General features: G+C 71.7%; 53 protein-coding genes (2 of these 53 cut by a window edge). 28 read left to right on the top strand and 25 right to left on the bottom strand.

The window, feature by feature from the left end; translation table 11 throughout:
* Positions 1–590, top strand: the 3' portion of a protein-coding gene (locus AC069K_RS02685; RefSeq protein WP_478611444.1) for a class I SAM-dependent methyltransferase. It extends 142 nt beyond the left edge of the window; the window shows 590 of its 732 coding nt (coding positions 143–732); the start codon falls outside the window, past its left edge; it ends in the stop codon at positions 588–590.
* Positions 587–2,146 (top strand): FAD-dependent oxidoreductase, encoded by a 1,560-nt coding sequence (locus tag AC069K_RS02680; RefSeq protein WP_478611442.1) that lies wholly within the window; start codon positions 587–589, stop codon positions 2,144–2,146. Before AC069K_RS02685 ends, AC069K_RS02680 begins: the two co-directional genes overlap by 4 nt.
* A 122-nt stretch (positions 2,147–2,268) precedes the next feature.
* Here the strand turns inward: AC069K_RS02680 and AC069K_RS02675 are convergent, their stop codons facing one another.
* The gene (locus AC069K_RS02675; protein ID WP_365108036.1) at positions 2,269–2,901 is read right to left on the bottom strand and encodes an RNA polymerase sigma factor; all 633 of its coding nucleotides are present in this window, start codon (positions 2,899–2,901) and stop codon (positions 2,269–2,271) included.
* Positions 2,902–3,071: 170 nt separating this feature from the next.
* On the opposite strand from AC069K_RS02675, the gene AC069K_RS02670 reads away from it, so the two are divergent.
* Positions 3,072–4,151, top strand: a complete 1,080-nt coding sequence (locus AC069K_RS02670; RefSeq protein WP_365108038.1) for a MerR family transcriptional regulator — start codon at positions 3,072–3,074, stop codon at positions 4,149–4,151.
* Between the two features lie 102 nt (positions 4,152–4,253).
* Positions 4,254–4,427 carry a CsbD family protein gene (locus AC069K_RS02665; protein WP_365108041.1) on the top strand — a complete coding sequence of 58 codons (174 nt, stop codon included), beginning with the start codon at positions 4,254–4,256 and terminating at the stop codon, positions 4,425–4,427.
* A gap of 81 nt (positions 4,428–4,508) precedes the next feature.
* Here AC069K_RS02665 and AC069K_RS02660 read toward each other — a convergent pair whose 3' ends face one another.
* The gene (locus tag AC069K_RS02660; protein WP_365108044.1) at positions 4,509–4,748 is read right to left on the bottom strand and encodes a hypervirulence associated TUDOR domain-containing protein; all 240 of its coding nucleotides are present in this window, start codon (positions 4,746–4,748) and stop codon (positions 4,509–4,511) included.
* Between the two features lie 290 nt (positions 4,749–5,038).
* On the opposite strand from AC069K_RS02660, the gene AC069K_RS02655 reads away from it, so the two are divergent.
* Positions 5,039–6,220, top strand: a complete 1,182-nt coding sequence (locus AC069K_RS02655) for a spore photoproduct lyase family protein (RefSeq protein ID WP_478611439.1) — start codon at positions 5,039–5,041, stop codon at positions 6,218–6,220.
* Between the two features lie 74 nt (positions 6,221–6,294).
* Here AC069K_RS02655 and AC069K_RS02650 read toward each other — a convergent pair whose 3' ends face one another.
* Complete coding sequence (locus tag AC069K_RS02650) at positions 6,295–6,495, bottom strand: hypothetical protein (protein ID WP_478611438.1); 201 nt, start codon at positions 6,493–6,495, stop codon at positions 6,295–6,297.
* Between the two features lie 215 nt (positions 6,496–6,710).
* On the opposite strand from AC069K_RS02650, the gene AC069K_RS02645 reads away from it, so the two are divergent.
* The 3 genes from AC069K_RS02645 to AC069K_RS02635 all read left to right on the top strand — a co-directional run bounded on the left by AC069K_RS02645 (position 6,711) and on the right by AC069K_RS02635 (position 9,537).
* Positions 6,711–7,529 carry a helix-turn-helix domain-containing protein gene (locus tag AC069K_RS02645; RefSeq protein WP_478611436.1) on the top strand — a complete coding sequence of 273 codons (819 nt, stop codon included), beginning with the start codon at positions 6,711–6,713 and terminating at the stop codon, positions 7,527–7,529.
* Positions 7,530–7,621: 92 nt separating this feature from the next.
* Positions 7,622–8,689, top strand: a complete 1,068-nt coding sequence (locus AC069K_RS02640; protein ID WP_478611435.1) for a hypothetical protein — start codon at positions 7,622–7,624, stop codon at positions 8,687–8,689.
* A gap of 329 nt (positions 8,690–9,018) precedes the next feature.
* The gene (locus tag AC069K_RS02635) at positions 9,019–9,537 is read left to right on the top strand and encodes an EF-hand domain-containing protein (protein WP_478611433.1); all 519 of its coding nucleotides are present in this window, start codon (positions 9,019–9,021) and stop codon (positions 9,535–9,537) included.
* An 82-nt stretch (positions 9,538–9,619) separates the two neighbouring features.
* Here the strand turns inward: AC069K_RS02635 and AC069K_RS02630 are convergent, their stop codons facing one another.
* Complete coding sequence (locus tag AC069K_RS02630; RefSeq protein ID WP_478611431.1) at positions 9,620–10,123, bottom strand: hypothetical protein; 504 nt, start codon at positions 10,121–10,123, stop codon at positions 9,620–9,622.
* A gap of 436 nt (positions 10,124–10,559) precedes the next feature.
* Between AC069K_RS02630 and AC069K_RS02625 the strand changes: the two genes are divergently transcribed.
* Positions 10,560–11,054, top strand: a complete 495-nt coding sequence (locus tag AC069K_RS02625; RefSeq protein ID WP_478611429.1) for a hypothetical protein — start codon at positions 10,560–10,562, stop codon at positions 11,052–11,054.
* 63 nt (positions 11,055–11,117) lie between these two features.
* On the opposite strand, the gene AC069K_RS02620 is transcribed toward AC069K_RS02625, so the two are convergent.
* The 3 genes from AC069K_RS02620 to AC069K_RS02610 all read right to left on the bottom strand — a co-directional run bounded on the left by AC069K_RS02620 (position 11,118) and on the right by AC069K_RS02610 (position 15,960).
* A complete protein-coding gene (locus AC069K_RS02620) occupies positions 11,118–14,381 on the bottom strand; it encodes a tetratricopeptide repeat protein (protein ID WP_478611427.1) in 3,264 nt (1,087 codons plus the stop codon).
* Positions 14,382–14,397: 16 nt separating this feature from the next.
* Positions 14,398–14,901, bottom strand: a complete 504-nt coding sequence (locus AC069K_RS02615) for a hypothetical protein (protein WP_478611424.1) — start codon at positions 14,899–14,901, stop codon at positions 14,398–14,400.
* Between the two features lie 108 nt (positions 14,902–15,009).
* Entirely contained in the window at positions 15,010–15,960 is a 951-nt protein-coding gene (locus AC069K_RS02610) for a LysR family transcriptional regulator (RefSeq protein ID WP_478611421.1), read from the bottom strand.
* A gap of 80 nt (positions 15,961–16,040) precedes the next feature.
* On the opposite strand from AC069K_RS02610, the gene AC069K_RS02605 reads away from it, so the two are divergent.
* The 5 genes from AC069K_RS02605 (at position 16,041) to AC069K_RS02585 (ending at position 19,820) form a co-directional block, all read left to right on the top strand.
* Positions 16,041–16,964: a DMT family transporter gene (locus AC069K_RS02605; protein WP_478611418.1), complete on the top strand. Its 924-nt coding sequence runs from the start codon at positions 16,041–16,043 to the stop codon at positions 16,962–16,964.
* Positions 16,934–17,431 (top strand): YbaK/EbsC family protein, encoded by a 498-nt coding sequence (locus tag AC069K_RS02600; RefSeq protein WP_478611415.1) that lies wholly within the window; start codon positions 16,934–16,936, stop codon positions 17,429–17,431. The genes AC069K_RS02605 and AC069K_RS02600 overlap by 31 nt, the downstream gene beginning before the upstream one ends.
* 4 nt (positions 17,432–17,435) lie before the next feature.
* Positions 17,436–18,215, top strand: coding sequence for an amidase domain-containing protein (locus tag AC069K_RS02595; protein WP_478611412.1), 780 nt, complete (start codon positions 17,436–17,438; stop codon positions 18,213–18,215).
* A gap of 8 nt (positions 18,216–18,223) precedes the next feature.
* On the top strand, positions 18,224–18,724 hold the full coding sequence (locus AC069K_RS02590) for a hypothetical protein (RefSeq protein WP_478611410.1): 501 nt from the start codon (positions 18,224–18,226) through the stop codon (positions 18,722–18,724).
* Positions 18,725–18,944: 220 nt separating this feature from the next.
* A complete protein-coding gene (locus tag AC069K_RS02585) occupies positions 18,945–19,820 on the top strand; it encodes a tetratricopeptide repeat protein (RefSeq protein WP_478611407.1) in 876 nt (291 codons plus the stop codon).
* Between the two features lie 542 nt (positions 19,821–20,362).
* On the opposite strand, the gene AC069K_RS02580 is transcribed toward AC069K_RS02585, so the two are convergent.
* Entirely contained in the window at positions 20,363–21,223 is an 861-nt protein-coding gene (locus AC069K_RS02580; RefSeq protein ID WP_478611404.1) for an alpha/beta fold hydrolase, read from the bottom strand.
* 112 nt (positions 21,224–21,335) lie between these two features.
* On the opposite strand from AC069K_RS02580, the gene AC069K_RS02575 reads away from it, so the two are divergent.
* Positions 21,336–21,758 (top strand): MarR family winged helix-turn-helix transcriptional regulator, encoded by a 423-nt coding sequence (locus tag AC069K_RS02575; RefSeq protein WP_478611999.1) that lies wholly within the window; start codon positions 21,336–21,338, stop codon positions 21,756–21,758.
* A 196-nt stretch (positions 21,759–21,954) separates the two neighbouring features.
* On the opposite strand, the gene AC069K_RS02570 is transcribed toward AC069K_RS02575, so the two are convergent.
* A complete protein-coding gene (locus AC069K_RS02570) occupies positions 21,955–22,575 on the bottom strand; it encodes an RICIN domain-containing protein (protein WP_478611401.1) in 621 nt (206 codons plus the stop codon).
* Between the two features lie 268 nt (positions 22,576–22,843).
* Between AC069K_RS02570 and AC069K_RS02565 the strand changes: the two genes are divergently transcribed.
* The gene (locus AC069K_RS02565; protein WP_478611398.1) at positions 22,844–24,598 is read left to right on the top strand and encodes an RICIN domain-containing protein; all 1,755 of its coding nucleotides are present in this window, start codon (positions 22,844–22,846) and stop codon (positions 24,596–24,598) included.
* Between the two features lie 128 nt (positions 24,599–24,726).
* A complete protein-coding gene (locus AC069K_RS02560; RefSeq protein ID WP_478611395.1) occupies positions 24,727–25,854 on the top strand; it encodes a TolB family protein in 1,128 nt (375 codons plus the stop codon).
* A gap of 78 nt (positions 25,855–25,932) precedes the next feature.
* On the opposite strand, the gene AC069K_RS02555 is transcribed toward AC069K_RS02560, so the two are convergent.
* From AC069K_RS02555 to AC069K_RS02545, 3 genes are all read right to left on the bottom strand, one after another.
* On the bottom strand, positions 25,933–26,961 hold the full coding sequence (locus AC069K_RS02555) for a DUF6215 domain-containing protein (RefSeq protein WP_478611392.1): 1,029 nt from the start codon (positions 26,959–26,961) through the stop codon (positions 25,933–25,935).
* A gap of 51 nt (positions 26,962–27,012) precedes the next feature.
* Positions 27,013–28,251, bottom strand: coding sequence for an MFS transporter (locus AC069K_RS02550; protein WP_478611389.1), 1,239 nt, complete (start codon positions 28,249–28,251; stop codon positions 27,013–27,015).
* A 225-nt stretch (positions 28,252–28,476) separates the two neighbouring features.
* A complete protein-coding gene (locus AC069K_RS02545; RefSeq protein WP_365108105.1) occupies positions 28,477–28,929 on the bottom strand; it encodes a carboxymuconolactone decarboxylase family protein in 453 nt (150 codons plus the stop codon).
* An 89-nt stretch (positions 28,930–29,018) separates the two neighbouring features.
* Between AC069K_RS02545 and pdxR the strand changes: the two genes are divergently transcribed.
* The gene (gene pdxR, locus AC069K_RS02540) at positions 29,019–30,449 is read left to right on the top strand and encodes a MocR-like pyridoxine biosynthesis transcription factor PdxR (protein ID WP_478611385.1); all 1,431 of its coding nucleotides are present in this window, start codon (positions 29,019–29,021) and stop codon (positions 30,447–30,449) included.
* 94 nt (positions 30,450–30,543) lie between these two features.
* Here the strand turns inward: pdxR and AC069K_RS02535 are convergent, their stop codons facing one another.
* Positions 30,544–30,987, bottom strand: coding sequence for a nuclear transport factor 2 family protein (locus AC069K_RS02535; protein ID WP_478611383.1), 444 nt, complete (start codon positions 30,985–30,987; stop codon positions 30,544–30,546).
* A 278-nt stretch (positions 30,988–31,265) separates the two neighbouring features.
* Here AC069K_RS02535 and AC069K_RS02530 point away from each other — a divergent pair, with 278 nt between their 5' ends.
* The 5 genes from AC069K_RS02530 to AC069K_RS02510 all read left to right on the top strand — a co-directional run bounded on the left by AC069K_RS02530 (position 31,266) and on the right by AC069K_RS02510 (position 35,035).
* The gene (locus AC069K_RS02530) at positions 31,266–31,739 is read left to right on the top strand and encodes a hemerythrin domain-containing protein (RefSeq protein WP_478611380.1); all 474 of its coding nucleotides are present in this window, start codon (positions 31,266–31,268) and stop codon (positions 31,737–31,739) included.
* A 180-nt stretch (positions 31,740–31,919) separates the two neighbouring features.
* A complete protein-coding gene (locus AC069K_RS02525; RefSeq protein ID WP_478611377.1) occupies positions 31,920–32,438 on the top strand; it encodes a MarR family winged helix-turn-helix transcriptional regulator in 519 nt (172 codons plus the stop codon).
* Between the two features lie 150 nt (positions 32,439–32,588).
* A complete protein-coding gene (locus AC069K_RS02520; protein WP_478611374.1) occupies positions 32,589–33,062 on the top strand; it encodes a hypothetical protein in 474 nt (157 codons plus the stop codon).
* A 92-nt stretch (positions 33,063–33,154) separates the two neighbouring features.
* A complete protein-coding gene (locus tag AC069K_RS02515; protein WP_478611371.1) occupies positions 33,155–34,018 on the top strand; it encodes an NmrA family NAD(P)-binding protein in 864 nt (287 codons plus the stop codon).
* 213 nt (positions 34,019–34,231) lie between these two features.
* Positions 34,232–35,035: a GNAT family N-acetyltransferase gene (locus AC069K_RS02510; protein ID WP_478611368.1), complete on the top strand. Its 804-nt coding sequence runs from the start codon at positions 34,232–34,234 to the stop codon at positions 35,033–35,035.
* Positions 35,036–35,202: 167 nt separating this feature from the next.
* Here the strand turns inward: AC069K_RS02510 and AC069K_RS02505 are convergent, their stop codons facing one another.
* Genes AC069K_RS02505 through AC069K_RS02490 form a run of 4 tightly spaced genes read right to left on the bottom strand, consistent with a single transcriptional unit; the run spans position 35,203 to position 40,626 of the window.
* The gene (locus tag AC069K_RS02505) at positions 35,203–37,626 is read right to left on the bottom strand and encodes a beta-xylosidase/alpha-l-arabinosidase (RefSeq protein ID WP_478611365.1); all 2,424 of its coding nucleotides are present in this window, start codon (positions 37,624–37,626) and stop codon (positions 35,203–35,205) included.
* A complete protein-coding gene (locus AC069K_RS02500) occupies positions 37,623–38,441 on the bottom strand; it encodes a carbohydrate ABC transporter permease (RefSeq protein ID WP_365108127.1) in 819 nt (272 codons plus the stop codon). Before AC069K_RS02500 ends, AC069K_RS02505 begins: the two co-directional genes overlap by 4 nt.
* Complete coding sequence (locus tag AC069K_RS02495) at positions 38,441–39,337, bottom strand: carbohydrate ABC transporter permease (protein ID WP_478611361.1); 897 nt, start codon at positions 39,335–39,337, stop codon at positions 38,441–38,443. Before AC069K_RS02495 ends, AC069K_RS02500 begins: the two co-directional genes overlap by 1 nt.
* Complete coding sequence (locus tag AC069K_RS02490; RefSeq protein WP_478611358.1) at positions 39,334–40,626, bottom strand: ABC transporter substrate-binding protein; 1,293 nt, start codon at positions 40,624–40,626, stop codon at positions 39,334–39,336. The genes AC069K_RS02495 and AC069K_RS02490 overlap by 4 nt, the downstream gene beginning before the upstream one ends.
* Before the next feature lie 181 nt (positions 40,627–40,807).
* Here AC069K_RS02490 and AC069K_RS02485 point away from each other — a divergent pair, with 181 nt between their 5' ends.
* A complete protein-coding gene (locus AC069K_RS02485) occupies positions 40,808–41,824 on the top strand; it encodes a LacI family DNA-binding transcriptional regulator (protein WP_365108136.1) in 1,017 nt (338 codons plus the stop codon).
* A 93-nt stretch (positions 41,825–41,917) separates the two neighbouring features.
* On the opposite strand, the gene AC069K_RS02480 is transcribed toward AC069K_RS02485, so the two are convergent.
* Positions 41,918–43,234 carry a phospholipase D-like domain-containing protein gene (locus tag AC069K_RS02480; protein WP_478611353.1) on the bottom strand — a complete coding sequence of 439 codons (1,317 nt, stop codon included), beginning with the start codon at positions 43,232–43,234 and terminating at the stop codon, positions 41,918–41,920.
* 188 nt (positions 43,235–43,422) lie between these two features.
* Here AC069K_RS02480 and AC069K_RS02475 point away from each other — a divergent pair, with 188 nt between their 5' ends.
* Complete coding sequence (locus tag AC069K_RS02475) at positions 43,423–43,671, top strand: hypothetical protein (RefSeq protein WP_478611350.1); 249 nt, start codon at positions 43,423–43,425, stop codon at positions 43,669–43,671.
* 77 nt (positions 43,672–43,748) lie between these two features.
* Here AC069K_RS02475 and AC069K_RS02470 read toward each other — a convergent pair whose 3' ends face one another.
* From AC069K_RS02470 to AC069K_RS02460, 3 genes are all read right to left on the bottom strand, one after another.
* Positions 43,749–46,220, bottom strand: coding sequence for an NACHT domain-containing protein (locus tag AC069K_RS02470; protein ID WP_478611347.1), 2,472 nt, complete (start codon positions 46,218–46,220; stop codon positions 43,749–43,751).
* 143 nt (positions 46,221–46,363) lie between these two features.
* On the bottom strand, positions 46,364–47,926 hold the full coding sequence (locus AC069K_RS02465) for an FAD-dependent monooxygenase (protein WP_478611344.1): 1,563 nt from the start codon (positions 47,924–47,926) through the stop codon (positions 46,364–46,366).
* Positions 47,923–48,546 carry a PadR family transcriptional regulator gene (locus AC069K_RS02460; RefSeq protein ID WP_478611341.1) on the bottom strand — a complete coding sequence of 208 codons (624 nt, stop codon included), beginning with the start codon at positions 48,544–48,546 and terminating at the stop codon, positions 47,923–47,925. The genes AC069K_RS02465 and AC069K_RS02460 overlap by 4 nt, the downstream gene beginning before the upstream one ends.
* Positions 48,547–48,796: 250 nt before the next feature.
* Here AC069K_RS02460 and AC069K_RS02455 point away from each other — a divergent pair, with 250 nt between their 5' ends.
* The 3 genes from AC069K_RS02455 to AC069K_RS02445 all read left to right on the top strand — a co-directional run bounded on the left by AC069K_RS02455 (position 48,797) and on the right by AC069K_RS02445 (position 51,395).
* Positions 48,797–49,075 (top strand): polyprenyl synthetase, encoded by a 279-nt coding sequence (locus AC069K_RS02455; protein WP_358837190.1) that lies wholly within the window; start codon positions 48,797–48,799, stop codon positions 49,073–49,075.
* On the top strand, positions 49,065–50,120 hold the full coding sequence (locus AC069K_RS02450; RefSeq protein ID WP_478611338.1) for a polyprenyl synthetase family protein: 1,056 nt from the start codon (positions 49,065–49,067) through the stop codon (positions 50,118–50,120). Before AC069K_RS02455 ends, AC069K_RS02450 begins: the two co-directional genes overlap by 11 nt.
* A 114-nt stretch (positions 50,121–50,234) precedes the next feature.
* Entirely contained in the window at positions 50,235–51,395 is a 1,161-nt protein-coding gene (locus AC069K_RS02445) for an oxygenase MpaB family protein (RefSeq protein ID WP_478611335.1), read from the top strand.
* Between the two features lie 84 nt (positions 51,396–51,479).
* Here AC069K_RS02445 and AC069K_RS02440 read toward each other — a convergent pair whose 3' ends face one another.
* From AC069K_RS02440 to AC069K_RS02425, 4 genes are all read right to left on the bottom strand, one after another.
* Positions 51,480–51,707, bottom strand: coding sequence for a DUF5133 domain-containing protein (locus AC069K_RS02440; protein WP_358837187.1), 228 nt, complete (start codon positions 51,705–51,707; stop codon positions 51,480–51,482).
* Positions 51,708–51,828: 121 nt separating this feature from the next.
* Entirely contained in the window at positions 51,829–53,565 is a 1,737-nt protein-coding gene (locus AC069K_RS02435) for an MFS transporter (protein WP_478611332.1), read from the bottom strand.
* Positions 53,566–53,729: 164 nt separating this feature from the next.
* Positions 53,730–55,085: an APC family permease gene (locus AC069K_RS02430; protein WP_478611329.1), complete on the bottom strand. Its 1,356-nt coding sequence runs from the start codon at positions 55,083–55,085 to the stop codon at positions 53,730–53,732.
* A gap of 185 nt (positions 55,086–55,270) precedes the next feature.
* On the bottom strand, positions 55,271–56,131 hold the 3' portion of the coding sequence (locus tag AC069K_RS02425; RefSeq protein ID WP_358837099.1) for a helix-turn-helix transcriptional regulator. The gene runs 87 nt beyond the window's last position; only the last 861 of its 948 coding nucleotides appear in the window; its start codon lies off the right edge, out of view; it ends in the stop codon at positions 55,271–55,273.

The raw sequence follows: 56,131 nt of genomic DNA, 5'->3' as shown, positions 1-56,131 counted from the left end.
CGGGCCTGCGCGTCCTGGACCTCGGCTGCGGCACCGGTGCCTCCACCGCCGCTCTGCACACCGTCCTGCCGGACGCGGCCATCACGGCCGTGGACGCCTCCGCCGGCATGCTCCAGCGGGCCGCCGCCAAACCCTGGCCCTCCCACGTCACCTTCGTCCACGCACCCGCCGAACGGCTCGCCGAGGCCGGTGTCGAGGGCCCGTTCGACGCCGTGTTCGCCGCCTACCTCTTCCGCAACCTCTCCGACCCCGGCCCGGTCCTCGACGCCGTACGCCGCCTGCTCGCCCCGTCCGGCCGCCTCGGCGTGCACGAGTACACCCTCAGCGGCCGCCGCACGGACCGCGCGGTGTGGACGCTGGTGTGCCGCGGCCTCGTCCAGCCCCTGGCCGGCGCCCTGGGGGACGGCGACCTCTACCGCCATCTGTGGCGCAGCGTCACGGACTTCGACACCGCGGACCGCTTCGCCGCCCGCCTGCGCACCGCCGGGTTCGACCCGGTACACGTGCTGCCCCTGCCCGGCTGGCAGACCGGCATCACCCACACCTTCGTCGCCCGCCGCGCCGACGCTCCCGCCCGGGGAGCGCGATGACCCGCCCGCGACGCCACACGGCCCCCCACCCCGGCCGGGACCGCCGGGCCCGTGCGCTCCCGCCCCCGGCCGGAGCCGCGCGCATCCAGGGCGACCGGCCGAGCACCGCGGTGGTGGGGGGCGGCATCGCGGGCCTGGCCGCCGCGACCGCCCTGGCCGAGCGGGGCGTGGCCGTGACGCTGTACGAGCGGGAGCCCTACCTCGGCGGCCGGGTCGGTGCCTGGCCCACCCGGCTGAGGGACGGGACACGGGCCACCATGAGCCGCGGTTTCCACGCCTTCTTCCGCCAGTACTACAACCTGCGGAGTCTGCTGCGGCGCGCGGACCCCTCCCTCGCCCGGCTCACCCCGCTGCCGGACTACCCGCTGCGGCACCGGGACGGGATGCGGGACAGCTTCCGCCACGTCCCGCGCACACCCCCCTGGAGCGCCCTGGGATTCGCCGCGCTCAGCCCCTCCTTCGGCCTGCGCGACCTGCGCCGGATGAACCCGGCTGCGGCCCTGCCGCTCCTCGACGTCCGCGTCCCCGACATCTATCTGCGCCTCGACCGCACCAGCGCGCACGACTTCCTGGAGGACATCCGCTTCCCGCCCAGCGCCCGCCATCTGGCGTTCGAGGTGTTCTCCCGCAGTTTCTTCGCCGACCCGCGCCATCTGTCGGCGGCCGAGATGGCGCTGATGTTCCACATCTACTTCCTGGGCTCCTCGGAGGGCCTGCTCTTCGACGTGCCCGACGCGCCCTTCACCCAGGCCCTATGGGACCCCCTCGCCGCCCACCTGGAGCGGCACGGCGCCGACGTCCGCACCACCAGCCCCGTGGAACACATCGACCCGCTGCCCGGCGGCGGTTACGAAGTGACCACCGGCGCCGGGGAGCAGAAGCTCCACGACGCCGTCGTCCTGGCCCTGGACACCGGCGGACTGCGCTCGCTGGTGGGCTGGTGCGACCGGCTGGGCGACCCGGCGTGGCGCGAGCGCGTCGCCCGGCTGCGCAACGCCCCGCCCTTCCTGGTCACCCGGCTGTGGCTGGACCGGCCCGTAGCCCGCGACCGGCCGGGCTTCCTGGGCACCAGCGGGTACGCGAACCTCGACAACGTGAGTGTGCTGGACCGCTGGGACGGCGAGGCGGCGCGATGGGCGGCGCGCACCGGCGGATCCGTCGTGGAACTCCACGCGTACGCGCTGCGACCGGACCAGGCCCAGGACGTGGAGCAGAAGCGGCTGATCGACCAACTGCACCTGGTGTATCCGGAGACCCGCGCCGCCGAGATCGTCGACGTCCGCCACGAGTGGCGCGCCGACTGCCCCCTGTTCCCGGTCGGCGGACATGCAGACCGCCCACCGGTGCACACCTCCGACCCGCGTCTGGTGGTGGCCGGGGATTTGGCGCGGGTGGACCTGCCCGTGGCACTGATGGAGCGGGCGGCGACCACCGGATTCCTCGCCGCCAACGCGCTCCTGACCCAGTGGAACGTACGCGGGGAGCCCCTGTGGACCGTCCCCGACCGGGGACGTGGGCCGCTGCTGCGAGCGCTGGGCGGAGGAGGCGGACGCTAGCCAGGATCCGGTTTCGTGGCGTCCAAGGCGCGGACGCTAGCCGGGATCCGGCTTCGAGGAATCCAGGCGGTATCCAGCCCGGCCAGTCGACTGCCACCGCATCGAAGGCGCATCGGTGTCCCTCAGGCTGGGGCACCACTCTCCCGCAGACAGCGGGCGAGCGTGTGCAGGCCACGGCGGGCGTGGCTCTTGACCGTACCGAGCGGCCACCCCGTCACCTGGGCGATCTGGGTGTGCGTGAGGTCGTCGTAGTAGGCGAGCCCGAGAACGCGGCGCTGCGTCGCGGGAAGTTTCGCCAGCTCCTGCCGGACCAGCACCCGGTCGAGCACGGCTTCGGGCCGCGCCCCCGGATCGTGCTCGTGCTGCGCGAGTACGGCCCCGGCCGCCCTGACCAGCTCGGCGCGGCGCGTCCGGGCGGACAGCGTGTCCGCGATCTTGCGCCGGGTGATCCCGACGAGCCAGCCGGCCAGGACGCCCCGCGCGGGCGAATACGTGGAGCGGCCGCGCCAGGCGGCCAGGAACACGGACTGGGTGACGTCCTCCGCCTCGCGCGCGTCGTCCAGCGCCCGCTGGGCCAACGTGTAGACCATGGTGCTCCAGCGCTGGTGCGCGGCGACGAGGCACGCTTCTTCGCCGCGGGCGAACCCCTCGGCCAACTCCTCGTCACCGAGCGCCCCCTGGGCCGGAACCCCCGACGGTGGCCCGGGCGTACCGCCGTCGGCGGTCCCGGGACAGGCGGCCCACGATGCGGTCATGATCGGTGCTCCTCCTCGGCCACTCCAACGCGACCGGGTCGCGCCGCAGATGGCGGTCGACGGGCGGACCGGTGGTACGGCGTCCGCCTGTTGCGGTCGCCGCTCCCCCAGCCTGCAAAGACCCGCCGACGACCTCAACTCGCATCGGATGTGCGTCGTATAGTGCGCGGGTGAGCACCGACCACACGCTCGGGACGGCCCGTTCCGAAGACATCGGCATCACCACCGGCGTACTCGCCCAGCGGCTCGGCGTCTCACCGATGACCATCCGGTCCTGGGGACGCCGTTACGGGCTCGGGCCCGCGCAGCACGAGGGCGGCCGCCACCGCCGCTGGAAGGCGCGGGACATCGCCCTGGTCGAGGAGATGTGCCGCCTGACGGCCCGGGGAATACCTCCCGCCGAGGCGGCCCGCGCCGCCAAGGCCGCCTCCCGGCCCGACCCCGCGGCCCCCGCACCGGACACCGGCCAGCCCGCGGCCGCGTACGCGTACGACACCCGCGACGCCGTGCCGCCGCATCCCGAGGGCACCTCCACACCGTGGCCCGCGTCCGATCCGCTGCCCGCGCCGACGCATGGCAGTCCGCTGGCGCTCGGCACCATTCGTCCCGAGACGCGCGGCCTGGCCCGCGCGTCCGTCCGCCTCGACGCACCCGCCGTACAGGCAAGCCTCAACGCGTTCCTCCAGGAGCACGGCGTGGTGACGGCGTGGGAGGAGATGATGATGCCCACCCTGTACGCGGTGGGCCGTAAGTGGGAGTCCGGCGGCGACCGTTACGTGGAGGTCGAGCACATGCTGTCGTGGCTCATCTCCACCACTCTGCGCAGCGTCCCGCTCCTGCTGCCCTGCCCCCGGCCGCCGCGCGCGGCCCCTCCCACCCTGCTCGCCTGCCTCCCCGACGAGCAGCACACCCTGCCGCTGGAAGCGCTGGAGGCGGCGCTGCGCGTACGCGGAGCCGCGGTCCGCATCCTCGGCGGCGCCGTACCCACGGAGGCACTGACGGCCGCGGTGCGCCGTACCGGCCCGGAGGCGGTGGTGCTGTGGTCCCAGACCCGCTCGACCGCCAGCCTCCCCCTCGCCCAGCACATCGCCGACACGCACTGGGGCATGCGAGGGGCGCGGCGAAGCCCCGTCGTCCTGCTCGCGGGCCCCGGCTGGGGCCACCGCGCGGCCACGCACGGCCTGCTGCGCCCGCGCGGCCTCGGAGAGGCACTCACCCTGCTGGCCCGCGTACGGAAACCCACCTCGTGACGGACATCGACACGGCACGGGGTTACGGCACGGGGTTTACGGACCGCCGATGCGAGCAGCAGGGCGAATACGACCATCCGGTTCTACGACGAGGAGGTCCGCATGTCGGGCGAGGAGAAGACCAAGGCCCACACCGAGCAGGCCAAGGGCAAGGTCAAGGAAACCGTCGGCCGTGCCACGGGCAATGAGCGCATGACTGCGGAAGGCCGCGCCGACCAGGCCAAGGGCGACGCCCGCCAGGCCAAGGAGTCCGCCAAGGACGTGTTCCGCCACTGACGCGGCACGTACGCCTGGTACGCGGGCCCCGACCCACTCTCCCGGGTCGGGGCCCCGCCGCGTGCCGCACTCGGACGTGCGTCACCGCTTCTTCTTCAGCGCGCCGGGCTTGTGCACGGCCGTCCGCCCCGACTTCTCGCTGCGCACCTCGTACTGCGGGTCGTCCGGCGAGGCGGCGACCGTACGCCCCGCCGCGTGGACGCGTTCGGTGAGCTTCCGCTCCACCGTGCCTTCGGTTTCGCTGCCGTGACTGCGCCAGACGACCTCGTCGCCCCGGGAAAGCTCCTGCTGCCCCGGGGGCTCCTTCCTCTTCTTCGCCATCGCCCACTCCTTTCCCGGCCGACCCGGCCTCGCTGGGGAACCGCTCTCCACTCTGGCGGTGAACCTGGCGGGACGCATCCGGGGCCGCCGCGCAGCGCAAGACAGGCGGCACACACCCGACACGGGATGACGAGACGGAAACCACCTAAACTAGGTCGAAAGACTCTCGAAGCCCTCCTGTCGGCGCTGCCAGCCTCGCCATCGCGGCCATCGCGGCCATCGCCGAGCGGGGCTTTCGCACAGGGCGGGCAGGGCACGAGGAGCGGGGCACGAGGCGGAACGGAGTGGAGATGCGACGGTGCTCCCAGGAGCCGGGTGATGAGGCCGAAGGCCTGTTCGGCATGGAGGAGCTCATGGCCGCGGCCGCGCCGTCGGAAACCGAACAGGCGCGGCCGTTCCGCGACGGTCCGGAGGCCCGCCGACTCCTGCGCGTGACGGAGATCCACGCGGAGCCCGGCGCGGCCGCGTCCTGGCGAGGCCGCCAGATCATCGCCCGCTTCCCGGACGCCCGGCTCATCGAGACGGAGTCCCACTGGCGCATCCCCCACCTGCACGGCAACGAGGGAAACGTGGAGCGCTGGGTACGGATCAAGCGGGAGACGCTGGTCCTGGGCGAGCGCACCTCCCTGACCGTCCGGCCGAACGGCCGCTCCGCCGACTGGATCGCTCCTGGCCTGTCCAACGGATGCGCCATGGCCTGCGCGTACTGCTACGTCCCGCGCCGCAAGGGCTTCGCCAACCCCATCACCGTGTTCACCAACGTCGACCGCGTCCTCGGTGCCCTGCGCCGCCACATCACGGCCGCCGGCCCCAAGACGGAACCCAACCAGTGCGACGAGCAGGCCTGGGTCTACGACGTCGGAGAGAACGGCGACTGCTCGGTGGACGACCTGATCAGCGACAACACCGCCGACCTCGTCCACGCCTTCCGCCGCTGGCCCACCGCCAAGGCCTCCTTCGCGACCAAACTGGTCAACCCGGACCTCCTGCGACTCGATCCGCAGGGCCGCACGCGGATCCGCTTCTCCCTCATGCCGCCCAAGGACTCCCGCCTCCTCGACATCCGGACCAGCCCCGTCCCCGATCGCGTCGAGGCCGCCGCGGACTTCCTGGACGCCGGATACGAGGTGCACTTCAACCTGTCCCCGGTGGTGCTCCGGCCAGGGTGGCAAGAGGACTGGGACGAACTGCTGCGCATGATGGACGACGTACTGCCGCGCCGGGTCAAGGACCAGAGCGCGGCGGAGATCATCATGCTCACCCACAACCAGGACCTCCACGAGGTCAACCTCGGCTGGCACCCCCGGGCCGAGGAGGTGCTGTGGCGAGAGGACCTCCAGCAGCCCAAGCAGTCCGAGAACGGCGCCTGGAACGTCCGCTACCGCACTGGGGTCAAGCATGAGGCCGTGGAGACCCTGACCCGCATGATCGAGACGCGCACACCCTGGCTGCGGGTGCGCTACGCCTTCTGACTGACGCACGTGGCCGCCGGGAGGCACGAGTCTCGTGGGCCTCCCCGTCGTGTCGGGCGTAACGGACCCTCCCGTCAGGGCCGGGCGACCGCTCCCGCCGCCGGTGCGAGGGCGTACGCGCTGACCAGGCCTGCGACACCGAGCACGCAGTTCAGGCCGACGGCCGTGGAGGGCGATGTGCCGCCCCAGGCCATGATCAGGACGACACCCGTCACCAGGACGGCCAGGAACGACGAGTAATGACGGCGGAGCGACCCCGCGAAGTCGACGGACATGGGTATCTCACCTTCCTGAGGCTGGTGAACCGGGACATCCCCCATTCCACCGGCCGTGGTGCCGGCCGTCCACGGAATCCCACGAGCTCCGAGAGACCGGGAAAGGGATCAGAAGTTCGGTCTTCTTCAGCGGATTTCGGCGAAGTTCCCCGCCGGGGGTGTGCCGGATGCGAGTATCGCGGCCATCCGGGGTGATGTCGGGGGGCGGAGGCGACGTGGAGGACCACGCACGCGGGTCACTGCCACCCGTACAGCGGTTCGCCGCCGAGTTGCGACGATTACGCATCAGCGCGGGCGACCCTCAGCTCAAGACGATCGCCGCGCGAGCACAGTGCAGCCAGGCGACGGTCTCCGAGGCGCTCCACGGCAAACGCCTGCCCAGTGAGACCCTCACCCGTCGGCTGGTCACCGCTCTCGGCGGGGACTGGGGTTGGTGGAGCGAGTTCTGGCGAGCCGTCCGGACCGAGCAGGACGACCTGAAGCACCCCGCCGGGGACGCCCCGCTGCGGATGCATGAGGTCAACATGGTCTGTTACGCGGACGCTCCCGCCCTGTACCGGGCCGCGACCGACCGCGTTCGCGCTGCCCGCCGTGAGATCCGCCTCACGTACGTACGGCTGCATCCTCCGGACCACTGGGTCTCCTCGGAGGTGACCGCCTACTACGAGGCGGTGTTGCAGTGGGCCAGGGAACACGCCGACGAGTCCACGAGCGTGCGGCGCATCATCGGAGTTCCGGAGCGCAACGGCACACCGCCGCCCGCGTATCTGGCCTGGCTGCACCGGCATCAGGCAGAGACCAGGGACGTGTACGCCTACGAGGCCCGGGTGATGCCCTGGAACAGCTCCTGCGCCTGGCACAACACCGCTTTGCTGGACGACTCCGTCTCCTTCCTCTCCTTCTCCGGCGCCGGCCGTCAGCAGCTCACGGGATTCAGTGTCGAAGGGCCGGTGTTCCTGTCGCACTTCGCGTCGATGTTCGACCGCGCCTGGGGGGCGTTGGAGACGCTCGACGACTACGCGGCCAGGCACTGACGGGGACGCCCCCGGAAACCGGATGCTGTTCGAACGCGTCCTGAAGATCGATAGGGTCGGTCGCTGTACTGCACGGACACGGGGGAGATGGCATGAGCCAGGCGCTCTACACGGAACGGTCGTGGAATCCGTTGGCGCGGACCGTTGAGCTGACCGAGGAGGAACTGCGTCGCGGCGGCAGGATCACGCCGCTGAGCGAGCTGAACCTGCCGGCCATGGCCGAGGCGTTCCAGCGCGGCCAGTGGCTCGGCGGCGGCGGCACGGAACGTCCGCTGGACCGGTTGGCCGCCGACGGTGGCATCATCCCGGTCACGCGCGTCACCGGCACCACCACGCCGGTGAAAGTACGTCAGGCAGCCGAATTCGCCCAGCGTTTGGGAGAGTTGGCGGTACGGCACTGCGGCGGTCCCGCGCAGCTGCACGCCCTCGTCGAGCGGGCGCGGGCGGAGGGTGTGCCGTTGTGGATCGCCCGGCGGTACGCCCACGGACCCGCCGGCCCGGTGGCCGTGGCAGTGGACCGCCGGCTGGTACGCGTCGATGTGTGGGGTCCGGGCGCTCCTCCCGTACGGATACGGGCGCCGCACGGTTTCCTGAGCAGCGTCGCCGACCAGGCGCAGGGGCTGCGGATGACCGTCGGGGAGGCACCGGCCGCCCTGGTCCTCAGGAAGAAGCTGCGCAAGTCCAAGAGCTACGTACAGGCGCGGCTGCCGCAGGGAGTCTGGGAGTTGCGACGGGCGAACCACGCGAGTTCCTGGGTGCTGCGCGACGAGCGGCGGGTCGCCCTGATCGAGCGTCCGCCGCGCCGTCCCGACCTCGATCCCGGTACGGTGCTGCTGCCCCTGGCGCCCGTGCGCTACGAGAGCCCGGACCCGCTGGACGCCGTGATGGCCCAGGTCTTCGCGGTCGCCTTCGGTGTGGGCGACACCACGGGGACGGCCCGCTTCCGGCTTCAGCGCCAGCCCGCCAGGGCCGGCGAACCGGTCGCAAGCGATGACGCCTGGGACCGCCCCTGGTTCAGCAACCTGGGCAGCGGCGGCGACGACAACGAACCGGGCGGCTCGGACGGCTGGGGCTCCGACGGCGGAGACGGCGGGGACGGGGGCGGTGGCGGCGATGGAGGCGGCGGGGACAGCGGCGGTGGGGACGGCGGCGGGGACTAGGGAGCATGTCCCAGCCCACGGGAGGGAGCACCGTGGGCCCACCGTGGGCCGGGGGACGCCCTGGACAGGCGCTCGCGCGCAGACTGTGGAGCAGGCCCTGGGCGGCGGGACCGGCGGGGCCGGCGGGGCCAGGGAGGTCCTACCGGCCCATACCGCTGCCTGCCGTACAACTCACCGACTCGCGACTCACCCACACGGCCCAAGCAGAAACGAAACCTCACTCCCCATACAGCCCCACCACCGTCACAGGACGCGCGGCCGAAGGGAGAGTAACGCCAGGGCGGTCGGTCGGCTGCCCGGAGCGCCATCGGGGCACCTGGAGGCCGTACGTGTCTGACTCACCGCAACACCGCATCTTCGCCATGCTGGACGTGGACGGCGACGGCGTCATCACCCGCACCGAATACCTCGCACGGGTCGACCGCGTGGCCTCCGCCATGGGCCGCGACGCGCACCACCCGGTCGTCACCGAGTCCCGGGCGGCCCATGAGGCGGTTTTCGCGGACATGGACGCCGACCACGACGGACGCGTCACCTTCGAGGAATACCGCGGCTGGGTCGGGCACGAGACCTTCGAGCGCTCCTGCCGGCGGGCTCTGGGGTCGCTGTTCGACATCGCCGACACCGATGCCGACGGACAGCTGAACCGTGCCGAGTTCGCCCGCCTGCGCACCACGGCGGGCAACGCCGAGACCGACGTCGACGCGGCATTCGACGCTCTGGATGCCGACCAGGACGGACTGATCAACCGCGACACCTACCTGACGGGCATCCGCGACTTCGTCACCACGGGCAACTCCCCCATGGCCGCGGCCTATGGCGCCCCGGTGCTGGACACACTTTCCTGACCCGACTCTCGGCCGACGGCAGCGCCGCGCTTCGGGGTTGCTGCCGTGGGCTGACGTGCGGGCGGACGGGCGGGCGGACGGGTCAGAGTGGGCCCTGGCCCGCGATGCGGAGTGCTACATCGATGTGGCTGTACCCGGGCATGGGCGACCCCGCGGCCTTCTCGTAGCGCACAGCGTCGGCGATCCCCAGTTTCTCGCCGTTGGCGAGGGTTCTGTTCGTGGTCCACAGGAGCATCCGTAGGTGTTCGTTCTGGACGCTGAGGATCTGGGCGGAAGATTCCAGCGGCACGCCGCTACGAAGCCGCCAGTCGGCGACGGCGTCCCAGAAAGTGGCCACGGTGTCCCAGCAGACCAGGCTCCGGGGCCCGAGCAGCGGACGTATCTCGTCGAGCGACCGAAACGTGTCGAGTCCGTGGGAGGCGACGTTCTGGAGGTTCTCCAGGAACGCGACGGCAAACTCGTACTCCGCCTCGTCCTCCAGCAGTTCCTCGACGAACGCCAGAACCTCGGCGGTCACACCGAGGTCCCGCTCGGCTGCGCGAAAGGCGACCTGTCGGCATACCTCCAGATCGTCCGTGCTGTCCACCGACCCAGGCTTGAGACCCGCGGTGTCGAGGAATCGCCGGGAGCGCCCTACGGGGCGTCGGCGCCATGGGATGCGCATGGATACTCTTCCTGGTGTGCAGCGATGGCGATCACGGTCGCCGTGGCCGGACAGCATGACACAGCGTTCCGGCACGGGCGTTCACGGGGAGCGGCATCAGTCGCTTCGCGGGCTCTTCGAGTGCAACCTGCCGATCGCTCGTGCGCATCGTGCGGCTCCTGGGGGACCTGCGGCACCAGCGGCCTCTCCCCCTTGGTGATCAGCCCGGCGATCAACTCGTCGTTACCCACGAGTCGGCAAGCTGTCTCGGCGCGGTCCTCGGGACCGACGGGCCGGGACCGCGAGCGTGAGGACTACTACTGACGTTCGCGACCAGCGGGGGCAACGCCCCCCATCGGGATCGGGCAGTAAGGGGAACATGAAATATATCAAGGCCGCCTGGGACGACGAGCTTCAGGGGTTCTTCACGGACGCGCGGGCATACCTGGCCGCGCTCCCGGAGTTCGCTGAGGCGCTGCCGCCCGGTGCCCGCGCGTTCGCCTCCGACGCCGAGCACTACCGGCGCGACGCCGCGTGCTGCGTGAAGGACCTGGAGCTCTCCGACATCCGGATCGCGACGGACAAGAGCGGCACACTCACCCTCGTATTCGCGCCCAACCAGTGGAAACACGAGACGGGCCTTCGTATCGCCTACGAGGGCGTCGTCCGTTTCGCCGTCTCCTACGACCACGGCGTCGACTGGATGCGGTGCGATGCCGTGCTCCTCGACGAAATCCTGCCCGCCGACGACGGCGGCTGCGTCCACGAGATCGCCCTGACCGACGCCACGATCACGGTCCATGCCCGCGACCTTCGGGCGGACTGGGACGTGGCCCCTGGTGACGTGGCCTGCGGTACGGGAGGACCCAGGTGAGTGGTCCCTCGCGGCGGGCCGCGTGAAATGGAGAGCGGTATTCGGTCCGCGGCCCGGTGGGCTTCACGGTCTGGTGGCGCGCAGGGCCACCAGGTGTTGGCGGACCTCACGCGTCAGAGGATGGTTCTCGCCGAACGCTCGCAGGCACGTGGAGAGGGTCCGGTTGTACAGGCGGAGGGCCCGGCGTCCCGCTCCCACGGTCCGGTAGAACCCCGCCAGGCTGATCTGGCTGCCGATGGTGTCGGGGTGGGCCGCGCCCAGTACCTTCTTCTGGCGGCGCAGGGTGTTCCAGAGCAGGGGGAGGGCTTGGCGGAAATCCCCTGCCGTGGCGTAGGCGACGGCCAGGTTGTGGGCGGCGGTGAGTGTGTGGAGGTGGTTCTCCCCCAGGGTTTCCGTGCACGCGGCGAGGTTGACTTCGTACAGCCGCACGGCCCCGTGGAGGTCACCCGTCCCCTCGTACGTCCCGGCGAGACCGTTGCGGACGGTGAGGGTGCCGGGGTCGTCGGGGCCCAGCACCTCCTCCATGCCTGTGAGTGCCTGCTCGAACAAGGGCCTGGCGCGGTCCGGTCGCCCCGCGAGCCGGTGGGTGTACGCCAGCAAGCCGAGCACGCCGAGGGTGTCCGGGTGGCGGGCGCCGAGGTCCCGTGTCCGTATGCGGTACGTCTGCTCGTACAGCTCTATGGCCCGGTCCAGGTCACCCGCTTCGCGGTGGGCGTCGGCGAGGTGTCGGCGGGTGTTGACGGTGTCGGGGTGGTCCGCCCCCAGGGTGTTCTCGCGGACCTCCAGGATCTGCTGGAAGAGGGGTCGGGCGCGCTCGGGATTGCCCGCCGTGAGGTGCGCCACTGCCAGGTTGTGCCGGTCGGTGAGCGCGCCGGGGTAGTCCGGGCCCAGTCGGGCCTGGTTGTCGTGGACGGATTGCTCCAGGAGCGGGACGGCACGCGCCCCGTCGCCGGCTGCCAGGAAGCCGTAGCCGAGGTCGGCACTACGGGTATCGCGGACTTCCTCGTTCCAGGGGTCTTGCGGAGCGCCGGGGGCGGTGCTGGCCGCGGGAGCGGCCGTTGATGGTCCGGGGCGGCCCGTGGGTTGTTCAGGCGGGGTGTTGAGGCGCGCGATCCCGTCGAGATCGCCGACCGAGCGGTAGGCGAGAGCGAGGGCGACCCGGGCGGCACGGGTCATGCCGTGGTTCTCGCCGTGTACCCGCTCCAGGTCGGGCAGGACTTCCTCGAACAGCGCGACGGCTCGGTCCAGGTCGCCGGCGTCCCGGTAGGCGCCCGCCAGGTTGGCCCGTACGAGAAGGGTGTCGGGGTGTTCCTCGCCCAGGGCCCGTTCCATGTCACCGACGATCGCGGTGAGCCGGGACACTGCCTGGTCGGGCGGCTCCGCCATCCTGCGGCGCATGCCCGTGATGTTGTTCCTGGTCACCAGGGTGAGGTGATGATCCTCGCCGAGCACGCGCACGCATGCCGTGAGGTTCTCCTCGAAGAGGCGAAGGGCTCCGGTGTGGTCTCCCGCCTGCTGCCGCGTGCGGGCGAGGGTGTTGCGCGCGGTGAGGGTGAAGAGATCCTCCTCGCCCGCGGGTGTGTCGTCGTACAAGGGCCGGTCGCCGGGGCTCCCCTCCAGTACGGCGAAGGCCTTGTCCGGGTCTCGCGCCGCCTGGTAGGCCGCGGCGAGGTTGTTACGGCTGGCGAGGGTGAGGGGGTGTGTGGCCCCCAGTACGCGTTTCTCGTCGTCGAAGGCCCGCTCGTACAGGGGGATGGCGCGTTCCAGATGCCCTGCCGCCTCGTAGGCGTGCGCCAGGTTGTGCCGGCAGGTGAGGGTGTTGATGTCGTCGGGGCCCAGTTCCCGCTCATGGTGGTCGAGGGCACGACGAAGGTGTGCGCCGCTGCGGGCGGCCAGTCCCTGGCTGAGGAGGAAGACACCGGCGTGGTTGAGGAGGCGTGCCGTGGTGCTGGTCTCGGCGGAGGAGGGTGTGTGGCCGGCTATGGCGTCCATGTGCGGAAGGACGGCCCGCCCGAAGGACCAGGTGGCGGGGTCCTTCCAGTCGGTCGGCCGGAGGAGGGTCTCCAGGGCGGCTGTCGCGCGGCCACGGGCCTCGGTGAGGAGGTGGGGCTCGCGGTGCGGGTCTGCCGGGTCGGCGGTACGCGCGACGGACTGGACCAGCCGGTGCAGGGAGAAGGCACGCGTGGCGGGGTCCACGGTGATCATGCTGTACGCGTTCAGGACACCGACGGCGCTCGCGACCTCGACCGGTTCGCCCTCGTCGTCCACGAGGTCGACGGGTATGCCGTCCGGGGCGTACCAGGCGAGGGTGCGCAGCATGTCGGGCGCCAGTGGCTGCAGTTCGCTGATGCGGTCCAGCGTCACGCGCCAGATGCGGGCGATGGTGCGCTCGGCGACCGTGAAGCCCTCACCGCCCTGCTGGTACAGCGGGCCGGGGTCCTGCCGAAGCAGTTCCAGGTAGGTGCGCGGGGTCAGCAGCGGGTTCTGGGCGAGGAAGGCGGCGGCTTGCTCGACGGCGAGGGGTAACTGGCCCAGCTCCGCGCACAGTTCGGCCGCTCCGGTCAGGTCCCGGGAGCCTCCGCCCCCGGCGATGCGGGTGAGCAGGGCCAGCGATTCGGCCGGTTGCAGGGCGTCGAGCCGGATGACGGCCGTGGCGTCGTGCCATACGGTGGCGAGTCTGCTGGTGATCAGGAAGCGGCCCTTGGGCGCGCGGGCCAGGAGGGGGGCGATGTCCGCGAGGTGGTTGACGTTGTCGAGGATGAGCAGCCAGCCGCTGTGCGCGGCCAGCCACTGCATCCCGTTCTCGGCCAGCGCTTCCACCGTCATCGCCTTGGAGGCGGCCGGCTGGAGGGACGTGGCCAGCGCAGCGAGGCCCTGCTGCACGCTCGCCGCGCTGTCGGCCGATATCCACCGGACGGGCGTGAGACCGTGCTTGCGGGCCCGGGTGGCCGCCCAGTGCACGGCCAGCGTGCTCTTGCCCACTCCCCCGAGGCCGTGCACGGCATGGAGCCACACGCCGCCGGGCTTCTTCAGGGAGGCGTCGAGAAGGTCGAGTTCGGCGGCGCGCCCCACGAAGTGGGCGGTGCGGTACGGCAGGTTGTCCAGTCCCGGCCTGGCCTTCAGCTCGGCGGCGGGCCGCACGGCCTCCGGTGGCAGCACCACGCTGGAATGGTCGTTGTAGATGCCCGTGACGGCGATGCCGCCGTTCGCGGCGATCGCGTTTCCGCTGCCGGACACCTGCTGCTCCGGCGCGTCCCCGCCGACCGTACCGCCCGCGAGGGTGCGCTTGCCCAGGTCGTACCTTCTGCCCCATCGCCACTTGGCCATCGCGCCGCTCCGGTCGCTACTCGGCCACGATGCCGGTGACGGCAGTGGATCCCGCACCGGTCGCGTGCGCGTCCCCGGTGTTCACCGCTCGGGCCGGCCGTCCGCCGTCCACCCGCCTGATCCCTGTCACCGCGCTGCCCCCGTCCCGTGCCTCGGCGTTCCCCGTCGCCAGGGCCACGTCGTCCCCGGTGCCGGCGACGAGGGCCAGCAGGGCGCGCAGGTCCTGGGCCGTTCGCTCCTGCTCTCGCGCGTCCAAGGACTCCAGCAGGGCCTCGAACCTCTCCTGCCACGCACCTTCCTGACGCAGCAGCTCCCGGTCCGGGTCCGCGGCCGCGCCCGGCTCCAGTGCCCGGGCGGTGCGGTCCAGCCGCTCCAGTTCGGCCCGCCCGCGTTCCGCGTCCCCACGGCCGAAGAGTGCGGCGACCCGCTCCCGGACCGCGTGCCACGCGTCGGTTCCGGCGGCCTGGGCCACCGCACCGCCGCTCGCCGCGGCCAGTGCAGTCAGCGTCTCGACCAGCACCGTCCCCCACCTGCCCCTCACGTCGCCCGGACTCGATTACTCGCAACGTACAGCAACTGGGCGCCGAATCAGGCGGGATGAGTGCCGCGTGGCGGACGGGCGAACCCGTCAGGGTTGTTCTGGAAGTGGCCGTTCCGCACCGGTGTCACCCGTGCCTGCGTCTCGGCTCCGGATCGTTGCGGCCGCCCGGTCGAGTTCGTCGAGCACGATCCGTACGGCTCGGCGTGCGGAGCGTTCGGGGCGGTGGAGTACGTCGATGTGGCGTCGGGTGTGCACGCCGCTGAGCGGCCGGAAGACCAGTGCCGGGTGCGGGCGCGTGGTCCAGCGGGGCATCAGGGCCAGGCCGCCCCCGGCTGCCACCGCCTCGGCGACCACGGTGAACTCGTTGATGCGGTGGACGATGTCGAGCCGTCGGTTCGCGGCGTTCGCGATGGCGTCGATGGTCGCCATCAGGGGGAAGCCGTCGTGCACGGTGATCCAGGGCTGGTCGGCGACGTCGCGCGGGGTGAGGCGTCGTCTGGCGGCCAGGGGGTGGTCGGCCGGCAGGGCGATGTCGAGCGGTTCGCGCAGCAGCGTGCGAGCGGTGACCGTGCCGGGCCAGGGAGGCGCCTGGTCGAGACGGTGGGCGAGTACGAGGTCGTAGTGGCGGGTCAGTCGCGGGAAGTGTTCCTGCTCGACGTCCTCGTCGGCGAACGAGAGCCGCGGGTGCCCGGAGCCGGTCCGGCCGCGCAGCAGGAGGGGGAAGAACGCGGAGGCGGCGCTGTGGAAGGCCGCAACGGACACCTCCGCGTCCGGCTGGTCGACGAACTCCTCGATGGTGTGCCGCGCCCGGGCCAGCGCGGTCTCCACCTCGATGGCCGCAGCGGCCAGGGCGGTGCCGGCGTCCGTGAGGACCAGCCGCCGTCCGTCGCGCTCGGTGAGAGGGACGGGAATCGAGCGTTGCAGCAGGCGCAGCTGCTGCGAGACCGCGGACGGCGTCATCAGCAGCGCCTCGGCGGTCGCGGTGACGCTTCCCAGTTCGCCGAGCTCCCGCAAGATCTGCAACTGTCGTTCGTTCACGCCCACAGTGTAGGGATACTTCAAGATCCCTTAAGAAGTACGGCCTTGGCTTCACGGTGGAAGCAAGGGAGCGTAGGGGGGTGTTCCACTCCCGCCGCACTGACGCAGTGCTTCTCCTTGTCGCCATCGTCTGGGGCTCCAGCTACCTGGCCGCGAAGACGGCCACCTCCGCGCTGCCCGTCCTGGTGGTGCTGTTCGCGCGGTACGCGATCTCCGGGCCGGCCTGCCTCGCCCTCGTCGCCGCCCGGCAGGAGCCGCGCTGCACGCGCGACGAGGTGCGCGTCGGTTCCTTCTTGGGGGTCACCCAGGCGGCTGTCCTGGTCCTCGAGACCTACGGGGTCGCGCACACCAGCGCGGCCAACGCCGGCCTGATCATCAGCCTCACCATCGTGCTCACCCCCCTGCTGGACCGCACCGCCGGCAACGGTTCCCTGCCTCCGCGCTTCTTCGCCGCCACCGGTGTGTGTCTGCTGGCCGTCACCCTGCTCATGTCCGGCAGCGGCTTCCACACCCCCCGCCTCGGCGACCTGCTGATGCTCGCCGCCGCGGTGGTGCGTGCCGTGCACGTCGCGCTCGTGGGGCATCTGACGAAGGGCCGCGCCGTCCGGCCCTTGCAACTCACGGCCGTCCAAACGGTTCTCGGCGCGGTGCTGTTGGCCGTGCCGGCCTCCAGCGGCCTGCCGAGACTGACGCACGTCGATGCCGCCGTCTGGGGCCAACTCGTCTATCTGGCCCTGTTCTGCAGCGTGTTCGCCTTCCTCGCGCAGACCTGGGCGGTCCAGAACAGTTCGGCGAGCCGGGCCAGTCTGCTCCTGGGCACCGAGCCGGTCTGGGCCGTCGCGGTGGGCATCGGGCTCGGCGGTGAGAAGGTCACCGCCCTCGCGGGTCTCGGGGCGGCGCTCATGGTCACCGGCACGTACTGGGGGCAGAGCATCGAACACGCCCACCGCACCACGCGACAAGAGGAGTCACCATGCCGGACAGCGGCACCTACCAGCGTCTGATCGACCTGCTCGACAGCACCGCCACCGTGTACAAGGTCATGGACCACGAACCGGAGGGCACGACCGAAACGGTCAGCGCACTGCGCGGACACCCGGTGTCGGAAGCGGCGAAGTGCCTCGTTCTCATCGTCAAGGTCGACCGGCGGGTCACCCGTTACGTGCTCGCGGTCGTCCCGGGTGACCGGCGCGTGGACCTCGGGGCCGTCCGCGCGCTGTACGCGGCGCGGTACGTGGGTTTCTGTGACGCGGCCACGGCCGAGCGACTGGCCCAGGCCGTTCCGGGCACCGTCCTGCCCTTCAGCTTCGACCCCGACCTCGAACTCATCGCGGACCCCGAGGTCGTCGCGCAGCCCCGCCTCTACTTCAACGCCGCTCGCCTGGACCGATCACTGGTCATGTCCGGGGCGGATTACGCGAAGCTCGCCCAGCCGCGGATCGAGCGCATCGCGGGTCCCGTAACGGAGTGACGGGGTGGCAGTGCCCCGGCGGGAGGCCCGAGAGGTTGCGCGCACGGGCCCGCGGGGTGCACCAGCATCCCGCGGGCCCGCGTATGACAGCGGCGCGCCGCCGCTGCGCCTGGAGGCGGACGCGTCCGCCGCGGAGAAGGTCCTGTCGAAGTCGGCGGCCGCCGAGAACGGCCTGGAGGTGAGCGCGGGGGCCCAGGGCCCGATCACCGACGTACCCGACGTGCCCATCGAGCTGGACGCCGAGGGCTTCCCCGCCGAGGCACCGCCGGGGGCCGGGGCGGGCGTCCTGCGCGCCGCCCAGGTCAACGGCTCGGGCACGGCCAACTGGGCACCGCGCAACCTGGGCACCAAGTGGGAGTACGGTCAGGACTGCACGAACTTCGTCTCCAAGGCCCTCTACTACGGGGGCGGGATGAAGACCCGCGGCGGCGGCCGCAAGCACGATCGTGCCTGGTGGCAGCAGTACTATTTCTTCGGCACCGTCAAGAACAAGAGCTACACCTGGTCGGGTGCCGAGAACGTCCGCCGCCACATGATCAACTACCGTGGGGCGCAGTTCGTCCACGCGGTGAACGCGCGCCCCGGTGACATCGCGCTCTTCAAGTGGAAGAAGGAGCGGGTGTACAACCACGTTGCCGTGGTCTCGGCCAACCGGCACGGCGTCCAGCTCCTGCAACACGGCGGCGTGGGACGCACCAGCCTGGCCGCGGCCATCGCCCGCTACCGCAAGAGCAGCAACTACATCGAGCGCGTCATCATCCTTCGACCGAGGTCACGCAGTTGATCGAAAAAATGCCGAAGAAGCCCCTTGCCGTCGCCCTGCTCGCGGGTTCCGCCGTTACGGCATGCACCTCGGGCGGGACGGACGTCTACCAGAGCGACTACTCCACCCACGAACCGCTGCGCGTCGTGGGCTACCCCTCCCGGGGCAGCCTGGAAGCGGTCCAGAAGACGGTGTGGCGCCTTGACGACGGCGACGCCGACGCGTTGGCCGGGCTCGCCGTCGAGGACGGCGAGGCTGCCGACACCACGGCCCGCAACTGGATCAAGGTCTTCGGCAAGGCCGCCAAGGGAAAGGTGACGGCCGACTTCTACGACGAGGGCTCGACCCGGCAGGTCGTCGTGCTGTACTTCGCCAGGACCGGCCAGAAGAAGGCCATCGAAGTACGCATCGGCGGAGACGACGCCTGGGGCGTCACCCTCGACGAGACCGACCCCGCCGAAGCGGCCAAGGTGCCCGACTGGGCACCGGCCACCCCGGGCGGCACCGGCTCGCGCTCGTCCGGCAACTGACCGGGCCGGCGGTCACGCGCCCCGCGTCACGGCCCCCGGGGCTGGGGCGCGGAGCATTTCGCTTCGGCCGACGGCCGTCATGCGGGCGAGGCTCTTTCGCCTGGTCTGGACGTGTCGCCCCGTCTGCGCGTGCCCCCGCAGGGGGAGGGCACCGGCGGATCGGGGGAGGACCATGACGTTGCTGTCGTGGTGTCACCCCCATCGCGTAGCCTCACCCGGTGTGAGAGGGATACGAGCCGAGTGGGGCCGTCTGCGGCACCGGCGCACCGAGGGCAGACTGGCACCCGCCCACAGCGCGGTCCTGGACCGGGTCCGGGAACTGTACGCCGCAGAAGAGTTCGAGCAGGCCGAGGAGGGCGGACGGTACCTCGCGACGATGCCACCCGTACCGGGCGCGGATTCCGCACTCTCGGACCGGCTGGCCAGGGCGTTCGCCCTGGCCGCGGCCGTCGCTCACGGGCGGGGGCTGGACGTGCTGCCCGAGGTGGAAGCGCTGATCTCGGATATGGAGCGGGCCGCGGGTGCCGACCCGGCTCAACGGGCCCTCGTACTGGCCGTCCGGGCGAGCCATGTGGAGATCCTCGTCCAGCAGGAGCGGTACGAGGAAGCGGAGTCCGAGGCACGGGACATCCTGCGGGCCGCCGTCCGCGTCGCGCACCTCGCGCAGGTGTGGGAGACCGAGCTGCTCACCCTGGCCAAGCTGGCCGCGGCGCTGAACGGGCAGGGCCGCCACGAGGAAGCGGAGGCCATCGCCCGCGGGAACCTGCCGCGCGCGGACGGACTCGGCGAAGCCGCGCTCCGCCGCCTCCTGGTGGGCAGCCTCAACGGTCAGGGCCGCTACGAGGAAGCCCTGGCCGAGACACGTCGGTTTCCCCCCACGGGGAGCCGTGCCTCCAGCGGAGCCGCCGACATCCTCACGGCCACCGCCCTGCATCACCTGGGCCACCGCCAGGAGGCGGAAGACGCCGCTCGCCGGGCCGTGACGGCCTGCGAGCAGTCACTCCACCCCGACCACCCCCGCACACGGGAGGCCCGTGCGCTCCTGGCCCGCCTCACCGGCGAGGATCCGACCGCTGAAGGGGGTTCCGAGGGCTGACCCGGACGCCGGGTGAAGCAGGGGTGGTGCCGACACCGCTGTCGCGGTGCGGGCTGGTGCGGGGCGAAGTCCTTCAGACCGTCGGACCGTCAGCCGATGGGGAGCCAGATGGAGAGCACGCGCGGGTCGGGGTAGTACCACTTGCCGGTGTCGCCGTCGTACCTGGCGTTCTCCAGCTGGACGTATCCCTCTTCGCGCATGTTGTAGTTGCACTCCGCCCACTTGCCGTGCCCCAGCGCGTTGCGGCAACCGTCGGCGGGTCGGCTGTAGTTGTACCGGGAGAGTCCGACCGCCGACTTGTGGTCCTCCTCGGTGTCCTTGACCAGAACCTTGTCCCCGGCCTTGTCGAAACAGGTGATGACCCCGTAACTGGTGATGCAGGGCAGGGCCGCGGCCTGGGCATCGGTTGCCGAGCTGGCGACGCCGAGTGCCGTCGTCCCCTCGTCCTCGGTGGTGGCCGCGCCGGCCGGGCTGCTCAGGGCCGTGAGGGAGACCAGCAGGGCCGCTGCCGCCGCTTCCCCTGCACCCGGGCCGAGGCGTCCTCAGAGGCCGCCGACCGGCTCCTGGGCCGACGGGTCCCATGGGGGCAGGCCGTGGACGAAGTCGGCGACGATGCGGGTGTAGCTCTCGGGACGGTCCAGGTTGGGGAAGTGCGCGGCGCCGTGGATCACGGCCGTCCTGCCGAGAGGGGCGGCTCGGGCGACGTACTCGGCCATATTCCGGAGTTCGGGTGCGTCCTGGGCGCCGTTGAGGGCGAGCACGGGCACGGCGATCCGACCCGCTCGCGCGGTGAGGTCCGCGACCACGACGCGGTGGTCCGGCTCGCCGGGGCTGTGCTTGCCGATGGTCCGCCGTCGCATCTCGCGCAGGCGGGCGTAGGTCTGGGGAGGGACGGCGTCCCGCGCGCGTTCGGGGCCGTGCGCCCAGAGATCGCCCGCCTCGTGCCAGCCTTCGATGTCTCCGGCGGCCAGAGCCTGGAATTGCGCGGCCTGGGCTTGCCGGGACCAGGGTTCGGTGAACGCGCCTTCGTCCGTGCCGCCGCCGGTGATGACCAGAGCCCGAACCAGTGCGGGATGCTCCAGCGCGGTGGCGACGGCGATCGCCGCGCCCATGGAGATGCCGACGAGGACGGCGGGGTGGGCTTCGAGGTGGCGCAGTAGTGCGGCGAGGTCGTCGGTTTGGCGGAACGGGCGGTTCGCATTGGCGGACCAGCCGTGCCCACGGGCATCGGGCGCGATGACCCGGAACGCCTGGGCCAGGGGCGGGACCTGCTCGTCCCACATGGTGTGGTCGAGGAACCCCGCGTGGAGCAGGACGACGGGGACACCGCTGCCGCCGGTGTCGCGGTAGGCGAGGTCACCGTCCAAGGAGGCGAAGAAGTCGAGACCGAGAGCTTCACTCATGACAACTAGGTTGTCATGAGACGGGAGCGATGACAACCGAGGTGTCATCTATCATCGGTGTGTGAGGGAAGAACAACGCCCGCTGCCCCCCGACGAGGCAGGTCCGCGACTCATGGCGGTCTTCGCGCTGGTCGGACCGCTCTATCGGCGCGTCCAGCGGCAGATCGAGCAGGACGCCCCGCCGGGCCTGTCCGTGGGCGTGCGCGCCGTGCTCGCCCTGCTCCACGAACACGGGCCGATGACCGTCCCCCACATGGGCCGGGAACAGTCGATCAGCCGCCAGTTCGTGCAGCGGATGGTCAACGACGCCGCGACGGAAGGTCTCGTGGAGGCCGTACCGAATCCCGCGCACGCCCGGTCCTCGTTGATCCGCCTGACCGGCGCCGGTCACACGACGATCGAGGGCGTCCTCGCCCGGGAGCACGCGCTGCTCCGCGAGGCGGCGGACGATCTCACCGTGGCCGACGTGGACGCCTGCGTACGCGTACTCAGCCGGATGCTCACCCTCTTCGAGGACTCGGACGGCCCCGCGTAGCCCGAGACGGATCCTGACGGACCGACGCGCCTCGTGGCCGACCCGGTGACCGCGGCGCGCGCCGGAACAGCCCGAATCCCTGACCGCGGCCGCAGCACGCCGTCGAGCTGTGCGATGCAGTCCCCCGACCCGCACCGCACAGCTCTCGCCCGCCGGGGCGCCGCTTCAGCAGAGCCGCGTCACACGCTCCGTACACTCAGTACGTGTCGAGACGGAACCGCTGGAAGTTGGCGTACTGGCCGCTCTGGTCCTGACAGCCGAAGTGACGAAGGCCGATGTTGCTGTCGTCGACGCACAGGCCGGTCGCCACGTTCCGCAGGACGTAGCTGTGGTCGGCGGTCTCGGCCAGGGTGAACCGCTGGTAGTTCGCGTACGGGCCGCTCTGGTCCTGGCAGTTGAAGTGACGCAGTCCGATGTTGCTGTCGTCGACGCACAGGCCGGTGGCCCAGTTCTGGATGACGTAGGTGTAGTTGCCGAGGTAGGTGAAGTTGAACTTCTGGAAGTTGGCGTACTGGCCGTAGGGGTCCTGACAGCCGAAGTGGCGCAGGCCGATGTTGCTGTCGTCCACGCACAGATTGGTGGCGACGCTTCTCATCCTGCGGGTGTAGACGGCCTGGACGCCGGCGGTCTTCGCGTCGCCGGACCGGCCGAGGACGTCACCGCCCGTCGCCCCCTTGGCCACGGCGGTCGACGCGGACGCGGACGGTCCGGTCGCGGCCGTCGAGGCGTTCGCCCCGACGAGTGTCAGCGCGGTCGCCGCCACGACCGCGGCGGCGATCCGGGAAACCTGTCCCACCAGCTTTCTCGTGCTGTTCACCGTACCTCCTGAGAAGTCCGGCCGGCGGGGCCGCCGAGCCGGTGACGAGTGGGTCGCACGCCCGCCGTTTGTCCGATGCAATCGAGACAACGGCGGGCCATGCGCTGGACGGCACCGGGGAACGGGTGTTCCCTGGTGGCGTTCCACGGCCCTGACACTGCCGGGGAGCGGAGTTGGCCGCGTGGCCCCGATGTGATCCGCGCAGGTCGGCTCAGGTCGAGGGGCCGGACAATGGGGGTTGTCCGCGGACATCTCGGGGGGACCGACCGTGCGCAGAAGAGGACGTCCACAAGGGGCACCGAAGGGTGCGACGCGAGCAGCCGACGCCTTAGCCGGTTTTCTGGGGGAACTCACCGCCGAACTGACGGTCCGTGAGCTCGCTCAGCGGTACGGCGGCAGCAAGACGACGTGGAGCGAATACCGCAGCGGCGCCCGGGTCATTCCCCTCGGCCGGCTCAACGCCGTGGTACGGGACCGGGTGCGCGACCCGCGCGGACGGCAGACGCTGCTCCAACGGGCACACCGGCTGCACGAGGCGGCGCTCGTCGCCGAGGCCGAGGCGGCGCCCGGTCTCAAACTCGACGAGGCCTTACGGCGGGCCGAGGCCGATCTCGCGGAGGCCGAAGGGCTCGTCCGCAGCCTCCTCGCCCTCGTGAGCGCACTGCTCGGGAACAACGACGTCTTCCGGGCCGCCGCTCCGGACCCGGCGCAGCGGCCCGAGGCGGCCCGGACGGCCGGGATGCCGGCACCAACGCCCTCCCCGCAACCGGATACGGACTCCGAACCAGCGGCCGACGCACTACTGGACCGGGCGCTCCGGCAGTTGGAGGCCGTACGGTTCCTCCACGACGGCGCCCGGCAGATCCTCGGGCGGGCGCGGGCGGCGAGCCGTGCCGCCCTCCCCGCCGGGTCCACGACACCGGTGACCGCCGGTACCGATCTGGTGCTCGCGCTGGCGCGCACGGCCGACGGGCTGGCTCACTCCGGGCACGAGGTGGAGTGCCTGTGGCGGGAGCACCGGGCCGCGGCCGGCCCGCCGCTGCGAGGCGTTGTCCTGGAGCGCACCGACCGCCCTTCCGCGGCGCACGTCATCACCCCCACGGACTTGCCGCCGCTGCCGTACAACGCCTCGCCCCCGGCGACGGTGGTGCCGGGGGCGGCCGGGCAGCTCGTCGCCGCCGCCCCGCGTCACAGCCCGGTGCGTACCTCCCTGGCCGTGACCGCCGTCCTCGCCGTGTTCACCGTCCTCGCGGTCGCGGTGTCGGCGGCGACGGCCGTGGTGGTCGTTCAACGCGAGCGTTCCGCCCCGCCCGCCCCCGTCTCCCAGGGCGTCCAGCCGTACCGGTTGCAGTACCAGCCCTCCCCCGGCGCTACGGGACGATCCGCGACTCCGCTCACCACGCCTCCGCCCGGGAGCCCCTCCCCCGTGAGCCCTTCCCCACCGAAGACACCGCCTCCGGTGGCCCCGGCGGCGCCTGCCCGGGGTGGCGGGTTCGTGGCGCCGTCCGCCCCGGGGACCGCGGTTGCGCCCGCCCCCGGCGACTCGGCTCCGGCTCCCGGACCCACGCCGGAGCTGCCGGACGCCCCGAACGGTCTGTTCCGGCTGGCGAACGCGGGCAGCCACCTGTGTCTGTCCGTCCCGCCCGGGAGCCAGACCCCCGCGGCGGGCATGGTCCAGGTCGGCTGCGGTGAGGACGCCGAACAGCAGTGGCATCTCACCCGGGAGTCGGCCGGGCCGCCCGCTGTCTACTCCGTGCGCAACCGGTTCAGCGGCCTGTGTCTGTCCGTCGAGGGCGCCAAAGTCGACAATGACGCCGCCGTCACCCACTACCTGTGCGGCGACCGGCAGGGCCTGTTCCCCGACCAGTTCTGGACGCTGCGCTACCGCAGTGCCTTCCGGGCCTGGCAGTTGGTCAATGTCCACAGCGGCAAGTGCGCCGGTTCCCGCGCGGGTTCGCGCGGCAACGAGCCGGTGCTGCAACAGGACTGCCGCGACGACCCCTGGCTCATGTGGCAGGCCTGAACCATGGGGCAGGCCTGAACTGAGCGTGTCACGTGACGCGTCGACCCGCGATCCCGTCGCGCTCGCCCGATGCTCGTGGTCCTCCGGTGGGAGCCGGAGGAAAGACCGGTCCTTCCAAGGGGGAAATCATGAGGAGAAACGCGAACCGGAGCACCACCGGACGCGCCGGACGTAGAGCGACCGTTGCCCTGCGCGCGGCGGTCGCGGCCGGTGCGGTCACGGCGCTGCTGCCCACCGCCGCCTCGGCCGAACCGGCAGCGGTGGCGGGCGTCGTGCCCGGCCTCGCAGCCGGCGTCGAGCGGATCAGCGTCGCGCCCGACGACGCCGAGGCCGACGACAACTCCGCCGGCGCCTCGATCACACCCGACGGCCGCCACATCGTCTTCACGTCGTCGGCGAGGAACCTGACCCCGGACGGTACGACGGGAAGCGACCGGGTGTACGTCCGCGACCAGCAGGCACGGCAGACCACCCGGATGGGGAACCTGACCGCCCTCCAGCCCCCGGTGATCAGCGGCGACGGTGAGTACGTCGCCTATCCCGTGCAGTGGGTGAACAACGTGCGGATCCGCCAGTACCAGGTGAGTACGGGAAGGACGGCTTCCGCCGACTGCTCGGCGTACAGCTGCAACCAGCCGTCGCTCAGCGCGGACGGCCGTCATATCGCCCTTGCCATCCTCAAGCAGCAGTCCTCGACCCAACGCGTCGAGGTTCAGGACGCGAAGACGGGAGCCAAGGAGACCGTCGCCGACCTCGGCCACACCTCTCCCTCCCGCCCCTCCATCAGCGGCGACGGCCGCTACGTCGCCTACCAGGACGGCAGGACGCGGGACGTCTTCGTACGGGACCGGACCGGCGGTACCACCTCCGGCCCCGTCGAGGGCCTCTCCGCGGCGGCGACACTCGTCCAGCTCAGCAAGGACGGCAGCACGGTCGTCTACCTCTCCGGCACCGACACCTACGTCCACGACCTGCGCTCGGGCACCGCCGAGCTCGTATCGAACGCTCGGGGCGTGGCCGTCGATCCCACCGGCCGCTACCTGCTGTACGCCCCACAGGACGCGACGGGACCGTCACTCGTCCTGCGCGACCTGCGCACGGGCACCGAGGAGACCGTCTCCACCCGACCCGCCTCGGCCGGGACCGACGCGGTCAGCGCCGACGGGCGCGACGTGGTCTTCGCGTCCACGGCGGACGACATCGTGCCCGGCGACACCAACGGCAAGTCGGACGTCTTCGTCCGCCACTTCTTCTGATCGCCGCTCCGCCCACGCCATGGCCCGGCGTGGCCACCTGTGCCGCCGCATCGCGCGGGGCCCTTGGTTTCGGGCCGGTCAACTCATGGGCGCGTCTTGCCGGGCTGCCCGTTCGGGGATCGTCGGGAGGACCTTCTCGGCGATGCCGACGAGAACGCTGTCGTCCGGGAGGGCACCGGTGGTGCTCCATACGGTGACCTCGTAGTAACCGCCCTCGTCCTTCCGGTCCAGTGCCACGGACAGCGTCCGGGCCAGTGGGCCTTGTTCGGCCTGGGACGTGCCACCTCCAAAGGCGATTTTGAACGCCATGGTGTGGTCCGAGGAAAAGGTGGCCGGCCGGCCGAGAACCGTCAGCGTCTTGAGGTCCCTCTCGTTGCCGAACTTCATCAACTTGCCGTACTGGGCCACCGACAGCCTGTTGTACGTGGCCGACAGATGCACGGTGTAGGTGCCGAACCTGACCTCGGCCTCGGGCGAGGCGATCTTCTCGCCCGTCAGAGGCGCGGTGTTGCTGGTCCCGGAGGCCGTGGTCGCCGTCTCTCCCGGTGTGCCCAGCAGCTGGGCGAGGTCGGGCCGGTTGAGTGCCGTGCACAGCTGGTCACCGCTGACGGCCCGCGGTGTCGCCTTGTATGCCGCCGGCGGCTCCTTGCGCTCGCCCGCCGGACACGACGCGGGGTGCGACGCGCTGTCCTCCGAGGACGGCAGGACGCGTGGGACCACCCATACCGCCGCCACGAGCGCCCCGACCACGGCCACCGCCGCGACGGCCTGGCCCCAGACGTGGGGCTGCTTCTCCGGGGTGCCCGGGGCGGGCAGCGGCGCGGACGGGGCCTGCGCCAGGGCGGCGCCGTCGACCGCCTTCTCGGACTCCGCCTCCTCGGCCTCGGGGACCGGCGGGCCCGGGTCGCGGCGTGCGCGCAGGGCACGGCGCACCGCGTGGACGCGTATCGCGGTGAACACGAGGAATACCGCACCGAGCCCCGCCATGACCGGGTCCTGGTCGCGGACGGCGAGATGCACGAGGCGTACGCCGAGAACGGACCCGAGCACGATGAGCAACGGCTCGCGGACCCAGTAAGGGAGGAGACGGAGGAGGAAACCGAGCATCTGGTGATCTCACCATGACAAGACCACGGCCGCCAATCGTTTCCCGGCCGATCACCGGCCTGGTGGGGTGGTCCCGGCCCACCGCTTGGAAGCCGGGCGCCGGATCAGCAGGTCCCTCGGCCACGGCCCCGTGACCAGGGCGAGGAGCGAGAGCGCGCAGCCGATCCACAGCACACTCGTGGCCGCCAGCGACTCGACCACCAGCCCGCCGAGCAGAGCGCCCAAGGCGATGGAGAGGTTGAACGTCGAGACGAACAGCGAGGACACCGCCTCGGTCGCCCGGGGCTCCACACCGAGGATCCACGTCTGGAGCGTGACCGGAACCGCGCCGTACCCCAGGCCCCACAGCACCAGCGCACCCGCGGAGACCACCACACCGGCGGATGTGAGGGCGAGCAGCGTCATGGCCGTCGCCAGGAGCAGGGCCACGGCGCCGATGGTCTGGCGCAGCCGCGTGGTGACCAGGGCGCCTGCCGCGAAGTTGCCGCAGATCCCGGCCAGACCGAAGACCAGCAGGAGCAGGCTGGTACCGCTGTCACCGACGTCGCGCTCGTGCAGGAGGGGGCGGACGAACGTGTACGCGATGAAGTGCCCCGTGATGATCAGGAACGTCAGGGCGACACCCACCCGTACACCGGAGTTGGCCCTGAACACCGTCGGCAGGTCGCCGAGCCTGAGAGTGCGCCGCGGTGGCAGCTCGGGCAGCAGAAGGACCATGCAGACGAGGGCCAGCAGCCCCAGTGCGCCGACGGCCGCGAACGCGGTGCGCCACCCCGCGAGGTCACCTATGAAGGTGCCGGTGGGTACACCGAGGACGGAAGCGGTCTCCACACCGCCGAAGATCACCGCGGTCGCCCGCGGAACCTGCTTCTCCGGAACGAGCCGCAGGGCGATGCCTCCGGCGAGCGACCAGAAGCCGCCCACGCTGATACCGATCAGGAAGCGCGCCACCAGGACCAGGGTGAAGTCGGTGGCGAACGCGGACGCGAGGTTCGCCGCTCCGACGAGCCCGACGAGGAGGACCAGCACCAGACGGCGGTCGAAGCGGCCGGTGGCCACGGTGACCAGCGGCGCCGCGACCGCGGCCACCAGCCCGGGCACGGTCACCATGAGTCCGGCCGTGCCCGCGGAAACGTCCAGGTCGGTGCCGACCGGGGTGAGCAGCCCCACGGGCAGCAGCTCGGAGGTCATCAGCGAGAAGATGCCCAACGTCACGGCGAGAACGGCGAGCCACCCCCTGACCGGTGAACGCCGTTGCGCGGGGGGTGAGTTGTCGGCGAGGGCTGGCATGACGGTGTCGGCCGTCCTTTCAGGCGTGGGTACGGAGACAGGTACGGGCACGGGTACCGGTACGGGCACGGCCGCCTGCACGGGCAGCACGGGTCGGGCGGCGCGGTGCCGTGGGTGGAGGGGACGCACCACGGGCGGTGACCGGCCTGGACGGCGGCCACCGCCCGTGGTCGGGGCAGGAGTTGCGGAATACGTATGTCGGCGCGGGGATGCGGCAGAAGGGAACTACTGGGTGCCCGGGGTCTTGCGCGTGGCGACGTTCATCCGGTTCCACGTGTTGACCGTGAAGATGAGGGCGATGAGCTGGGCCAGCTCCGGCTCCGTGAAGTGCTGAGCGGCCTCGACGTACACGGCGTCCGGAACCCCGTCGGGCAGCCGGGTGACGGCCTCGGTCAGGGCGAGCGCGGCACGCTCCTCGGACGTGTAGAGGCTGGACTCCTCCCAGCCGTTGAGCTGGTAAATGCGCTCTTCCCTCTCGCCCGCCTTGCGGGCGTCACCCGTGTGGTAGTCGATGCAGTACGTACACCGGTTGATCTGGGACGCGCGGATCTGCACGAGTTCGACCAGCACCGGATCGAGGCCCTGGCGGGCGGCGGCGTCCAGGGCGAGGACGGCCTTGAAGACCTTGGGAGCGACGGTGGCGAAGTTCATGCGCTGCGGAATCTGAACGGTTGTCATACCGAGAACGGTAGGAGCGGATTAGCCCCCCGGTATGGTGCATTCTCATGTCGAATCGTTGGGGCAATTCTACTGAAGGCCGTGACCCTGTGGCTGCGGGGACGGACGCCGGGACGCCCTCGCGACCCGGCCCCGAACCGGGATCGGGAACGGACTTCCACCTGGAGCTGAGTGGCGAGGGCACCCTGCGCGAGCAGGTGATGCGCGCCCTCCGTGAAGCCATCGGTTCCGGCCGCCTGGCACCCGGCACCCGTCTGCCCTCGTACCGGAGCTTGGCCAGGGACCTCGGGATCGCCCTCAACACCGTCGGTGAGGCGTACGGCGAACTGGTCGCGGAGGGCTGGCTCGCCGCCCGCCAGGGGTCGGGCACCCGCGTCGCCCGGCGCAGCACACCGCTGCCCTCGGACCGCCCGCGCCGATCGGCGCCGCCCGTGCGCCGCCCCGCCTACGACCTGATGCCGACCTCGCCGGATGCCGCCGCGTTCCCCAGGTCGGCCTGGCAGACCTCCGCGCGGCGGGCGCTGAACGCGGCGCCCAACGACGCGTTCGGCGTGGGCGATCCGCAGGGCCGCGTCGAGCTGCGGACGGCCCTCACGGAATACCTGGCCCGGGCGCGGGGCGTGCGCACCTCACCCCACCGGATCATCATCTGCGCCGGCTTCGCCCCTGCGCTGAGCATGCTCGGGCAGGCCGTGAAGGGCGAGGTGGCGGTCGAGTCGTACGGACTGGGCTTTCATCGCTCCCTGCTGACCGCGGCCGGGCGCCGCACCGTGCCGCTGCCCGTGGACGCGCGGGGAGCCGTGATCGACACGCTGCCGACGACCGGTGCGGGCGCGGTGCTGCTCACTCCGGCCCACCAGTTCCCCACCGGGGGGCCTCTGCACCCGGAGCGCAGGGCCGCGGTGATCGACTGGGCGCGGGCGACGGGCGGTTTGGTGATCGAGGACGATTACGACGGCGAGTTCCGCTACGACCGCCAGCCGGTCGGCGCCGTCCAGGGCCTCGATCCCGATCGTGTCGTCTACATCGGGTCGACCAGCAAGAGCCTGTCGCCCGCGCTCCGCATCGGCTGGATGGCGGTGCCCGACCACCTCGTGGGTGACCTCCTGGCCGTCAAGGGCGACCGCGAGATGTGGACCGGGGCCCTGGACCAGCTCACCCTCGCCGACTTCGTCGCCTGCGGCGCGTACGACCGGCATCTGCGCCGCATGCGGCTGAGTTACCGCCGCCGGCGCGACCGGCTCGTCGCCACGTTGCGGGCGAGGGCGCCCCACATCGGGATCGACGGCATCGCCGCCGGTCTGCACGCCGTCCTCGGCCTCCCACCGGGCACCGAGCCGAGCGCGGTACGCGCGGCATCCCGCCAGGGACTCGCCCTGGAGGGCCTCGCCGCCTACCGCCACCCCGACAGTGACATGCCACCGCGCGACGGCCTCGTCATCGGATACGGGACTCCGCCCGACCACGCCTTCGAGGCCGCGCTGGAGGCACTGTGCCTGGCACTGCCGGACGCGGAGTGATGGGGGCTATTCGCGCGCGTGGCTCCATCCGTGGTGCCGCCGGCGTCTTTCTTGCGGGACGGTGACCGAGACCATCACCTTCGGTCTACGCCCCTCACCGCTCCTCCGCCTCGAAGGCCTGGGCGACGGCGAGGCTGTCCTCGTAGACGTGGTGCCGGGTGACCAGGCCGTCCTCGACGGTGAGGTGCAGGGCGAACCGCGCACGATACGCACGTCGGGTGGGCCGGGCGGTCTGGCGGATCTCGCCGAGCACGACCGCGTCGTTTCCGTCGATGAGGACGCGCTCGATCTCCGTCGCCGCGTGCTCCGGCATGTGGTGCTGGGCGACCTCGCGATAGTGGGCGGCCGCGTCGGCACGGGTGGACCGGTCCCGGATCCACGGTGTGGCAGCCCGGCCGTGCTCGGCCTCCGGCCAGTCCAGCTTCCAGTCGGCCGTCTCGGCATACAGCTCGGCAATGCGGTCGGGGTCGCCCTCCCCGATCCTGCGCAGCAGCTCTTCGACCACGGCGCGTGTGTTCGTGGGTGCGGCTATGGACACGATGACCTCTCCCTCCCGGCCCGCGTCCCGTCGACGCGGCGAGGTCACCAAGGTTGCCCACGCAGACGGGGCGAGGCCATTACCTCTGACGTAGGGCGCCTGCATCGCCACAACCGACAGCCTGGACGCAGGGGAGTGGCCCCTTCCCCTGCGGCGCATCAATGTGCGCAACCGGGGAACCGGATCCTCACAGAACACCGGAAACGGAACGGGAACCGGAGTCGGAATCCAAACCCGAACCCGAACCCGGAGCCAGACCAGGAAAGGGAAGCTCCTTCATGGACGCCATCGTGCTGCTGCGTGAGGACCACAAGAACGTCGAGAAGCTGTTCAAGCAGTTCGAGAAGACCGGCGACGACGACCACGCCGAACGCCGCGAGCTCGCGGACAAGATCATCGAAGAACTGACCGTTCACGCGTTCATCGAGGAAGAGATCTTCTACCCCGCCGCCCGCCAGTCCGCCCCCGACACCACCGACCACATCCTCGAAAGCGTCGAGGAACACCATGCCGTGGTGTGGATGCTGGCCGAACTCAAGAAGATGGACCCGGCCGACGAGCGCTTCAAGGCCAAGATGACCGTCCTGATCGAGAACGTCCGCCACCACGTCGAAGAGGAGGAGGACGACTGGTTCCCCGACGTCCGCAAGGCCATGGGCCGCAACCGCCTCACCGAGCTCGGCGAGCAGATGCAGACCGCCAAGGCGAAGGCCCCCTCCAACCCCCTCGACGTGCCCAGCGCCACCCAGTAGTTCCCGACCGGCCGCGTCGCCGGGGCAGCCTCTCAAGAGTCACTTGGTGATCCCGGAGAGGGGTGCGCCGCATCCCGAGTGCCTCTGACAGCTCGGATGTCACCACTCAGGCGTCGCAGCTCAGGTGTAACAGCTCAAGCGTCCTTGACAGGGGAAGTGATTAGGCGCCATATTATCTGCATGACGAGGGACGACATCCAGGCCGAAGCACCCACACTGGACCAGGCCAGGCGGCAGGTCGAGCACTACGGCCTGGATGTCGACCCGCAGGCGGTGCTGGTCGCGGTGCGTCTGATCTCGGCGGGCGCGAGGGTCGGACGGGCGGCGGAGGCGCACTTCGCCAGGTTCGGCCTGTCGACGGGACGCTACCGCCTCCTCGCCGACCTCGAAGACCACGGCGGGGAGAAGTCCCCCTCGCACCTCGCGGCCGACCTCGGAGTCTCCAGGGCCACGGTTACCGGCCTGCTGGACGGCCTTGAGCGCGAAGGCCTGATCGCCCGCCGCCCCTCCGCGGAGGACGGGCGGGGCACGGTGGCCATCCTTACCGCACGCGGGGCGCAGCGCCTGCGCGACATGGCCTCCGAGCACTTCCGGCGACTGGAGGCGATGGTAGGCGGGCTCTCCGTCGACGAGCGTGCGGTGTTCCTGGATCTCCTCGCCCGCGTCGTACGCGGCAGCGCGGCCCTGGCCGCTGACTGACCCGACCCCCATCCGGTTCGGCCCCGCCTTCGGGCTGGGCCATTTTCACGCAGTAGTAGTTAGCCACCTAATTATAGTGACGGGTGTGCGCGCCTGCTCGCCCGCCCACAGCACCCCTTCCCTTCACTCCCCCACGAGAAAGAGGCCGGCATGCCCGCAACCAGGGACACGACCCACCGGAACCGACCATCCTCCCGCCCATCACGGCCGTTCCTCCTCTGGCGCGAGGTGCTGACCGCCTATGCCGCCCCCGCGCTCATGGCCGGCGCCCCCGGGGTCGTCACCGGGCAACGGGACCTCGCCCTTGCCGCCTGCACCTCCATCGCCGGCACCTCCGCCGTGGTGGCGTTGCTGGTCGGCATCTGGTTGCGGCACGGCGGGCGACCCCGGCCCTGGACCGTCGCCGTGCCGCGTACCGCCTTGACCACGGCACTCGTCATCCTCACCACCGGCGCGGCAGCCCTGCTCGGCTGGTTCGCCGCGCAGTGGCTCCCCGCCCGCACCCCCGTCACCGCAACGCCGTGGCTGGAGCGCCTGCGTATCGACCTGCCCGTCTCCACGGCCCTCGCGACCACCATCGTCACGCTGCGCTGGCGCAGCACCACCACACCGCCCCCGGCATAACCCACCCCGCCGGGACACCGGTCCCGCGCCTCTCCAGCCCACCGCGTCCGGCAACGCCCAGTGCCGGGAAGTCACCAGGAAACGAGCACACGATGATCGTCGTCATGGGAGCAACCGGAGCCACCGGAAACGCCCTGCTCCACAGCCTTCTCCCCCTCGGCCTGCCCGTCCGCGCCCTGACCCGTACTCCTCACCAGCCCATCCCCGGCACCACCGGCGCACAACCGCCCTGTGAGGTGCGGTACGCCGATGCCACCGACCCGCACTCCCTGCACACCGCTTTCCAGGGCGCCGACCAGCTCTTCCTCGCCCTGGCCAACAGCCCCGCACAGGTCGCGCTCGAGACCCGTGTCATCGACATGGCCGCGCGCGCCGGCATCGGACACGTCGTCAAGATCTCCGCACCCGCCGCCGAACCGGATTCCCCGGTGGCCATCTCGCGCGGACACCACGCCGTGGAGGAACACTTGCGCGCGAGCGGCCTCACCCACACCATCCTGCGTCCCTACGCCTTCATGCAGAACCTCCTGCGCCTGGCGCCCACCGCATCCCGGGGCGTCATCCTCGGCGCGACGGGCGACGCGCCGTACAACCACATCGACTGCCGCGACATCGGCGACGTCGCCGCCGCCGCGCTCACCAGGCCCGCCATCGCCGGCGGAACCTACACCCTGACCGGACCGGAAGCCGTCTCCTACACCGAACTCGCCCACCGGCTGTCCGCCCTGACCGGCCGACGGATCCGCTACGTGGACCTCACGCCGGACGAACTCCGCGACAACCTCATCAGCAACGCCCACATGCCCACGTGGCTGGCCGACCATGTGGTGGAGATCCAGCAACTCGCCCTCGCCCGCCCCGAAACCCCCACCACCACGGTCGCCGACGTCCTCGGCCGCCGCCCCCGCACCCTCGACGCCTTCCTGCACGAGCACCAGGCGCGGTTCCACCCATAGGCGGCTGCCTCGCGGAGTGCGTCGCGGCAATTACTGGCGCTTCAGGGAGTGAACCTGGGAGCTGCCCTCAAGAAACTCGTTTGAGATTGGCCCAGTTGTGCGGGACATTGCGCGGTCAGGCAGGAGGTATGGAGAGGGCCCGGGGTCGGCTTCCCCGGGGTTCGCATGTCCCCCCGCCTGGACCACCGCACCGTGACCGAACAGGAGCCACCCATGGCCGACACCTCGCACACCACCGCCGACCGCCGCGCCGACGAGCGGATCGGCCAGGACCCTGCGGATCATCCCCCGACCTCGGGTGACGCGGCGATACACCAGGCCCGCAACTCCGCCGCGTTCTGGGCAGCGACCGGCAAGTCCCGTGGCCATGAGGTGATCCAGCGGCGCGGCTTCCTCGCGGTGCTTGGCGATGAGCGGGCCGGGACGCGGTTCTTGGTGCAGGAGCCCGATCTCGACTCGGACGAGCTGGCCGAGTTGACCGAGCTGGCGGGCCGGGCGAACGGGCCGGTGGGTGCGGAGGATCCGTTCGGCTCCACCGACCTGAGCCATCTGGGCCTGCGCAACTGGCAGATGCCGATCATGGTGCGCCCGCCCGGCCCGGTCCCCGCCCCGGCGATCGAGGTGGTCCGGGTCCAGCGCGCGCGTGAGCTGGAGGCCGCCGAGCAGATCGTGATCGAGGGCTTCGAGTTGGACGGATTCACGCCGTACCGACCCGGCGAGATGTTCCCCGCGACGCTGATCGAGCAGCCGGGCGTGGACGTGTACCTCGCTGTTCTCGACGGTGAGGCGGTCGGAGCCGGTGTCACCGTCGTCCACGACGGATTCGGCAGCCACTACTGGGTCGGCACGCCGCCGACCCGGCGCTCCCGCGGTGCCGGGCGGGCCGTCATGCTCGGCTCGCTGGCGCCCATGGCGCATCTGCCGGTGACGCTCACCGCCTCCCGGCTCGGACGTCCCCTGTACGAGTCGCTGGGCTTCACCGCCGTCACGCCGTCGACCTGGTGGTCCTCCCACTGACCAGCACCGAGGCGAAATCATCCGGGTAGGGCGGGTCGGCCCGCGGAGTCCCGGCGGGCCAGGTGTGGACGAGTCCCTCCGGCCCGCCGGTCCGCAACCGCCAGGAGTGCGGGCAGTCGGTGCCGTGCTGTTCACGGCCCCAGCGGGCCCCGGCCACCGACAACCCTTCACGGATGGGTGGCCCGTACGGTGATGGTCGGGTGGAGACGGCGGGTGTGGTCGAGCGGGCGCACCGGGCCGGTGAGCCGCAGCGGTACGCGGAAGCGGGCGTCGGTGCTGGAGGCGGCGATCCGCAGTTCCAGCGCGCCCGGCTCCACGATCCGGTGCCCCTCACGACCGGTGAAGGAGGCGAGGTCGGCGGGTACCACCAGCTCCACGCGGCACCCGGCGCCCGCGGCCAGCGCGACGCGGCGGTAGCCGACCAGCCGCTGCACCGGCTGCACCACGGCCGCCACCGGATCGTGGAGGTAGAGCTGGACGACCTCGGTGCCCGCCCGCTCCCCCGTGTTCCGCAACTCGAAGGCGAGCCGGAACTCCCCGTCGGTGCCGGTTTCCGCGGTCTCGACCGCCAGCCCCGACCATGTGAACTCGCTGTAGCCGAGGCCGTGCCCGAAGGGGTAGGCAGCCGTCGGGTCGGTGCTGGAGACCTCGCTCGCCTGGGCGAGCCGCGCGGCGAGGTAGGTCGAGGGCTGGACGCAGGGGTGTGCGGGGATACTGACCGGCAGCCGCCCGGACGGGTTGACCCGGCCGCTGAGCACGCCCGCCACGGCCCGGGTACCCGCCTCGCCCGGGAAGAAGCACTGCACGATCGCCGCCGCCTCGCTCACCGCGCGCCCCAGCGCGTACGGCCGTCCCGCCAGCAGGACGACCACGACGGGGGTTCCGCTGTCCAGCAGGGCGTCCAGCAACTCGCTCTGGCGTCCGGGGAGTTCCAGGGAGGCGGCGTCGCAGCCCTCGCCGCTGGTGCCGCGGCCGAAGAGTCCGGCCCGGTCGCCGAGGGCGAGCACCACCAGGTCGGTCCCGCGCGCGACCCGGACGGCCGCCGGGATGCCGCTCGTGTCGTCGTCGTCGACCCCCACGCCGCGTACCGTCCGCACCTCGCAGTCGGGGAACTCCGCGTGCAACGCCTCCCGCAGGGTGGGAAGTTCGATGCCGAGCGGCGCATTCGGATGCTGGCGGCCCACATGTACGGGAAAGGAGTAGCAGCCCAGCACCGCGGTGGGCTCGTCGGCGTTGGGGCCGATCACGGCGATCCGGGCCGGACGGCCCAGCGGCAGCACGCCGTCGTTGCGCAGCAGCACCACGGCCTGCTCGGCGAGTTCGGCGGCGAGTGCGCGGTTGGCGGGCGGGTCGAGGTCGACGAGACCGCGCAGCGCTTCGGGGGCGCTCAGATCGGCGTGGGCGAGGGCGTCGGGCACGGGGTTCCAGTCCGGGTCCAGCAGCCCGAGCCGGACCTTCTGCACCAGCACCCGGCGCAGTGCCCGGTCGATCAGCCGCTCCGGTACGAGCCCGGTGGCGACGGCGTCGAGCAGGGGCGGTCCGAAGGTCTTCACGGTCGGCAGTTCGACGTCGACGCCGCTGGTGAGCGCCAGCGCGGCGGCCTGCGACCAGTCCTCGGCCACGCCGTGCAGGGTCTTGAGGAAGGCGATGCCGAAGTAGTCGGCGACGACCGTTCCTTCGAAGCCCCAGGTGTCCCGGAGCAGCCCGGTGAGCAGTGCCTCGTCGGCGGCGGCGGGGATGCCGTCGGTGTCGGTGTAGGCGTGCATGACCGAGCCGGGGCGGCCTTCGCGCAGCACCATCTCGAACGGCGGCAGGATGACGTCGGCGCGCTCGCGCGGGCCCATGCCGACGGGGGCGAGGTTGCGCCCGGCGCGGGAGGCGGAGTACCCGGCGAAGTGCTTGAGGGTGGCGACGACGCCGGCCGACTCCAGGCCCCGCACATAGGCGGTGGCGATGGTGCCGACCAGGTACGGGTCCTCGCCGATGGTCTCCTCCACCCGTCCCCAGCGGGCGTCGCGTACCACGTCGAGGACGGGTGCGAGGCCCTGGTGCACGCCGACGGCCCGCAGGTCGCGGCCGATCGCGGCGGCCATCCGGCGCACCAGCGCCGGGTTGAAGGCGGCGCCCCAGGAGAGGGGTACGGGGTAGGCGGTGGCGCCCCAGGCGGCGAAGCCCGCCAGGCACTCCTCGTGGGCGAGTGCGGGGATGCCGAAGCGGTTGGCGGCGGCGATCCGGCGCTGGGAGCGCAGCAGCGACAGCGCGCCCAGCGCCGGGTCGACCGGTGCCGTGCCGAACGGCCGGGTCACCTGGCCGAGCCCGTACGGCAGCAGCGCGTCGAGGTCGGGCGGCTCCTCCATCTCGTGCTGGTGCGGGGCGACGTCGCCGCCCTCGTCGCTGGCGCCCACCCAGACGCCGAACAGCTGGGCGGTCTTCTCCCGCAGGGTCATCTCCGCGATGAGCACGTCGGCGCGGGTCTCCGGGCTGAGCGAGGTGTCCCGCCAGGCGGGAACACCCTCCGGGGCGGGGGTCGGGGTGGTGTGAGGCTGGGGGTTCGGGGTGGTTTCGGGCTCGGGGTTCAGGGTGCCGCTCATTTTCCTCCCACTCCCGTCAGGCCCTGGACGAGGGCGCGGCGGGCGAACAGGTAGACGACGAAGAGGGGAAGCATGGACAGCACCACGGCACTGAGCAGTCCGGGTACGTCGACGCCGTGCTCGGTCTGGAAGTCGTACAGGCCGAGGGTGATGACCTTGGTGGACTCGGACTGGGTGAGGATCAGCGGGAACAGGAAGCCGTTCCACGCCTGGAGGGCGGCGAAGACCACGACGGAGGACAGGCCGCCCCTGGACAGCGGCAGCACCAGTTGCCGGAAGACGCGGGCCGGTGAGGCCCCGTCCATGGCCATCGCCTCGTACAGCTCGGGGCTGATGTCGCGCATCGCGCCGGTGAGGACCAGCGTGCAGACCGGGAGGCAGAAGGCGGCGGTCGGCAGGATGACGCCGATGAGGTGGTCGTACAGCCCGGCCTTGCTGATCAGGTAGAACATCGGCACGATCACCGCCTGCGCGGGGATCGCCAGGCCCAGCAGGAACAGCCGGAACACCCAGCCGGTGGCCCGGCCGCGCGCTCGTACGATGGCGTAGGCGAGCGGCGGGACGACCAGGAGCACGATCGCGACCACGCCGGCGGTGACGGTGAGGGTGTTGAGGAAGTCCTGGCCGAAGCCGTTGGACAGGTCGGTGAGGTAGTTGTGGACGGTCCACTCGGCCGGTGGGCTGAGCGGGCCCTTGGTGGAGTAGTCGGCGCGGGTGCGCACGGTGGCGAGCACCAGCACGTACAGCGGCAGGCCGACCAGCAGCAGCCAGAGCAGCGAGCCCAGGCCCGCGAGGTAGTTGGGGCGCCCGCGCATCACAGGCCCTCCGTCGTGCCGCGCATCCGGTCGTAGCCGGAGAACTTGACCATGGCCAGTGAGATCAGGGTGGCGACGACGACCAGGACGAGGGCGATGGCCGACGCGGCGCCGAAGTCGTAGCTCTTGAAGGCCTTTTGGTACATGTAGTAGGCGCTCACGGTGGTGTCGGTGCCGGGGCCGCCCTGGGTGATGATGAGGACGGTGTCGAAGGTGGTGAGGCCGCCCACGACCATCAGGACCGTCGAGGTGATGATGCTGTTGCGCAGTTGCGGCAGGGTGATGTGGAAGAACTGCCGTACGGTGCCCGCGCCGTCGATGGCGGCGGCCTGGTAGAGGACCTGGGGGATGGCGCGGGCGCCGCCCTGGTAGATCAGGGCGTGCAGCGGGGTGAACTGCCACACGCCCACGAAGGTGAGGACCGCGAGGGCGCCGCTGCGGCTGCCGAGCAGGTTCCCGTCGCCGAAGAGCCAGGTCAGCTGGGAGGGCACACCGAAGTTGGGGTCCAGGACGGCCCGCCACACCACGGACACGGCGGTGGCCGACAGCAGCAGCGGTATGAAGTAGATCGCGGAGAGCACGGCCCGGTTGCGCTGGTGCCCGGCGGCCCAGACGCCGAGGAGCAGGCTGACCGGTGCCTGGGTGACCACCCCGAGGCCGGTGAGCAGCAGGGTGGTCCCGACCGACTGGGTCATCACCGGGTCGTGGATCAGCGCGGTCCAGTTGGCCAGGCCGTTGAAGCGCGGCTCGCTGATGCCGTCCCAGCTGGTGAAGGAGAGCACGGCGACCAGGACGAGCGGCAGGACCGCGAAGAGCAGGAAGAACACCGCGGCGGGCGCCGCCCATACGAAGCCGGGCCGGCTCACACCCGTACCGGCCTTCGCGGCGGCCCTCATGAGGCGGGCAAGGCCTGCATGGCCTTGATGAAGCCGTCGGCGTCGAGCTTGCCGGAGAAGAACCGCTGGACGGCGGTGCGCAGGGGGGTGGACGCGCTGGGCGGGTAGGCCTGGTCCCAGGAGAGCTGGAACGAGGGTGCGGCCTTGACCAGCTCGTACTGGTACTTCGAGTACGCGGGGCTGGCCGCCTTGTCCAGGAAGTCGACGGTGTTGACGGTGGTGGGCAGGTTGCCGATGGCGAGCTGGGCCTGGACGAACTCCTTGGAGTACATCAGTTTGAGGAACGCGGCTGCGGCCTCCGGGTGCTTGGTCTTCTTCAGGATCGAGTAGAAGTTGTTGGTGTTGCCCACGACGTCGGCCGGGTCACCCTTGCCCCCGCTCACGGCCGGGAAGCCGGTGTAGCCGAGGCCGGTTCTGGCGAAGTCCGGGTTGGCCTCCTGCTGGGTGGAGTAGTACCAGGAGCCCATCAGCTCGAAGGCGGCCCGCCCCCTGGCCACCAGCGCCGCGGAGCCGCCGTCGGTGAACTTCACGGAGTCGAAGGTGCGGCCGAACGCGCCCGAGTCGGCCAGTTGCCTGAGGGTGGCCAGTGCCTTGCGGCTGTCCTCGCTCGCCCAGGCCGCCCGGTCGCCGTTCAGGGCCCGGGAGAACAGGCCGGGTCCGGCGATACGGTCGTACAGGTACTCGAACCACATCAGGGTGGGCCACTGGTCGGCGCCGCCGAGCGCGATGGGGGTGACGCCCTTGGCCTTGAGCGCCTTGCCGGCGGCGATCAGCTCGTCCCAGGTCCGCGGCGGGGTCAGACCCGCGTCGGCGAGCACCTTCTTGTTGTGGAACAGCAGCACGGGCTGAGTGCCGCGCATCGGTATTCCGTACGGTTTGCCGTCCACGACGGCCGAGTTGAACACCGAGGGCAGGAAGTTGCTTTTCAGGCCCGGGTCCTTGGCGATGAAGTCGTCCAGCGGAAGCAGCAGGCCGGCCTTGACGAAGGGCTGGATGGACCCGCCTCCCCAGTTGAAGAAGACATCCGGGGCGTGCGAGGTGTTGATGACGGTCTGCAACTTCTGCTGGTAGTCCGCGCCGGGGACGGTGTCGAGCACCACCTTGACCTTGGAGGTCTTGTTGAAGGTCTCGGCCATCTGCTTCTCGACCTTGTTGGCGGCGTCGCCGTAGACCATCACATGGATCGTCCCCGAACCGGCGCCGGACGATCCGCCGTCCGATCCGCACGCGGCGGTCGTGCCCAGGACGAGTGCGGTGGTGGCGGCGATCGCGGCGAGTCTCAGTCCCATGCTCTACCCCTCATTCGAATGTTGCGCAATGATGAGCGAATGTTGCGGGGACCCTAGGGCCGACCTCACGGCCCGTCAAGAGTCCCGGCGGGATCCGGGCTCAGCGGCCGAGCGACTAGCATCCGTGCCGTCGGCCATCCACCGCGCGGCTCGCCCAGCGGGGCGGGGCAGGAGGTAAGACGTGAAGAGAGCGGCGACGCTCGCTGAGATCGCACAGGAGGCGGGGGTCTCCGCTCCGACTGTTTCGAAGGTCCTGAACGGCCGGGCCGACGTCGCCCCGGCCACCCGGGAGCGGGTGGAGGAGCTGCTGCGCCGACACGGATACCGGCGGCGGCGCGGCACGCAGGCGAGCCCGCTGCTCGAACTCGTCTTCCATGAGCTGGAGAGCGTCTGGGCGATGGAGGTGATCCGCGGAGTCGAGAACGTGGCGCGCGCGGAAGGCCTGAGCATCGTCCTCTCGGAATCCTCCGGACGGCTCACCCCCGGCCAGTCCTGGGTGGACGGGGTGCTCACCCGCCGCCCCACCGGCGTGCTGCTCGTCCTGTCCGGCCTGGACCGCTCCCAGCGGGAACAACTCGCCGGGCGCGACATCCCGTTCGTGGTGCTGGACCCGGCCGGCGACCCCGGCCAGGAGGTGCCGGCCGTCGGCACCACCAACTGGGACGGCGGCCTGGCAGCCACCCGGCACCTGCTCGACCTCGGCCACCGCCGGATCGGTCTGATCGGCGGCCCGGGCCACATGATGTGCAGCCGGGCGCGGGCCGACGGCTACCGCGCGGCCCTCGACATGGCGGGTATCGCCTACGACCCGGAGCTGGTCCGCGAGGGCGACTTCCACCACGAGGCCGGGCACCGGATCGGACGGGAGCTGCTGCACCTGCCCGACCGGCCGACCGCCGTGTTCGCCGGAAACGACCTCCAGGCCCTCGGGCTCTACGAGGCGGCCCGCGAGCTGGGGTTGCGCATCCCCGAGGACCTCAGCGTGGTCGGCTTCGACGACCTGCCGCTGGCCCGCTGGGTCGGCCCGCCGCTCACCACCGTCCGCCAGCCGCTGACCGAGATGGCCGAGGTCGCGGCCCGCATGGTGATCGACCTCGCCCGCGGCACACGCCCCGGAAGCCGTCGGGTGGACCTCGCCACCAGCCTGGTCGAGCGCTCCAGTACGGCTCCGCCGCACCAGGCATCCCCGAACGGCTGACGGAGCATCAGCCCGGTTCCGGGCTCGGCGACAGGACCACCCCTGGATGCGAAACTTTCGAAGACGACGGCATCCCCCGACGGGATCCGTCGGTCAGCCGGCGGACCCGGCTCGGGTCGTCTGCTGGTCGGCCAGCACGCGCTGGGTGCGGAAGTTCTCGCGGTAGGCGTCGTGCACCGCCGCGTCGTCGTACTTGAGAAGCGCCTCGTCGTTCGTCGTCAACGCGCTCTTCGTGTACGGGTGGCTGCCGGTGAAGACGAGCTTCTGGTCGGGCTTGCCCAGGTACGTCCCGTCGATCAGGAGGTATTTGGAGTGCGTGGCCATCGCGTTCCGCGTGTTCGGGTCACCGTCGCCGTCATCGGCGTCGTCCAGGCGGTGCAGGGAGATCCCGCCGAACCTGGTCGGCCTGGAGAGCTGGTCGGCGATCGCCGTGCCGGCCCCCGCGACGTCGAGGTAGCGGTGGACGATGTCGACGTAGCAGCCCGCGTCGTCGAGCTCCCACAGCTTCTTGGCGACCTCGGGCCGGGTGATCTGGTGCATGGCGACCCGGATGACGGTGCGGCCGTCCTCGGTGCCGTGGCCCGGGGAGTTCCCGTAGCAGGCGGGCTGCCCGTTGACCGGGTCGTCGACGGTGTTGAGAATGTTGAGGATCGGGTCGGAGGCGGCCCGGGGGAAGAAGTACGCCTTCGCGCTGCCCGCCGGATACTCCGTCGGGTAGTCGGCCACCTGCGCCTTCGTCCCGGCCTGGGCACTGGCGAGGTCGTCGAAGTAGCCGGTGTACGCGGCGTACAGCGCGGTGTTGCCCGCCACGGTCAGCGCGTCGTTGAAGGCGTGCTGACGGTCCCACGGAGTCTGGTTGGCGGACGTCTGCACGACCACGTCGTCGACCGGGACCGTGCCCGCGCTGCTGCCGGTGGTGCGCGAGAAGAGCACGAACTTGTTGTGGTTGACGCCGTGGAAGGAGTCGGCCGGGTTGGGGTCCTTGGCGAGGCACGCCTGGTTCTCCGCGCAGACCCGCACCCATGAAGTGCCGGACCCCGCCACGGGCTTGAGGCCTTCGACCAGCTTCGGATACGTGACCTTGCCCGCCCAGTGCAGCAGGCTCTCGTTGTCCAGGACGACCCGGACGTTCACCCCGCGCCGGTGTGCGGCGGTCAGCCGGGCGGCGAGATAGTCCGAGCCGAGCACGTACATCGACATCTTGATGTCCGAGCCCCTCGGGGCCCCGTCGACGAGCCGGGCTATGTGGCCGAACACCGCGTCCTGGGCGGCCGTGTCCCCCGTCGGGTCGTTGAACACCGCACCGGTGGTGACGAGCGGCGCCGGGTCGGCGCCGGCGGAGGTGGGAGCGCCCACGACCAGGGCGGACGTCCCCAGCACCAGGGCGAGCAGAGATCGGGTCTTCTTCATGCCGCACACCTTATGCAGGATCACCAACTCGCCGGACGCGACGATGGGGAGCAGCCCTTGCCGGGTCCACTGGCCTCCTGTCCAGAGCGGGGCGAGCATGGCCAGGCGGTCCGCTCCGGGCGCGGCGCTCCGGCGGGACTGCTCGGGTGCGGGGTTGCGCTCATATGGCCCTGAATTGGGGGCAGTTGATGTCCATGAACTTTCCCAAACCGGTCAAGTTGGCGCTCCTGCTCCTCCTGGCGTTCGTGCTGGAGGTGCTCTATCTGCACTTCCGTTCCGACAAGGGGTGGGGCGGCTCCCTGCTCATCGGCGTGATCCTGGCCCCCTTCGTGGTGGCCCTGTGGAAGTTCCGGGACTGGTACACGAGCCGCGCCCGGAGGGCCGGCCGGAACTGGCGTGAGGCCCGCGAGGAGCGCAAGCGGGCGCGGGGCGTGTGAGTACGGGCCGGTAGTCGGCCGGGTGGCCCGGTGAGCCCGTCGGCCCGCGCTGCGGATCAGCGGTCACCGCTTACGGCTCACGGCTCACCCGCGACTTCCCGGGCGGCGGCGAGCCGGTGCTGCAGCTCGATGTGCCGGAACTGGTAGACGGCGCCGACCCGTCGGAGCACGCCCCGGTCGTGGGCGTCGGCGAGGAACGCCATGAGGTCGTACGGCAGTCCGGGGCGCAGGGCCAGATACCCGCGGGCAACGGTGTAGTGGCCCCAGGCGGACTGCCGGATCCCGATGGCCAGGCCGGTCAGTACGGCCGGGATGAGCCCGACGACGAACCCCCACACGGGGCCGCCGGCCGCCTCGGCTCCCCACACGCGTGTCGAGCCCGTCAGCACGGCACACCAGCTCTGGACCCCGATGCTCGTGGCGCCGACCACCGTCGCGGTCAGGACGCAGGTGACCAGGGTGCGGCGGTCGTTGGCGAGCAGGACGCGGGCGTCGACCGAGGTGCCCAGGTCGACCGGGACGGCACGCAGGCCGTGCACGAGTACGCAGGCCACGCCGAACACCGCGCCCGTCTGCACGGCCGCCCAGAACGCCGCGTGCGGATCGGGCGGGGCGATGTACTGAACGCCGTCGCCGCCCGACATGACGTCCGAGAGCAGGCCCTCCAGCAGGATGCTGCCGCCGATGAGGAGACCGGCCTGGAGTCCGCGGCCGAGGCTCTGCCCGCTCCAGTGCCGGCGCACCCGGGCGGCCGGACAGGCGAGCTCGGTGCGGCCGCCGTCCGTGTCGACCGCGGCCGCCGCCACACCGTAGAGGAGGGCGTGGACCGTGCCGCAGCCGTTGCCGAAGGCCCCGGCGTAACAGACGGCGCCCACGAGCGCGGTCGCCAGGGCCCGTCGGTCCCAGTCGGCGGGCCGTCGTAAGCGCGACAGACCGCCGAAGGCGACACCGGAGATGATCACCCCGGCCAGGGCCAGGGTGGCTCCGTCGGCCAGGCGGTTGAGCACGAGCTCGGCGGTGACGGCCGGGGCGGCGGCGAGGACGCACAGCACCATGGCGGTGAGGGCTGCCGCGAGACCGCTCGCCAGACCGCCGCAGATCCCGGCCGCCATGACCCCCAGACCTCCCCGCTGGTCCCAGCTCACCGGTGCGCCGTCCGGGGTGAAGTGGTGGGTCAGTTCCATGCCGGTGCCCTCCAGCAGCCAGGCCACCGTGCCCAGCAGCACCCCGGCCAGTACGGGCGGCAGCGCGGTGGGAGCGGCGTGCCGCAGCTTCCACCAGGCGAGTTCGGCGGTTCCGTCGCGTCCGCGCTCCATGTACCGGGCGAGGTGGCGCAGGGCGGGGCGGGCCCGGTCCGCGCTCCACCGGGCGGGGCGGCGGGTGTGGGGCCGGTACGCGGCGTCGACGAAGGCGTCGAGGAGGTGGTGCTCCACGGCCGTCCGGGACTCCAGCCGCAGCAGCTCGCCGGGGTCCGGCAGCCGCTCGTGCCGCTCCCCGGGGCGGGGGTTGTAGACGAAGCGCGCGAGGGACACCATCAACGGGCTGGTCAGGGCCCGCGCCACGGGCGTGGAGTCACCCGGCCGCCCGGTCACCGCGCTCCAGCGCTCGGCGGCCGGGGTACGCGGTCCACCGGAATCGTGGCGCAGGTAGTCCGCGACCTCCTCCGCGCGCAGCGGCTGGAGGTGGATGCCGGCCAGTTCCGCGAGCCGGGCGGGGACCGCGCCGCACGGCCGCAAGGCGGCCCGGTACTCGGCGGGACGGCTCGACAGGACCAGGCCGCAGCCGTACGGCAGGGCCTCGCTGATCCGGTGCAGGGCCAACGCTCCCGCTTCGGGCGGCAGTTCGTCGAACCCGTCGAGCACCGGCAGGACAAGGCGCCGCTCCAGCAGCAGGTCGGCCAGGGTGACCTCCCCGTACGCGTCGGCCGCGCGAGCGCCCAGCTCCGGGTGGTCCTGCACGAGCCGGCGCCCCATCCACGTACGCAGGTCCAGCGCCGCCGGATCCCAGGAGGCCAGCGGGAACAGCACCGGCACCGGGTCGTCGGCCTGCCGTCGTTCGATCAGCGCCAGCACCAGCCGCACCAGCAGCAGGGTCTTGCCCGACCCCGGCTCGCCGAGGACCAGCAGCCGCCGGGACGGGACGCGCCGCGTGAAGACGTCGGCGATCTCGTCGTCCCTCCCGACGAGCACTTCGGAGTCCGAGGCATCGGCCAGATCCGCGTCGGCACCGCGCCAGGCGACGGGCAGCGGGTACGGGTCGGCCAGGCTCCGTATCGCCGCCTCGGCCTCCCACTGCCGCCGCACGGCGTCGGCGAGCCGCCCGGCGACCTCGGCGTCGCCACACGCCACGACCGCCTCGGCCCGGTCGGCCCGGTAGGCGCTCCAGGCCAGATAGGCGCCGGCCCAGGTCGGCAACAGCGCCACGAGCACGGACGCCGGGTCCTCCATCCGCGGGGCGACCAGAAGCGCTCCCCCGGTGCCCACGGCCAGCAGGGTCAGGTACACGATCCCGGTGCGCCGCACGCGCGCTCCGGGGACGAAGCCACTCATGCGACGAAGGGTGGCCTACCGGGGTGGTGGAAGACGTCGGGTCGGCGCGTCCACCACACCAGGGGGTGAACGACGCGGCGCACGGGGAAGCGGCCGCTGCGCCGCTCTCGGTCCGTTCCGGCCCGAACCTCCTTCCTGCGTCGTCACAAGGCTGCCACCGGGCTCCCGAACCAGTGCGCCAGAGCCTCTCGCAACTCGTGTGCCGCCGCCTCCACCGGCGTGGACATCGCGCCGATCCACGCCGCGTGCCCATCGGGACGGACGAGGACCGCCTGGGCGTGCTCCAGTCCCCGCGGGCGGGTACGGGCGGTGGTGACCCGGTCCGCCCAGGGGCGGGCGGCGGCGGAGAGGGCGTGTACGGCTGACGTACCGCCGAGCAGCAGGGCGCCCCCGGCTGTACGGGTCAGCAGCGCCATGAGGCTGTCCTCGCCGTCGGAGCCCAGCGGGATGTCCGGCACGAACCGTCCTGTCCAGGGGTGCCGGGGATCTCCGGTGGCGGGGTAACGGGTGCCGACAGCGGTGATCGTTTCGGCCAACGGCCCGGCCGTGTCCTCGGACTCGGCCAGCTCGGAGAGCAGCTCGCGGACCGGCTCCAGACGGTCGTCTCGGCCATCCGCTTCGGCGAGCACCGTCTGCGCGCGGGTGTTGCGGAGCAGGCGGGCACCGGCCGTGTGGCGTTCGTCGTGATAGGTGTCGAGCAGGGTGTCCGGCGCCTGCCCGCGTGCCACCAGGGCGAGCTTCCAGCCGAGGTTGACGGCGTCGTCGATCGCCGCGTTGACGCCGATGGCGCCGGCCGGAGGGTGGATGTGGGCGGCGTCCCCGGCGAGGAGTACCCGGCCCGCCCGGAACCGGTCGGCGAGCCGTGCCGCGTCCCCGAACCGGGTCAGCCACAGGGCCTCGGCGATCTCGGCCCGGTGGCCCAACGCGGCGTCGATCGCGCGCTGGAAGGTGCCGAGCGGTACCGGCTCGTGCGGGTCCGCGGGCGGTGCCGGGTCGGCGGTGACCAGACGGACGTAGCCGGGACGCGGGATCGCGAAGACCGAGCGTCCCTCGGGGCCCGCGTTGGGGCCGAACGAGACGGTGGACGGGTCGGCGAGCAGCACGTCGCCGAGCAGGGTGAACTTCCGTGCGGGCGTTCCCCGAAAGCCGATCCCGGCCGCCTTCCGTACCGTACTGCGGCCGCCGTCGCACCCGACCAGCCAGCGGCAGCGCAGCGTGGACGGGCCGTCCGCGCCGTCCGCCTCGACCGTCACGCCGTCACCGTCCGACCGCAGCCCGGTGAGCCGCCGGCCGCGTACGATACGCGCTCCCGATTCCACGGCCCACTCGGCGAGCAGCTCCTCGACTCGGGTCTGGGGGATGCCGAGGACGTAGGGGTGCCGCGTGCGCATGGCGGCGAGGTCGAGGCGGGAAGCACCGACGAACATGGTCGTGGACACGGCCGGCCCCTCGGCGAGGAAGCGGGCGGCAAGACCCCGGCGGTCGAGCAGGTCCAGGCTCCGGGCGTTGAGGTTGAACCCCCGGCAGAAGCGCGGCGGTTCGGGATCCCGCTCCAGGACCAGCGCCCGGACCCCGGCGCGTCCCAGCTCCCCGGCGAGTGTCAGCCCGGCGGGTCCCGCGCCGACTATCACCACGTCCACGTCGACACCGTCGGCCGCGCCCTCTCCCTCTCTCACTCCCCCGCCCTTCGCCACGGCGTCACTCATCGTCCGTCAACCTCCGGCCACGTCAGGGTCCCGCGCTCGATCTCGTCGGCGGTGCTTTCCACCCAGGCCAGCTCGGCGTCCGCCATGGCGGCGGCGTATTCGGCCTCGATGACGAACAGGCGCGGCGCGTGGTGGTCCTCGCGGGCCGCGCGGTAGGCCTCGGCGCCCTCCGCGATCCGCGCCCGCAGTGCGGCGGCCCGCGCCCGTAGCGCCCCGGCGGCGCGGACGCGGCCCAGCGCTCCGAGGTACCCGACGGCGGAGAGGAAGCGCGGATACTCGGGCGAGGGCTCGCGGATCAGCTCGTCGAGCCACTCGGTGAAGCCGCGCCGCCCCGCGGGGGTGTGGCGGTAGACGGTGCGGGCCGGGCGGTTGCCGACCTGCTCGGTGCCGTCCGCCTCGATCCACCCGTCCCGCGTGAGCGCGCGGACGGTGTCGTACAGCGATCCGGTCGTCAGCTTGAACGCGCGCTCCATACCGCGCTCGCGGAGCGCGCGGGCCATGGCATGAGGGTGCATCGGCTGCTCCAGGAGCAGGCCGAGTACGGCGAGAGCGAGCGTGTTGGCGGGGCGTTTCGGGGGTTTCTGCCCTTCGGCGGGAGCGGGCGGGTGGCGGGTGCTCATGGGGGGCTCCAGTTGCGTCGGCGGCTTCGGCCGCGATACCAGGGTACTAGGAACAGACTACTCGGATCCGAGTAAGTCTAGGCCCCAATGGCGCGACGCCGCCCGAGCGTTCCGGTCCGTACGGCCGAGCGATGCGTTCACTCGATCGTGAGTTCCTCCGGTTTCACGGCCCGGACGACGCGATCATCTGGGGGGCGGCGCGTGAACCATGCCGTTCGAATATGCCGCGGACTGGTGCTGGGGAGACGGTATGTCGCACGAAACGCAACGGCGCGAGGGCCTGGACGGCCAAGCGGTCCTGCTGGCGGCCGGGTTGGCCGATCTGGCGGTGAGCACGCTGGGCACGGCCCTGGGGACGGTCCGGGGGCTGCTGCGCCGCTCGGACGCCGCCGAGGTGGCGGCGGAAGCCGAGCACGACCTGGTCGCACGGGGACGTCTGGTGCTGGACCGGTACGCGTCCGTGCCACCCGCCCATCTGGAGATCCTGGCCCGCCACGTCCTGGCCGGTAAGGGCGTCGATGACGTCTGACCAGTGGGGTCCGGCGACGTTCAAGGCCCGCGTCGACGAGGTACTGCACCACTTCGTCGCGCAGGAGGCCGACGACTTCACGGCCATCGACCCGGCTCTCGCGCCGGTGGCCCAGCAGGTGGAGGCAGCGGTCGCGGAGGGCAAACGGCTACGGGCGGCGTTCTGCTACTGGGGCTGGCGCGCTGTGGGGCAGCCGGACAGCGACGCGCTGGTGCGGGCCGCGGCCTCCATGGAGCTGGTGCACGCCGCCGCGGTCGTGCACGACGACCTCATCGACGACAGCCCGCTGCGGCACGGGCGCCCCACGGCGCACACCGCCCTGCGCGACGCCGTGGCGCGGCGCCCGGACGCGGATGCCACCGCGCGGTCGCTGGCCATGCTGGTCGGGGACCTGCTGATGTCCCTGGCGGGGCAGCTCTTCGCCACCTGCGGCCTGCCCGCCGCGTATCTCGCCCGGGCCCGTCCGCTGTGGTCGGTGATGGCCCGGGAGCTGATCGCGGGCGAGTGCCTGGAGCTGCTGCGTACCGGGGAGCCTCCGGACACCGCGGTGTCGCTGAAGGTAATCCGCTACAAGACCGCCAAGTACACCGTCGAGCAGCCCCTGTTGATCGGCGGCGCCCTGGCCGGGGCGGGCACCAGGCTGCGCGAGGGCTACTCCACGTACGGGCTGCCCCTGGGCGAGGCGTTCCAGCTCCGGGACGACCTGCTCGGTCTGTTCGGCGACCCGGAACGCACCGGCAAGGCCAACATCGACGACGTGCGCGGCCGGCGCCCCACGGCTTTGCTGGCGGAGACCTGGCGCCTCGCCGACGAGGGCGAACGAGACGTGCTGTGCGCCCTGTTGGGCCGACCCGACCTGGGCGGACAGGATCTGGACGCGGTCCGTGAGGTCATGCGCCGCCTGGGGGCCCCGGAGCAGATCGAGAACATGATCGGCGCACGCGTCGAGGAGGCTCTCGACGCCCTCCACGAGCTGGACGTACCGGCGCACGCCGTCACCGCCCTCACCGCCCTGGCGCATTCGGCGGCCGTCCGACTGTCCTGAACGCCCGGTCCGCGCGTCCCACGGCACTCCCGGCGCCCCGCCACCTGTCCTTGCGAGTCCGGCACGCCCCTCCCGTCCCTCGTCGACGCCCCTCCTGGAAGAAGGAACACCGCCATGACGTACACCGAGGCATCCATGTCCGCCCTCCGGCAAGCGGGCGACGAGCTGGCGGACGCCACCGTCGCGACGCTTTTCGAGCGCGGGGAGGTGGGCAAGTTCAACGCCCTGATGCGGTACGTCTCCACCGTCGGCGCCCCCCTGCCCGAGGGTCTGCCCGACGTCGCGCGCGCATATCTGGAGGCCACGCGAACGGTGCCGACGTGGGTCGACTGGGGCGAGATGGAGAAGGCCCGGCTGTTCTTCATCGACAACAACGTGCACATCTCCACCGCGCTGTCCTTCGCCTCCATGCCCGCGTGCTATCTCGTACCGCGCGTGGCGAAGCTGCTGTCGACCACGCACGGGCTAAAGTACCCGTCCAAACGGATGGCGGAGACCGGGCAGTTCACCGTCTACCTGATGCAGCCCGACGCCTTCGAGGCCGGCAGCCGGTTCATCCCCGCCGCCCAGAAGGTCCGCCTCCTGCACGCCTCCATCCGCCACCACCTGGCCCGCGAGAACCTCTGGGACACCGACACCTACGGGACGCCCATCTGCCAGGAGGACATGATCGGCGGGCAGATGTTCTTCTCCCTGCTCGTCCTGGACAGCCTGCACCGCCTCGGCATCCACATGTCGGCGGAAGGGGCGGAAGCGTACTACTACGCCTGGCGCGTCGTCGGTGCCATGCTCGGCGTCGACCAGGACGCCGTGCCCAAGACCCTCGACGAGGCGCGCCGGTTCCTCGACCTGTACATGGTCCAGCACATGGGGCCCTCACCGGAGGGCACGCTCCTGACCCGCCAGCTCATCGACCTCTACGAGGAGGTCGTGCCCGGCACCCTCTTCGACCCGATCGTCTCGGCCCTCATCCGCCACCTCGTCGGCGACACCTGCGCCGACTGGCTCCAGGTGCCCCGTACTCGGTGGGACACCCTCGTGAAGGCCGTGCCCCACCTTCTCGGCGTCCTGGAGACCATCGAGGACCGCTCGCCGCTCGGCGCCTGGGCCCTGGACCGCCTCGGCCACCTCACCTCGGTCCTCGAGCTGTCCTCCCTCACGCGTGGACGCGTGATGCACTACGCCATCCCGGACACGTTGAAGAAGGACTACGACATTCCCAGCACGGCGCCCCGCAACCAGCGTTGGACACCACCGGCCGCCACGGTCTCCTGACGCCGGTTGCGCGGAGGAGACCGGCTGCTTCGAGCCGCGCGGCGGCCACTGGGCACCCGGCTGCCCGGGCGGGTCCGGGCAGTGTCAGGCGGCGAGGAGGGAGTCGTCGGTGGGACGGGCTCCGGGGAGTCGGTGGCGGGCGGCGATGAGGGCGGCGTCGATGTCGCGGGTGCCGGTCGCGATGCACAGGGTGTAAGCGACGTCGTTCATCCGCTGGCGCGCCGCCTCCGTACCGCTGTCGGCGTGCAGGGCTCGCAGCGTCAGGTACTGCTCGACCAGGTTGTTCAGTACGGCCGGGTGCGCCATGAGCATGGGAAGTGCCTCCTCGTCGCTGCTACGTGGGCTGTACAAGCACCACCCTTTTGCCCGCACTCCCGCCCCTCATTCCCCTTCCGTACCAAAGAGATCGCGCGCGGGCCCTCGTACGCCTGGTCTACGCGACGGGCGTGGCCAGGGACAGGTCCACCGTGACCGGGCCTTCGCCCCCGTGGTGGGTGGCCGACGACGCCAGGGGCTCGTGACCGGCGGCCGTCGCGGCCAGGACGTAGGGGCCGCCCTGCGGGACGGCCACCGCGTACCGGCCGCTCTCATCGGTGCGGGCGGTGCCCGCCTGGCGGCCGTGGCGGTCGATCAGGGTGACCTTGGCGTGGGCGACGGGCGCCCCGCCCGCGCCGACGACGCGGCCGTGGAAGGCGGCCGGCGCCTCGGTGGCCCGTTCGAGCGCCGCGTCCTCCTCGCTGCTGGCCCGCAGCTGGGGCTTGGCGGCGGGCCGCCCCTTGGGCAGGAAGACGGCGAACACCAGACCGCCCACGACCGCGGCCGTCGCGATCAGGAAGGACACGCGGAAGCCGTGCATGGTCGGCAGGGCGACCGGGCCGAAGTCCCGCGACGTGTTGGCGAGGACCATGCCGATGACGGCGCTCGACACCGACGTACCGATCGAGCGCATCAGGGTGTTGAGGCCATTGGCCGCGCCCGTCTCGGACGGGTCCACCGCACCGACGATGAGCGCGGGCAGCGAGGAGTAGGCGAGGCCGATGCCCGCGCCCACGACGACCGCGATGACGATGGTCTGCCAGGCCGCGCTCATCAGGCCGAGCCCCGCCCCGTACCCGACCGCGATGATCAGCATGCCGAGGATGAGAGTGGTCTTGGGGCCGTACTTGGCCGACAGACGGGCGTAGACCGGCGCGGTCAGCATCATCGTCAGGCCGAGCGGCGCCACGCACAGACCGGCGACGACCATCGACTGGCCGAGGCCGTAGCCGGTGGCCGACGGCAGTTGGAGGAGTTGCGGCAGTACGAGCGAGATGGCGTAGAAGGCGACGCCGACCATCATGGACGCGAGGTTGGTGAGCAGCACCTCGCGCCGGGCGGTGGTGCGCAGGTTCACCAGGGGCGCCTTGACGCGCAGTTCCATCACGCCCCACAGGACGAGGACCACGACCGCCGCGCCGAGCAGGCCGAGCGTGGTGGCCGATCCCCAGCCCCAGTCGCTGCCCTTGGTGATCGGGAGCAGCAGCAGGATCAGCCCCGCGGAGAGGCCGAGCGCGCCGAACACGTCGAAGGTGCCCTCCGCCCTGACCTGGCTCTCGGGGACGACGAGGAGGGTGAGCACGATGGCCACCACACCGAGGCCGGCGGAGCCGAAGAACAGGGCGTGCCAGTTCGTGTGCTGGGCGACCAGGGCCGCGAGCGGCAGCGCGAGTCCGCCGCCGACGCCGATGGAGGAGCTCATGAGGGCCATCGCCGAGCCGAGCTTCTCGCGGGGCAGCTCGTCGCGCATCAGGCCGATGCCGAGCGGGATGGCGCCCATGGCGAAGCCCTGGAGGGCGCGGCCGACGATCATCACGAGGAGTTCGCTGGTGAAACCGGCGATCAGCGAACCGACGACCATGATGGCGAGGCTGGTCAGGAGCATGCGGCGCTTGCCGTACAGATCGCCGAGCCGGCCCATGATCGGGGTGGCCACGGCGCCGGCGAGCAGGGTCGAGGTCATGACCCAGGTGGCGTTGGAGGGGGAGGTGCTGAGCAGCTCCGGCAGGTCCTTGATGACCGGCACGAGCAGCGTCTGCATCACCGCGACCGTGATGCCGGCGAAAGCGAGTACGGGGACGACACCGCGTATGCCGCGCGGCGCGGCCTGCTGGTCGGTCGTCGGCTGGGGCATGCGGGGGCCTCCGGAGGCGGGACGAGGTCGGCGGCGGCACCCGGGCCGGGTACGTGTCACTCAAACCTGTTTCCCGAGGCGACTATTCCGATGAGCCCCGGGGAAATCCGCCGGAGCCCGAATCTTGACCCGGTTGGGAGACGCTTGACCTGTTCATTGCCTGATTACCGTGATCGACGCACCGCGGCGGCCGTACGGCGGGAGAGCGCGGTGGAGAGGAGGCCCAGGGCTCCGCCCGCCGCCAGCAGGACCAGGCCGCGCAGCCACACCCCGCTGTCGATCTGCGTGGCCAGCAGGACGCAGGAGAGCGCTCCCAGGACGGGGATCGCGGCCGGGGCGCGGAAGTGGTCCGGGTTGCCCGACCGGTCGCGGCGGCGCAGGACCAGGACCGCGGTGTTGACCGTGAAGAACACGACCAGCAGCAGGAGGACCAGGGTCGCGGCCAGGGACTCGATGTCGCCCGTGAGCGCGAGGAGCAGGGACAGCGCCGTCGTGGTGGCGATGGCGGCCCACGGCGTGCGGCGCCGGGGCAGTACCCGGGTGAGGAACGCCGGCAGCAGTCGTTCCCGTGCCATGCCGAAGGCCAGGCGGGAGCACATGATGCCGGTGAGCAGCGCTCCGTTGGCGACCGCGACCAGGGCGATGGCCGAGAACAGCCACTCGGGTACGGCGCCGGCCGCGCGCACGACTTCCAGGAGCGGGCCGTCGGAGCCCGCCAGAACGCTGGTGGGTACGGCGGCGGAGGCCGCCGCGCCGACCGCGGCGTACACGAATCCGGCCGTGCCGAGGGCGCCGAAGAGGGCGCGCGGATAGGCGCGGCGGGCGTCGCGGGTCTCCTCGGCGACGTTCACGGACGTCTCGAATCCCACGAAGGAGTAGTAGGCGAGCACCGCCCCGCTGAGCGCGGCGGACACCGGACCGCTCCCGGGTGTGCCGAGCTGCACCAGCCGTCCCGGGTCCCCCTCGCCGCGGACGACGACGAGCCACACGCCCAGCCCGATGACGAGAAGCAGACCGCTGGCCTCGATGACCGTGGCGACCACGTTGGCCCGGGTGGACTCGCTGATGCCCCGCGCGTTGAGCAGGGCGAGGGCCGCCAGGAACAGGACGGCGACCAGCGCCACGGGCAGGTTCACGAAGGCGGTGAGGTAGGTGCCGCCGAAGCCTCGCGCCAGCGCGGCGACCGAGACGATCCCGGCTGCCAGCATGCAGTACCCGGTGAAGAAGCCGACGAACGGACCGTACGCGAGCGTGGCGTAGTACGAGGCGCCACCCGCTCGGGGGTATCGCGTGGCCAGCTCGGCGTAGGAGGCCGCCGTCAGCAGCGCGAGGCAGAGGGCCACGGCCAGCGGGACCCACACCGCGCCGCCGGACTCCGCGGCCACCTGCCCGATGAGCACATAGACACCCGCTCCCAGGACGTCGCCCAGGATGAAGAAGTACAGCAGGCGTGTGCCGAGGACCCGCTTGAGGGGGGCTTCGGTCGCGTCGGCCGACGGTTGCTCTGTCTGCGTGGTCACGTCTGTGCACGGGCTTTCTGCTGGCGGCGGGAGGGCCCGGGGGCCGGTCGTGAGCCCGGGCGGCACCGCGCGTCACGGCGGGCCGGGGCTGCCTTGCCGTATGACCGCGAAGGTCCGCGGGCAAACCCGGCCAGTGGTCCCGCGGGTTTGCGCGGCCGGACGCGCTCCCCCGCGCCGCCCCGCCTTCATATCCACCCCCGCCGAGCCGCGATCACCCCCGCCTGGAAGCGGTTGGCCGCGCCCAGCTCCTCGTGGAGGCGGCTGATCCGGCGTCGCATCGTCCGCACCGACCAGCCCAGCTGGCGGGCGATCGCCTCGTCCTTGAGGCCGCTGACCAGCAGGGTGAGCATCTGGCGGTCCTCCTCGCCGAGAGGGTCCTCGCCGGGCGCGTCCAGCGGGGTGGCCGTGCGCCAGCACAGTTCCCAGTAGTCGATCAGCCCGTCCAGGAGGGCGGAGGGGCGGATGACCACCGCGCGTACCTCGGCCGTGAAGTCGAGGGAGAGGGGCATGAGGGCGAGGCGGCGGTCCGCGATGGCCAGTTTGATGCGCAGGCCGGGCAGGACGCGGGCCTGCTCGCCATGGGTCACCAGCTCGCGGATGTCGCCCAGCACCCCGGGCCACTCCAGGGCCTCCGGGGCGTACACGGCGCGGTAGCGGACACCGCGGGTGAGCGCCGTCGCCTCCACCGGGTTGGAGGTGGTGAGTGCGTACGGCGGGCGGTCCAGCGTGATGACCTCCTCGCGCGCCTCCTGCTGGAGCTGGACGAACCAGCGGCCCAACGCCTCGCCGCCGGTGATGACTTCCACCTGTTCGGAGCCGCCCTGCTGGGCCGTGGTGAAGAGCCGGGAGAGCTCGCCCGCCGCGGCCCGTACGCCGTCGAGGTCGGCGGTACGGGAGCGGACCAGGGACTCCAGGGCCGCGCCGGGCTCGATGGCCGCGTAGCGGCGCCGGGTTCCGGCGAGCCGGCCCACCAGGCCGTGCTCGCGCAGCCGGTCGAGCGCGCGGGCCACCCGCTCGGTGGAGCAGAACAGGTCCTCGGCCAGCTC

It is taken from the genome of Streptomyces sp. NPDC043908 (assembly GCF_056435525.1).
Note: the sequence above shows the minus strand (reverse complement) of the source record. Positions and strands in the feature narration are given on the sequence as shown.

Excerpts from the sequence above, each read along its gene's own strand:
- AC069K_RS02465 (WP_478611344.1), bottom strand. The coding sequence starts at position 47,926 with ATGAGTGACGCCGTGGCGAAGGGCGGGGGAGTGAGAGAGGGAGAGGGC.
- AC069K_RS02625 (WP_478611429.1), top strand. The coding sequence starts at position 10,560 with ATGAAATATATCAAGGCCGCCTGGGACGACGAGCTTCAGGGGTTCTTC.
- AC069K_RS02660 (WP_365108044.1), bottom strand. The coding sequence starts at position 4,748 with ATGGCGAAGAAGAGGAAGGAGCCCCCGGGGCAGCAGGAGCTTTCCCGG.
- AC069K_RS02655 (WP_478611439.1), top strand. The coding sequence starts at position 5,039 with ATGCGACGGTGCTCCCAGGAGCCGGGTGATGAGGCCGAAGGCCTGTTC.
- AC069K_RS02455 (WP_358837190.1), top strand. The coding sequence starts at position 48,797 with ATGTCGCACGAAACGCAACGGCGCGAGGGCCTGGACGGCCAAGCGGTC.
- AC069K_RS02500 (WP_365108127.1), bottom strand. The coding sequence starts at position 38,441 with ATGCGCGGGCGCCCCAACTACCTCGCGGGCCTGGGCTCGCTGCTCTGG.
- AC069K_RS02555 (WP_478611392.1), bottom strand. The coding sequence starts at position 26,961 with ATGCTCGGTTTCCTCCTCCGTCTCCTCCCTTACTGGGTCCGCGAGCCG.
- AC069K_RS02490 (WP_478611358.1), bottom strand. The coding sequence starts at position 40,626 with ATGGGACTGAGACTCGCCGCGATCGCCGCCACCACCGCACTCGTCCTG.
- AC069K_RS02580 (WP_478611404.1), bottom strand. The coding sequence starts at position 21,223 with ATGAGTGAAGCTCTCGGTCTCGACTTCTTCGCCTCCTTGGACGGTGAC.
- AC069K_RS02560 (WP_478611395.1), top strand. The coding sequence starts at position 24,727 with ATGAGGAGAAACGCGAACCGGAGCACCACCGGACGCGCCGGACGTAGA.
- AC069K_RS02470 (WP_478611347.1), bottom strand. The coding sequence starts at position 46,220 with ATGAGTGGCTTCGTCCCCGGAGCGCGCGTGCGGCGCACCGGGATCGTG.
- AC069K_RS02445 (WP_478611335.1), top strand. The coding sequence starts at position 50,235 with ATGACGTACACCGAGGCATCCATGTCCGCCCTCCGGCAAGCGGGCGAC.
- AC069K_RS02545 (WP_365108105.1), bottom strand. The coding sequence starts at position 28,929 with ATGACAACCGTTCAGATTCCGCAGCGCATGAACTTCGCCACCGTCGCT.
- AC069K_RS02495 (WP_478611361.1), bottom strand. The coding sequence starts at position 39,337 with ATGAGGGCCGCCGCGAAGGCCGGTACGGGTGTGAGCCGGCCCGGCTTC.
- AC069K_RS02520 (WP_478611374.1), top strand. The coding sequence starts at position 32,589 with ATGCCCGCAACCAGGGACACGACCCACCGGAACCGACCATCCTCCCGC.
- AC069K_RS02620 (WP_478611427.1), bottom strand. The coding sequence starts at position 14,381 with ATGGCCAAGTGGCGATGGGGCAGAAGGTACGACCTGGGCAAGCGCACC.
- AC069K_RS02450 (WP_478611338.1), top strand. The coding sequence starts at position 49,065 with ATGACGTCTGACCAGTGGGGTCCGGCGACGTTCAAGGCCCGCGTCGAC.
- AC069K_RS02475 (WP_478611350.1), top strand. The coding sequence starts at position 43,423 with ATGTCCATGAACTTTCCCAAACCGGTCAAGTTGGCGCTCCTGCTCCTC.
- AC069K_RS02515 (WP_478611371.1), top strand. The coding sequence starts at position 33,155 with ATGATCGTCGTCATGGGAGCAACCGGAGCCACCGGAAACGCCCTGCTC.
- AC069K_RS02650 (WP_478611438.1), bottom strand. The coding sequence starts at position 6,495 with ATGTCCGTCGACTTCGCGGGGTCGCTCCGCCGTCATTACTCGTCGTTC.
- AC069K_RS02460 (WP_478611341.1), bottom strand. The coding sequence starts at position 48,546 with ATGAGCACCCGCCACCCGCCCGCTCCCGCCGAAGGGCAGAAACCCCCG.
- AC069K_RS02530 (WP_478611380.1), top strand. The coding sequence starts at position 31,266 with ATGGACGCCATCGTGCTGCTGCGTGAGGACCACAAGAACGTCGAGAAG.
- AC069K_RS02665 (WP_365108041.1), top strand. The coding sequence starts at position 4,254 with ATGTCGGGCGAGGAGAAGACCAAGGCCCACACCGAGCAGGCCAAGGGC.
- AC069K_RS02435 (WP_478611332.1), bottom strand. The coding sequence starts at position 53,565 with ATGCCCCAGCCGACGACCGACCAGCAGGCCGCGCCGCGCGGCATACGC.
- AC069K_RS02505 (WP_478611365.1), bottom strand. The coding sequence starts at position 37,626 with ATGAGCGGCACCCTGAACCCCGAGCCCGAAACCACCCCGAACCCCCAG.
- AC069K_RS02600 (WP_478611415.1), top strand. The coding sequence starts at position 16,934 with ATGCCGGACAGCGGCACCTACCAGCGTCTGATCGACCTGCTCGACAGC.
- AC069K_RS02550 (WP_478611389.1), bottom strand. The coding sequence starts at position 28,251 with ATGCCAGCCCTCGCCGACAACTCACCCCCCGCGCAACGGCGTTCACCG.
- AC069K_RS02440 (WP_358837187.1), bottom strand. The coding sequence starts at position 51,707 with ATGCTCATGGCGCACCCGGCCGTACTGAACAACCTGGTCGAGCAGTAC.
- AC069K_RS02680 (WP_478611442.1), top strand. The coding sequence starts at position 587 with ATGACCCGCCCGCGACGCCACACGGCCCCCCACCCCGGCCGGGACCGC.
- AC069K_RS02590 (WP_478611410.1), top strand. The coding sequence starts at position 18,224 with ATGCCGAAGAAGCCCCTTGCCGTCGCCCTGCTCGCGGGTTCCGCCGTT.
- AC069K_RS02575 (WP_478611999.1), top strand. The coding sequence starts at position 21,336 with ATGGCGGTCTTCGCGCTGGTCGGACCGCTCTATCGGCGCGTCCAGCGG.
- AC069K_RS02675 (WP_365108036.1), bottom strand. The coding sequence starts at position 2,901 with ATGACCGCATCGTGGGCCGCCTGTCCCGGGACCGCCGACGGCGGTACG.
- AC069K_RS02510 (WP_478611368.1), top strand. The coding sequence starts at position 34,232 with ATGGCCGACACCTCGCACACCACCGCCGACCGCCGCGCCGACGAGCGG.
- AC069K_RS02525 (WP_478611377.1), top strand. The coding sequence starts at position 31,920 with ATGACGAGGGACGACATCCAGGCCGAAGCACCCACACTGGACCAGGCC.
- AC069K_RS02480 (WP_478611353.1), bottom strand. The coding sequence starts at position 43,234 with ATGAAGAAGACCCGATCTCTGCTCGCCCTGGTGCTGGGGACGTCCGCC.
- AC069K_RS02640 (WP_478611435.1), top strand. The coding sequence starts at position 7,622 with ATGAGCCAGGCGCTCTACACGGAACGGTCGTGGAATCCGTTGGCGCGG.